At 60.9% G+C, this 57,671-nt stretch carries 52 protein-coding genes and 1 tRNA gene (1 of these 53 running past the window's edge); 45 read left to right on the top strand and 8 right to left on the bottom strand.

Annotation, left to right across the window (positions count from 1 at the left end; all coding sequences use genetic code 11):
• Both CZ345_RS03875 and CZ345_RS03870 read left to right on the top strand, forming a co-directional pair.
• Positions 1 to 540 carry the 3' end of an MmgE/PrpD family protein gene (locus CZ345_RS03875; RefSeq protein ID WP_077071891.1) on the top strand. It extends 870 nt beyond the left edge of the window, so the window shows 540 of its 1,410 coding nt (coding positions 871-1,410); the start codon falls outside the window, past its left edge; it ends in the stop codon at positions 538 to 540.
• Between the two features lie 137 nt (positions 541 to 677).
• Positions 678 to 1,493: a nitroreductase family protein gene (locus tag CZ345_RS03870; protein ID WP_077071890.1), complete on the top strand. Its 816-nt coding sequence runs from the start codon at positions 678 to 680 to the stop codon at positions 1,491 to 1,493.
• 28 nt (positions 1,494 to 1,521) lie between these two features.
• Here CZ345_RS03870 and CZ345_RS03865 read toward each other — a convergent pair whose 3' ends face one another.
• A complete protein-coding gene (locus CZ345_RS03865; RefSeq protein ID WP_077071889.1) occupies positions 1,522 to 2,937 on the bottom strand; it encodes a sigma-54 interaction domain-containing protein in 1,416 nt (471 codons plus the stop codon).
• 608 nt (positions 2,938 to 3,545) lie between these two features.
• Between CZ345_RS03865 and CZ345_RS03860 the strand changes: the two genes are divergently transcribed.
• From CZ345_RS03860 to lon, 17 genes are all read left to right on the top strand, one after another.
• A complete protein-coding gene (locus CZ345_RS03860) occupies positions 3,546 to 4,271 on the top strand; it encodes an amidohydrolase family protein (RefSeq protein ID WP_162274924.1) in 726 nt (241 codons plus the stop codon).
• 117 nt (positions 4,272 to 4,388) lie between these two features.
• The gene (locus tag CZ345_RS03855) at positions 4,389 to 5,264 is read left to right on the top strand and encodes an amidohydrolase family protein (protein ID WP_077071887.1); all 876 of its coding nucleotides are present in this window, start codon (positions 4,389 to 4,391) and stop codon (positions 5,262 to 5,264) included.
• A gap of 76 nt (positions 5,265 to 5,340) precedes the next feature.
• The gene (locus CZ345_RS03850) at positions 5,341 to 6,012 is read left to right on the top strand and encodes a flavodoxin family protein (RefSeq protein WP_077071886.1); all 672 of its coding nucleotides are present in this window, start codon (positions 5,341 to 5,343) and stop codon (positions 6,010 to 6,012) included.
• A gap of 12 nt (positions 6,013 to 6,024) precedes the next feature.
• Positions 6,025 to 6,516, top strand: coding sequence for a TRAP transporter small permease (locus CZ345_RS03845; protein ID WP_077071885.1), 492 nt, complete (start codon positions 6,025 to 6,027; stop codon positions 6,514 to 6,516).
• 10 nt (positions 6,517 to 6,526) lie between these two features.
• Positions 6,527 to 7,801, top strand: a complete 1,275-nt coding sequence (locus CZ345_RS03840) for a TRAP transporter large permease (RefSeq protein ID WP_077071884.1) — start codon at positions 6,527 to 6,529, stop codon at positions 7,799 to 7,801.
• Positions 7,802 to 7,823: 22 nt separating this feature from the next.
• Positions 7,824 to 8,828 carry a TRAP transporter substrate-binding protein gene (locus tag CZ345_RS03835; RefSeq protein WP_077071883.1) on the top strand — a complete coding sequence of 335 codons (1,005 nt, stop codon included), beginning with the start codon at positions 7,824 to 7,826 and terminating at the stop codon, positions 8,826 to 8,828.
• A gap of 364 nt (positions 8,829 to 9,192) precedes the next feature.
• Entirely contained in the window at positions 9,193 to 10,401 is a 1,209-nt protein-coding gene (argJ, locus tag CZ345_RS03830) for a bifunctional glutamate N-acetyltransferase/amino-acid acetyltransferase ArgJ (RefSeq protein ID WP_077071882.1), read from the top strand.
• A 14-nt stretch (positions 10,402 to 10,415) separates the two neighbouring features.
• On the top strand, positions 10,416 to 10,706 hold the full coding sequence (locus tag CZ345_RS03825; RefSeq protein WP_077071881.1) for a DUF503 domain-containing protein: 291 nt from the start codon (positions 10,416 to 10,418) through the stop codon (positions 10,704 to 10,706).
• Positions 10,696 to 11,694 carry a DHH family phosphoesterase gene (locus tag CZ345_RS03820; protein ID WP_077071880.1) on the top strand — a complete coding sequence of 333 codons (999 nt, stop codon included), beginning with the start codon at positions 10,696 to 10,698 and terminating at the stop codon, positions 11,692 to 11,694. Before CZ345_RS03825 ends, CZ345_RS03820 begins: the two co-directional genes overlap by 11 nt.
• Before the next feature lie 33 nt (positions 11,695 to 11,727).
• The gene (gene dapF / locus CZ345_RS03815) at positions 11,728 to 12,564 is read left to right on the top strand and encodes a diaminopimelate epimerase (RefSeq protein WP_077071879.1); all 837 of its coding nucleotides are present in this window, start codon (positions 11,728 to 11,730) and stop codon (positions 12,562 to 12,564) included.
• Between the two features lie 62 nt (positions 12,565 to 12,626).
• Positions 12,627 to 13,502 carry a 4-hydroxy-tetrahydrodipicolinate synthase gene (dapA, locus tag CZ345_RS03810; RefSeq protein WP_077071878.1) on the top strand — a complete coding sequence of 292 codons (876 nt, stop codon included), beginning with the start codon at positions 12,627 to 12,629 and terminating at the stop codon, positions 13,500 to 13,502.
• A 377-nt stretch (positions 13,503 to 13,879) separates the two neighbouring features.
• Complete coding sequence (locus CZ345_RS03805; RefSeq protein WP_077071877.1) at positions 13,880 to 14,242, top strand: DVU0772 family protein; 363 nt, start codon at positions 13,880 to 13,882, stop codon at positions 14,240 to 14,242.
• Between the two features lie 250 nt (positions 14,243 to 14,492).
• Positions 14,493 to 14,577 (top strand) — tRNA-Leu (locus CZ345_RS03800).
• Positions 14,578 to 14,643: 66 nt separating this feature from the next.
• Complete coding sequence (gene tig / locus CZ345_RS03795) at positions 14,644 to 15,957, top strand: trigger factor (RefSeq protein ID WP_077071876.1); 1,314 nt, start codon at positions 14,644 to 14,646, stop codon at positions 15,955 to 15,957.
• A gap of 62 nt (positions 15,958 to 16,019) precedes the next feature.
• Positions 16,020 to 16,631 carry an ATP-dependent Clp endopeptidase proteolytic subunit ClpP gene (gene clpP / locus CZ345_RS03790; protein WP_077071875.1) on the top strand — a complete coding sequence of 204 codons (612 nt, stop codon included), beginning with the start codon at positions 16,020 to 16,022 and terminating at the stop codon, positions 16,629 to 16,631.
• Positions 16,628 to 17,851: an ATP-dependent Clp protease ATP-binding subunit ClpX gene (clpX, locus tag CZ345_RS03785; RefSeq protein WP_077071874.1), complete on the top strand. Its 1,224-nt coding sequence runs from the start codon at positions 16,628 to 16,630 to the stop codon at positions 17,849 to 17,851. Before clpP ends, clpX begins: the two co-directional genes overlap by 4 nt.
• Positions 17,852 to 17,966: 115 nt before the next feature.
• Positions 17,967 to 20,402, top strand: coding sequence for an endopeptidase La (lon, locus tag CZ345_RS03780; RefSeq protein WP_077071873.1), 2,436 nt, complete (start codon positions 17,967 to 17,969; stop codon positions 20,400 to 20,402).
• Positions 20,403 to 20,492: 90 nt separating this feature from the next.
• On the opposite strand, the gene CZ345_RS03775 is transcribed toward lon, so the two are convergent.
• A complete protein-coding gene (locus CZ345_RS03775; protein ID WP_077072002.1) occupies positions 20,493 to 22,784 on the bottom strand; it encodes a heavy metal translocating P-type ATPase in 2,292 nt (763 codons plus the stop codon).
• 249 nt (positions 22,785 to 23,033) lie between these two features.
• Positions 23,034 to 23,243, bottom strand: coding sequence for a heavy-metal-associated domain-containing protein (locus CZ345_RS03770; RefSeq protein WP_077071872.1), 210 nt, complete (start codon positions 23,241 to 23,243; stop codon positions 23,034 to 23,036).
• 138 nt (positions 23,244 to 23,381) lie between these two features.
• Here CZ345_RS03770 and CZ345_RS03765 point away from each other — a divergent pair, with 138 nt between their 5' ends.
• The 26 genes from CZ345_RS03765 to CZ345_RS03635 all read left to right on the top strand — a co-directional run bounded on the left by CZ345_RS03765 (position 23,382) and on the right by CZ345_RS03635 (position 49,541).
• Complete coding sequence (locus CZ345_RS03765; RefSeq protein ID WP_077071871.1) at positions 23,382 to 23,777, top strand: winged helix-turn-helix transcriptional regulator; 396 nt, start codon at positions 23,382 to 23,384, stop codon at positions 23,775 to 23,777.
• 142 nt (positions 23,778 to 23,919) lie between these two features.
• Positions 23,920 to 24,984: a hemolysin family protein gene (locus CZ345_RS03760; RefSeq protein ID WP_077071870.1), complete on the top strand. Its 1,065-nt coding sequence runs from the start codon at positions 23,920 to 23,922 to the stop codon at positions 24,982 to 24,984.
• A gap of 141 nt (positions 24,985 to 25,125) precedes the next feature.
• Entirely contained in the window at positions 25,126 to 25,539 is a 414-nt protein-coding gene (locus CZ345_RS03755) for a cytochrome c maturation protein CcmE (RefSeq protein ID WP_077071869.1), read from the top strand.
• A gap of 75 nt (positions 25,540 to 25,614) precedes the next feature.
• Positions 25,615 to 27,516 (top strand): heme lyase CcmF/NrfE family subunit, encoded by a 1,902-nt coding sequence (locus tag CZ345_RS03750; RefSeq protein WP_077071868.1) that lies wholly within the window; start codon positions 25,615 to 25,617, stop codon positions 27,514 to 27,516.
• Between the two features lies 1 nt (position 27,517).
• A complete protein-coding gene (locus CZ345_RS03745) occupies positions 27,518 to 28,156 on the top strand; it encodes an ABC transporter ATP-binding protein (protein WP_077071867.1) in 639 nt (212 codons plus the stop codon).
• Positions 28,150 to 28,830 carry a heme exporter protein CcmB gene (locus CZ345_RS03740; protein ID WP_077071866.1) on the top strand — a complete coding sequence of 227 codons (681 nt, stop codon included), beginning with the start codon at positions 28,150 to 28,152 and terminating at the stop codon, positions 28,828 to 28,830. The genes CZ345_RS03745 and CZ345_RS03740 overlap by 7 nt, the downstream gene beginning before the upstream one ends.
• Positions 28,830 to 29,528 (top strand): cytochrome c biogenesis protein, encoded by a 699-nt coding sequence (locus tag CZ345_RS03735; protein WP_077071865.1) that lies wholly within the window; start codon positions 28,830 to 28,832, stop codon positions 29,526 to 29,528. The genes CZ345_RS03740 and CZ345_RS03735 overlap by 1 nt, the downstream gene beginning before the upstream one ends.
• Before the next feature lie 28 nt (positions 29,529 to 29,556).
• Positions 29,557 to 29,691, top strand: coding sequence for a CcmD family protein (locus CZ345_RS03730; protein ID WP_077071864.1), 135 nt, complete (start codon positions 29,557 to 29,559; stop codon positions 29,689 to 29,691).
• The gene (locus tag CZ345_RS03725; protein WP_077071863.1) at positions 29,684 to 30,259 is read left to right on the top strand and encodes a tetratricopeptide repeat protein; all 576 of its coding nucleotides are present in this window, start codon (positions 29,684 to 29,686) and stop codon (positions 30,257 to 30,259) included. Before CZ345_RS03730 ends, CZ345_RS03725 begins: the two co-directional genes overlap by 8 nt.
• A complete protein-coding gene (gene mnmE, locus CZ345_RS03720; protein WP_077071862.1) occupies positions 30,256 to 31,665 on the top strand; it encodes a tRNA uridine-5-carboxymethylaminomethyl(34) synthesis GTPase MnmE in 1,410 nt (469 codons plus the stop codon). The genes CZ345_RS03725 and mnmE overlap by 4 nt, the downstream gene beginning before the upstream one ends.
• 302 nt (positions 31,666 to 31,967) lie before the next feature.
• Positions 31,968 to 32,639, top strand: coding sequence for a 3'-5' exonuclease (locus CZ345_RS03715; protein ID WP_083717113.1), 672 nt, complete (start codon positions 31,968 to 31,970; stop codon positions 32,637 to 32,639).
• Between the two features lie 221 nt (positions 32,640 to 32,860).
• A complete protein-coding gene (mutL, locus tag CZ345_RS03710) occupies positions 32,861 to 34,921 on the top strand; it encodes a DNA mismatch repair endonuclease MutL (RefSeq protein WP_077071861.1) in 2,061 nt (686 codons plus the stop codon).
• Between the two features lie 298 nt (positions 34,922 to 35,219).
• Positions 35,220 to 35,483, top strand: coding sequence for an RNA recognition motif domain-containing protein (locus tag CZ345_RS03705; protein WP_077071860.1), 264 nt, complete (start codon positions 35,220 to 35,222; stop codon positions 35,481 to 35,483).
• Between the two features lie 235 nt (positions 35,484 to 35,718).
• Entirely contained in the window at positions 35,719 to 36,210 is a 492-nt protein-coding gene (locus tag CZ345_RS03700; RefSeq protein ID WP_077071859.1) for an outer membrane lipoprotein, read from the top strand.
• 57 nt (positions 36,211 to 36,267) lie between these two features.
• The gene (locus tag CZ345_RS03695; protein ID WP_077071858.1) at positions 36,268 to 36,822 is read left to right on the top strand and encodes a hypothetical protein; all 555 of its coding nucleotides are present in this window, start codon (positions 36,268 to 36,270) and stop codon (positions 36,820 to 36,822) included.
• Positions 36,823 to 37,016: 194 nt separating this feature from the next.
• The gene (gene rarD, locus CZ345_RS03690) at positions 37,017 to 37,937 is read left to right on the top strand and encodes an EamA family transporter RarD (RefSeq protein WP_077071857.1); all 921 of its coding nucleotides are present in this window, start codon (positions 37,017 to 37,019) and stop codon (positions 37,935 to 37,937) included.
• Positions 37,934 to 39,022, top strand: coding sequence for a flavodoxin-dependent (E)-4-hydroxy-3-methylbut-2-enyl-diphosphate synthase (gene ispG, locus CZ345_RS03685; protein ID WP_077071856.1), 1,089 nt, complete (start codon positions 37,934 to 37,936; stop codon positions 39,020 to 39,022). Before rarD ends, ispG begins: the two co-directional genes overlap by 4 nt.
• Before the next feature lie 10 nt (positions 39,023 to 39,032).
• Positions 39,033 to 40,772, top strand: a complete 1,740-nt coding sequence (locus CZ345_RS03680; RefSeq protein WP_077071855.1) for a proline--tRNA ligase — start codon at positions 39,033 to 39,035, stop codon at positions 40,770 to 40,772.
• A 264-nt stretch (positions 40,773 to 41,036) separates the two neighbouring features.
• Positions 41,037 to 42,461, top strand: a complete 1,425-nt coding sequence (xseA, locus tag CZ345_RS03670) for an exodeoxyribonuclease VII large subunit (protein WP_077071853.1) — start codon at positions 41,037 to 41,039, stop codon at positions 42,459 to 42,461.
• A gap of 38 nt (positions 42,462 to 42,499) precedes the next feature.
• A complete protein-coding gene (locus tag CZ345_RS17535) occupies positions 42,500 to 43,408 on the top strand; it encodes a M23 family metallopeptidase (RefSeq protein WP_077071852.1) in 909 nt (302 codons plus the stop codon).
• Positions 43,405 to 43,635 carry an exodeoxyribonuclease VII small subunit gene (xseB, locus tag CZ345_RS03660; RefSeq protein ID WP_077071851.1) on the top strand — a complete coding sequence of 77 codons (231 nt, stop codon included), beginning with the start codon at positions 43,405 to 43,407 and terminating at the stop codon, positions 43,633 to 43,635. Before CZ345_RS17535 ends, xseB begins: the two co-directional genes overlap by 4 nt.
• A gap of 234 nt (positions 43,636 to 43,869) precedes the next feature.
• Positions 43,870 to 44,751 (top strand): polyprenyl synthetase family protein, encoded by an 882-nt coding sequence (locus CZ345_RS03655; protein ID WP_077071850.1) that lies wholly within the window; start codon positions 43,870 to 43,872, stop codon positions 44,749 to 44,751.
• Positions 44,752 to 44,767: 16 nt separating this feature from the next.
• Positions 44,768 to 46,717: a 1-deoxy-D-xylulose-5-phosphate synthase gene (gene dxs, locus CZ345_RS03650; RefSeq protein WP_077071849.1), complete on the top strand. Its 1,950-nt coding sequence runs from the start codon at positions 44,768 to 44,770 to the stop codon at positions 46,715 to 46,717.
• Positions 46,714 to 47,403 (top strand): thermonuclease family protein, encoded by a 690-nt coding sequence (locus CZ345_RS03645; protein ID WP_077071848.1) that lies wholly within the window; start codon positions 46,714 to 46,716, stop codon positions 47,401 to 47,403. The genes dxs and CZ345_RS03645 overlap by 4 nt, the downstream gene beginning before the upstream one ends.
• A gap of 78 nt (positions 47,404 to 47,481) precedes the next feature.
• Positions 47,482 to 48,150 carry a glycine cleavage system transcriptional repressor gene (locus CZ345_RS03640; protein WP_239446605.1) on the top strand — a complete coding sequence of 223 codons (669 nt, stop codon included), beginning with the start codon at positions 47,482 to 47,484 and terminating at the stop codon, positions 48,148 to 48,150.
• Between the two features lie 20 nt (positions 48,151 to 48,170).
• Positions 48,171 to 49,541 carry a PFL family protein gene (locus tag CZ345_RS03635; protein ID WP_077071847.1) on the top strand — a complete coding sequence of 457 codons (1,371 nt, stop codon included), beginning with the start codon at positions 48,171 to 48,173 and terminating at the stop codon, positions 49,539 to 49,541.
• Between the two features lie 100 nt (positions 49,542 to 49,641).
• Here CZ345_RS03635 and CZ345_RS03630 read toward each other — a convergent pair whose 3' ends face one another.
• The 5 genes from CZ345_RS03630 to CZ345_RS03610 form a co-directional block, all read right to left on the bottom strand.
• Entirely contained in the window at positions 49,642 to 50,856 is a 1,215-nt protein-coding gene (locus CZ345_RS03630; RefSeq protein ID WP_077071846.1) for an MFS transporter, read from the bottom strand.
• A 144-nt stretch (positions 50,857 to 51,000) separates the two neighbouring features.
• Positions 51,001 to 52,674 carry an FAD-dependent oxidoreductase gene (locus CZ345_RS03625; protein WP_077071845.1) on the bottom strand — a complete coding sequence of 558 codons (1,674 nt, stop codon included), beginning with the start codon at positions 52,672 to 52,674 and terminating at the stop codon, positions 51,001 to 51,003.
• 149 nt (positions 52,675 to 52,823) lie between these two features.
• Entirely contained in the window at positions 52,824 to 54,470 is a 1,647-nt protein-coding gene (locus CZ345_RS03620; RefSeq protein WP_077071844.1) for an FAD-binding protein, read from the bottom strand.
• 21 nt (positions 54,471 to 54,491) lie between these two features.
• Positions 54,492 to 56,411 (bottom strand): TRAP transporter permease, encoded by a 1,920-nt coding sequence (locus tag CZ345_RS03615; protein ID WP_077071843.1) that lies wholly within the window; start codon positions 56,409 to 56,411, stop codon positions 54,492 to 54,494.
• A 61-nt stretch (positions 56,412 to 56,472) separates the two neighbouring features.
• Entirely contained in the window at positions 56,473 to 57,456 is a 984-nt protein-coding gene (locus CZ345_RS03610) for a TAXI family TRAP transporter solute-binding subunit (protein WP_077071842.1), read from the bottom strand.
• Positions 57,457 to 57,671 lie beyond the last annotated feature (215 nt).

Genomic DNA, 57,671 nt, shown 5'->3' with positions numbered 1-57,671 from the left:
CAGATACGCTCCGTGCACATCGCCATGCCGGAAGTCGCCTGGCGCGTTTCCGGCAAGAGCTACGATGACATCACGGGCAACCCCGTGGTCGAGAGCATACTCAGCGCCGCATGGTGCGGAGCTCTGGGGCTGGCAAAAGGTACTGCCGGTCTGGAAGACTTCTCCCCCGAAGGCGTGCGCAACCCCGAGATCCGGGAGCTTGCCCGCAAAGTGCAGCTCTCGGTGGATGCCTCCGTTCCCGCAGCCTCCATGGTGCCCGTCACCATGACGGCCGTCATGAACAACGGCAGGGAATACAGCGGGGTGTGCCGCAGACTGAAAGGCTCATGGGAAGCTCCGCTCAGCCTCATGGAAGTGGAACGGAAGCTGGCCATGTGTGCTGCCGCCTCCCTGTATCCGATCTCAAAAAAACGCCTGCAGAAACTTTCGGAAACGGTTCACCGCCTGGAGCATCTCCAGGACTCCGCCGACCTCGTTCAGCTCATGCTGCCGGAAGCGTCCCCCGGCCTCACGGATGCAGACCGGCTCACTCCGGCCTGACACGCACGGAAAACACGGCAGAGGTCGCCTCCCCGCAGCGACCTCTGCCCGGCACGGACGCCCGGAAATCCGCCACCTCTTTCCCGCGAAAAGCGGGCGGCATGAATACCGCCCGCTTCCGCCTCTCAGGAGACCGCATGAAAAAAAACTCTTTCTTTCTCAGCATCAACCCGGAACGATGCATCGGATGCGGCCTGTGCGAAAAAGCCTGCCGTCGCTTCATTTTTGAAAAAGATCCCGTAACAGGCAGCATGAACATACGAAAAGACAAGATCGAACTGTGCATGCACTGCGGGCATTGCCTGTCCGTATGCCCTTCCTTTGCCGTAAGCCTGGACGGCCTGACCGGCGAACACCTCCCCGAAGCCGCGCCCTGTCCGTCCTCCAGCCAGCTTGCCGACCTGCTCAGAGGCAGACGGTCCACAGGCTGCTTTTCCCGCCGGAAACCGGAACGGAAGCTGCTTCTGGAAGCTCTGGCCGATACGGCCAGTGCACCTTCCGCCTCCAACATGAGAACGCTGTGCTGGAAGATCATCGACGATCCGGAAAGGCTGGAACGCCTGCGGAAGGAACTTCTCCCCTACTACGAACAGGGCGGTACGAAACGACTGCGCAGTCATTACGACAACGCCGTGGAAGGTCGCGACAGTCTCCTGCGGGGCGCGCCGTGTCTTATTGTAGCCATGACTCCCGTCGGAGCTCCCTGGGGTCCCACTGACTGCGCCATCGCCATCACTCAGCTGGAGCTCACCCTGCTCACTCGGGGCATCGGCTCATGCTGGGCCGGAAGCGTCATTCAGATCGCCCGAGACCATTATCTGAAAGAACTCCGCCTTCCCGAGGGATACGCCGCCTCTGGCGCCCTCATGGCCGGCTATCCGGCCATCCGCTACAAGCGTCTGCCCCCGCGAGAGCACCCTCCCGTGCTTTTCAACGACGACAACACGCTCTGAGGTACGGGGCGGCCTTCGGATCGCCCCCCTACAGCCCCATCTGGAAAAACTTCCTGTTCTCACCGGGGTCAGGGCTTTCATAGGTCAGACCGTACTTCTTCAGCTTGCGAAGCACCGTGGTCTGATCGCACCCCAGAACCTGTGCAGCCTTTCTGCTGGAAGGATATCGCAGCATCACCTCCGCAAGAAGCTTCTTCTCGCACGCCTCCGTCGCCTCCTTCAGGGTCATGACTTCTCCCCCTTCTCCCTCTCTTTTCAGTGCATCAGTAATGTACTGGGGCACAAACTGCGGCCCTATGATGGCAAACGGACAGAGCGCCACCGCGTGTTCCACGGTGTTTTCCAGCTCTCTGACATTGCCCGGCCATGAATAGGCATGAAAAATACGCTGTACCGCCTTGGAAAACTGCTTGTCTGTGCTGTATTTCTTGTTGAAATTCCGCAGGAAATGCCTCGCAAGCGGCATAATATCCTGATATCGTTCCCGCAGCGGGGGAATCATCAGCTTTATGACGTTGAGGCGATAATAAAGATCCTCTCTGAACTTCCCGGCGGCAACCATTTCCTCCACAGGCTGATTGGTGGCCGTAATGAAGCGCACGTCGAGGTTTATCATCTTTTTGCCGCCCACCCGCAGAATCTGCCTGTTCTGAATGCAGCGCAGCAGCTTGACCTGAACGGCAAGCGGCATATCCCCCACCTCGTCCAGAAAGATGGTACCGTGATTAGCCATTTCAAAAAGCCCCATCTTGGATGATGTGGCATTGGTAAACGCGCCCTTCTCATAACCGAACAGCTCGGATTCTATAAGATTTTCAGGAATGGTCGCGCAGTTTATCACCACATAGGGCTGTTCGGCCCGACGGCTGAACTTGTGCAGCCTGTAGGCTATGCCGTCCTTGCCGACGCCCGACTCTCCTCGGATCATGACGGTGGCGTCGCTCTGTCCCAGCCTTTCCAGAGAGTCCATGATGGTCCGCATCTGACTGCTCACGGCAATGAAGGGTTCCTTCAGCTTCTCCTCTATTCGTATGCGGGAAGAACTCTCTTCCTCAAGCTCCTCTTCCTTTCGCGCTTCTGCCGTATCCTCCAGGCTTCTGCTGATGCCTATGATCCGCCACAGCTTTCCGTTCTCCCGAAAAAACGGATAGCAGGTGATGGACACCTTGCGCCCGATCTGCGTGGTGCATACCGCCCTGCCTATCTCCCGGGTACGGAGCGTCTCAAGCAGGCCCTGACTGCTGGCAAGACCTCTTTCCACAAGATAGGTGGCATTATGCCCGAGAAGCTGCTCGGGATCGACGCCGTACTGATCCCGGACCCCCCGGCTCGCATACAGAATCTCTCCGTCGGCGGAGTTGATCCATACCCCCACGCTCTGATCGTCGGCCAGAGTTTTCAGCATTTCCAGATTCCGGGCAAAAAAATCCTCGATCATATCCATGGCGGTCCTCCAGATTCAAAGCCGTTCCTTCATTTGAGGCTTTTATGCATCATAATACGAAAGTTGAACATTTTAGATTATTAAATAATCTATTGAAATATTATATTTTTTAATATAAATGCAAACAGATGCCCTGATGCTTTTCAGCTTATGAAAAAGGGCACAAATAAAAAATTTATTTTTTTTATTCTTTATTACCAAATAGTTATATTTGTTTTCATCTTTTTAAAGTGATGCAATATTACCTCACTCTTTTTCTCCTGACAACATCATCTCTGCTCTTTTTTCCCCTCATGAAAAGAAAAAAAACTTTTCTGGCCTGTCTCAGGTTCTTTTCACGCGAATCCTTTCGGACTTCATCGGCTTTTCAATATGGCATGTTTCTTGCAAAGAATAAAAACATAACAGATACCGTCTATTCCATATTCATGGAATTTTTGCCTTCAACATGCACATATCAGGATGAAGCCATGATTATTGATTTCAGGGTAAGACCACCGATTGAAAGCTATCTCAGGTCCGGCGCATTTGAAGTTTGGGAAAATCCGAATTCGCCTTACCGTAACCAGTGGGAAGGAAGAATAAAAACTCCTTCCATGGACGGTGATATGGATTTATTCGTCAAGGAAATGACGGATGCCGGTATTGATATAAGCGTCATCATCGGACGCATGACTAAGGTTCATGACAAGGGGAGAGGCAATGTTACGGCAGATGATCTCCTGAGCATCATGAAAAAGTATCCGGGAAGATTCGCGGGAATGCCCGCCGTCGATCCTCTGGCTTCCGATGCCATGGAACAGATCGAACGTGCCGCCGCCATGGGCATGGTGGGGATATGTATAGAACCCTTCTGGAGTTCCGAACCCCTCTTTCTCAACGACAGCCGTCTGTTCCCCCTCTACAAGAAAATCGAATCCCTGGGGCTGCTCTTCACCACCACGCTGAACTTCAACTGCGGCGAAAGCACGAAGTGGAACTCGCCCTATCATGTGGAACAGATAGCCATGGCCTGCCCCGCCATGCCCATACTCATCACCCACGCATGCTGGCCGCTGCTCACGGAACTCATGGCCATCGCCGTACGCTACCCCAACATCTACCTCATCCCCGACTGCTATTTTTACTTTCCGTTCATCAACACGGCTAAGGAGCAGCGTATCATGTACAATCACATGCTCCAGGATCAGGTTCTGTTCGGCAGTTCCTACCCCATCCGCGGCTTCGGACAAGCCGTGGAGCTTTCCTTGGAACAGGGACAATGGCTCCCCGGCCCGAAAGAAAAATTCTTCTGGAAAAACGGGGCCAAACTGCTGCATCTTCAAATATCCTGAAGCACGCCCCTTCCGTCTCCATGACGACCGGCCGTGCCTTGCGGACAAGGCTCCTCTTTTCCGCGTTCGGCCGCCACTTGTCAGATCATTCCAGTTACCATCATCAAGGAGCGCCTTATGATCATCGACTTCCGCATCCGTCCCCCCTTCAAGAGCTTCCGGGAAACCGGCCTGTTCAAAGCCTGGAACAATCCGCCCAGCTCCGGAGCCTTCGCCCTCATGGCTGAGGGCCGGGAACCCGTCATTTCCGCCAAGACCGGCGATTACGGTCAGTTCATGGCGGAACTTGACGAGGCGGGCATCGACCTCGGCGTCATCGTCGGGCGCTTCACCAAAACCGACTCCGTAGGATCCGGCAATGTCACTCCTGAAGAAATCCTCGACTTCATGAACCTGTACCCCGGTCGATTCATGGGGATGCCCGCCCTTGATCCCACCGCGCCCGACGCCCTCGCCCAGGTACGCCGCATGAAGAGCCTCGGCATGAAGGGCATCTGCGTGGAGCCTTTCTGGCTCGACAAGTGCTACCGCGTCAACGATCCCTGCCTTATGGACTTTTACCGTGCGGTGGAAGAGGAGAAAATGACGCTGGTCATCACCCTGAACTGGCTCTGCGGCAACGACACAAGCTGGAACGAACCGAAGGACATCGAGGACATCGCCATAGCCTGTCCCAGACTGAACATCGTGGTACCGCACTCCTGCTATCCCAAGCTGGTGGAATTCATGGCCATCATGGTGCGCTACCCCAACATCTACTCTCTGCCCGACAGCTATTTCTACTTCCCCTTCATCAACACCGTGGACGATCAGATCCTCATGTACAACCATATGCTTCAGGATCAGGTGCTCTTCGCCAGCTCCTACCCCATCAGAGGCGTGGGTCAGGCTCTGCGTGAATCTCTGGATCGTCCGTGGCTGCCCATTCCCAAGGAAAAGTTCCTCTGGAAGAACGCGGCCAAGCTCCTGGGACTTGACCTGCCGTCAGCCTGACGACTCCGGGGAGGAGCCCCAGAGGGGGCTCTCCCCCCTAGATACCCGGCATGCCCGGACTGATCAGAGGTAGAACATGAAGGTTATCGCATTCAACGGAAGCCCCCGTAAAAACTTCAATACGGCAACACTGCTGACGCACGCCCTGAAAGGCGCGGAAGAAGCGGGGGCCGAAACTTCCCTGGTCCATCTTTACGACATTGCCTTCAGCGGATGCAAAAGCTGCCTGATGTGCAAAAGCCGGAATCTCCCGCGTACCGGCCGCTGTGTACTGAACGACGCCATCACCCCGTACATCGAAGAGGCCCTCAGCGCCGACGTGATCCTGCTCGGCAGCCCCATTTATTTCTATACGGAATCCTCATCAATGCGCGCCTTCATGGAGCGTATGCTCTTTCCGCTCACATGCTATGAAAAAAAGCGCTCTCTCTTCGACAGAAACATAAAAACAGCTCTGCTCTACACCATGAACATTTCGGACACAGAGCTGAAAAAACGCAATCCTCCATTTCCTGAAGACTTTTCCCTGTATGTCGTCGATCAGTCCGCCTATTTCATGCAGAGAGTATTCGGAAACTGCGAAACGCTCCTCTGCACCGACACCATGCAGGTACGCGACTACAGCAAATTTTACATGGAACTCTATGACGGCGCCGAGAAAAAACGACGTCATGAAGAAGTGTTCCCCCTTGACTGCCAGCGCGCGATGGAGCTGGGGCGCAGGCTTGCCGGCTCCGATGCCGATTGACAAGGAGGCTGCATGAACAAACTTCTGCGCATTCTGGACACCGTTACGGGATACGCGGGCAATTTCCTGCTCGCCATGCTCATCATCATCGCCTTTCTTCAGGTCGTCTGCCGCTACTGCTTCAACTACGCCCTGAGCTGGCCGGAAGAAATCTGCCGCTTTCTGTTTATAGCCCTCGCCTATGCAGGGGCCGCTCTCACCATGAGAAGCGACAGTCATCTTCGCGTAGACGTGGCACTCAGCTTCTCCGGCCCCAGGATGAAAAAATTCTTCAACATTCTCGCGCACGCCTGCTCCATCTTCTACTGCGCCGCATGTGCCTATCTTTCCTACGACATGATGCTGGAAGTCAAAGACATGGAGCAGTATGCCTCCAGCATCAACATGGAAGTCTGGATTACCTGGATTCCTATTCCGCTGGGCTTCGTTCTCATGACTTTCTATGCCGTTCTGCTGTTTGTGCAGACCATCGCCGGAAAAAAGAACACCGGCGGAACGGAATAAAGGAGTACCTATGGATCCTGTTCTTGTCACCATGTTCTGGGTACTGATCGTAGGGCTTGCCCTCACCCTGCACATAGGCGCAGCCATAGGTCTCGCCGTGCTTGCCGCCATCTTCGTCGGTGATCTCCCCTATGCGCTTTTCACCCAGAAGCTCTACACCACCTTCGATTCCTTCCCGCTGCTCGCCCTGCCCTTCTTCATCTGTGCAGGCGACATCATGCAGCGCGGTTCCATGGCTGAAGCTCTGCTCAAGCTCGCCAAAACTCTCGTAGGACACATCACGGGCGGCCTTTCCCTCGTTTCCGTGCTGGCATGCGCCTTCTACGGTTCCCTCTGTGGTTCGCCGCCCGCCACCACGGCGGCCATCGGCGGCATCATGATCCCCGCCATGCAGAAGGAAGGCTATCCGCGCAACTTCTCCACCGCCGTCAACACCGCCTCGGGAACGCTGGGCGCCCTCATTCCCCCGAGCACCGTACTCATCATCTACGGCGCGACCGCAGGTGTTTCCATCGGCGACCTGTTCATTGCGGTCATTCCCACCGGCATTCTCACCATGCTGGCCTTCATGGGAACCAGCATGATCATAGCCGCCAAGAAGGGCTACGGCCTCAAATCCGTGCGCGCCGGAGCAAAGGAACGCCTCGCCGCCGTATGGGAAGCCAAGTGGGCTCTCATGGTTCCCGTCATCGTCCTGGGCGGCATCTATACGGGCATCACCACCCCCACGGAAGCCGGTGTGGTGGCCGTGGTCTACGCCCTGCTTGCGGAAACCTTCATTACCAAGACCATGACCTGGAAAAAATTTCAGGACATTCTCTACTCCACCGCCAAGACCACGGGCATGATGTTCTTCGTCATCACCGCGGCAGGGGCGCTCGGCATCATCCTCGTGTACTTCAACGCCGACGCCGTGGTCGCCGACCTTCTGAACGGCATTACCACCAACAAGCATGTGCTCATGTTCCTCATCGTCACGCTGCTCATCATCCTGGGAACCTTCATGGAGTCCGTAGCCATCGTGCTCATCATGACGCCCATACTCCTGCCTATGATGGTACAGGCAGGCATGGATCCCATACAGTTCGGCGTGCTCATCGCCTACGGCGTGGTTCTCGGCAACATCACGCCGCCCGTGGGCATGAACCTCTATGTAGGCTGCGCCATCGGCGACATTTCCTTCGCGCAGCTCAGCAAGGCGATTCTGCCCTACATTGCCGCCATGGTCATCGTATATTACATCATCGCCTATGTCCCTTGGCTTTCCCTCTGTCTGGTCAAATAACATCCGTCGCAAGGAGTCCTTTATGAACCGTCTGTTCCGTCTCTCCTGTCTGTGTGCGCTTGTCGGCCTTCTGAGCTTCACTCCCGCCCAGGCGGCGCCCATTCCCGTCAAAATCACCACGCATGCGGCTTCCTCCATGGCTCTCTGCCGTTCGCTGGTCACCATGAAAAACTTCATTGAGGAAAAGACCAACGGCAAGTACCGTGTGGACATCTACGACCAGTTCAAACTCGGTACCATGGAAAGCGCCTATCAGGGCATGCAGCTCGGCACGGTGCACTTCCTCGTGGAAGGCCCTTCCAACCTCAGCAACTTCATGCCCATATTCGCCATGTTCGACCTCGGCTACATCTTCCCCGATGCAGACACCGCCGATGAAGTGCTGAGCGGCCCCGTAGGCAAGAAGATTCTGGCCGCCGCTGCCAACAAGGCCGTCACGCCCCTTACCTTCGTCCGTTACAGCTACCGCAACATCTATCTCAACAAGCCCGTGCACAGCCTCGCGGAACTCAAGGGCGTCAAGGTGCGCGCCTCCTCCTCTCCCGTGCACATCGCCGTTCTCAAGGCCATGGGCATGAACCCCACTCCCATGCCCGGCTCCGAAGTCTACACCGGCCTTCAGCAGGGCGTCATCGACGGTGTGGACGTCGACATCACCTACCTCGTCAAGGGCAAGTGGGACGAAGTGTGCAAGTCCGTAGTCTTCACCCAGCATACCTATCTGCCCCAGATCATCTACACTTCCACCAGATGGTGGAACAAGCTCCCGGCCGAAGACAAGGCCGTTTTCCAGGAAGCTATCGATCTCTATGTGCAGGAGCAGCGTAAAAACGTGCTGGAAGACGAAGCGGAAAGCATGCAGGCCATCAAGGAAAAAAATCTGAGCATCTACACCCCGACAGAAGAAGAGATCGCCATGCTCCGCAAGAACACCAGCGAACTCTACAAGGAATTCCCCAAGATCGACGTCACCCTGCTCAATGAACTCAAGGCCGAAGCTGCACGTGTAGCCGCCGCCAAAAAGTAAAGAACACACCTCGGGCAAATTCCCTCCGGAGTCGCCGCACAAAACGCGGCGACTCTTTTTCATTAACTTCCCGGGAAGGAACCTCGCGAACTCGCGGCAGGCAGGACAGGATGCAACCACGCCCCCGAAGCTCCTGTCACTGCACACGCCGCGCCCATCAATCGGAAACGGGCCGGAACAGCCCGCGTAATCCGCTCAGCCCGGTAGAAAAAATAAACGCACGGCTCATTTTCTTTTTCTGAACAGCGGGAATTTTCCGCTGTTTTTTCCACAGGTAACAGGCTGCTCCTCCCCGCGCGCCCTTGCACGGCAACGGCAAGTGTGGCAGATTGAAAGCGCATTCCAAAGGAACGGAGAACTTCCCATGATCCAGATACCTCAGGGCTTCCGTCTCGGTGCGGCGAACGCCGATTTCCGGGGCAAACATCTCGACCGCAACGATCTTTCCCTCGTATTCAGCACCGCCCCCGCCACCGCTGCGGGCGTGTTCACCACCAATCTCTTCCGGGCCGCTCCCGTGCTCGTTTCCGAGGAACACATAGCCGCCTGTGCCGATGCGGGCGTGCACGGCGTGCTGTTCAATTCCGGCCAGGCCAACGCCTGCACCGGCGAACAGGGCCGGGAAAACTGCCTGCGTACCCTCGACATGGTAAGCGAAGCGCTCGGCAGGGCCGGAGAAAAGGTATCTTCCGAAAGTCTTCTCCCCGCCTCCACGGGCGTGATCGGCGCGCAGATGGACATGGACAAGTGGGCCGCCGCCGTTCCCGCGCTGGTGGAATCTCTGGGAAAAGTGGATCTGGAAGGACTCGCCCGCGCCATGATGACCACCGACGCCTTCCCCAAGATGGCGGGGCGCGAGCTTTCGCTCAGGGGCGGCACCGTACTTCTCGCGGGCGTGGCCAAGGGCGCGGGCATGATATGCCCCAACATGGCCACCATGCTTTCCCTCGTCATGTGCGACGCGAAGGTCGATCCTGCCGCCTGGCGCGACATGTTCCGCCGTGCGGCCGACGCAACCTTCAACCGCGTGAGCGTGGACGGCGACACCTCCACCAATGACTCTCTCTACGGCCTTGCCAACGGCGCTTCCGGCGTCACCGTGGCCGAAGAGGAAATTCCCGTTCTGGAAGCGGCGCTCACCGAAGTGCTGGGCGAGCTTGCCTACATGCTGGTGAAGGACGGCGAAGGCGCAACCAAGGTCATGCACATTCACGTCACGGGCGCAGCCTGCGATGCCGACGCCGAAAAGGTGGCGCGCACCATCGGCCATTCCCAGCTGGTGAAGACGGCCATGTTCGGACGCGATCCCAACTGGGGCCGCATCGTCGCCGCCGCCGGACGTGCGGGCGTCGCCTTCGATCCCATGGCTCTTCGCGTAACGCTCTGCGGCGTGGAGCTGTTCCGCGACGGCCGCCCCACCGACCTTGACTTCGACGCGCTTCTGGAAGAGCCGCTCAAGGCGGTGGATCTTCCCCTGGATGTGGTGCTCGGCGACGGCCCGGGAGAATCCCGCCTGCTCGCCTCCGACCTTTCCCACGGCTACGTTTCCCTCAACTCCGACTATCGCTCCTGACAAGGCGGCCCGGCATGGTCATCGGCGTTCTCACCGTGGAATACGCGCTGCACGGCAACGATTCCCTCAAGGGGAAGCGCCGCGTGGCCAACAGCCTGAAGCAGAAGGTGCGCAACACCTTCAACGTGGCCATCGCCGAAGCCGGCACCGAGGAATCCCTGGTGAGGCTCCGGCTTCAGGTGGTTTCCATCAGCAACAGCGAAAGACACATGCAGTCGCGCATGGACAAATGCCTGCTCATGATGGAAGCCGTATGCGAAGAAGAAATGGTCTACAGCGACCTTGAGTTTTTCTATGACGACTGAACATTCCGTTCCCGAAGAACTGCTCTCTGCGCTCAGAAAGCACAGGCGCGTGCTCATCGCTGCCCATACCAACCCCGATCCCGACGCCATGGGTTCCTGCCTCGCCCTTGCCTGGGCGCTGCGTTCCACAGGCGTGGACGCGCTCGTCTTCAATGAGGACGGCCTGCCCGAACGCCTGCGCTTTCTCACCCTGCCCGGTCCCGTGCTTTCCAGCCTGGAAAGCCTGCCCTGCGAGCCCGACCTTGTGGCCTGTCTCGACTGCGGCGACAGGGCACGCCTCGGCGAAGTCATACAGCCCCTGCTCGATCGTGTGCCCAGCGTGAACATCGACCATCACCTCGCCAACCCGCTCTTCGGGACGGAGGCCAACTGGGTCGAGCCTTCCATGTCGGCCACGGGAGAAATGATAGCCATGGTGGCCAAGGCTCTGCGCGCTCCTCTGAACGGCGCTCTGGCCGAGGCTCTGTATGTGGCCATATCCGCCGATACGGGCAATTTCAGCTACGGCAACACCACCGCCGGCGCCCTGCGACTTGTGGCGGAAATGGCGGAAGAAGGCCTGAACATCGCGCGCCTGCGCGAATGCATGGAAAATAACTGGAGCGAAACGCGCCTGCGCCTGTGGGGACGCCTCATGCGGGACGCCCTCATTCTGGAGGAAGGCCGGCTCGCCGCGGCGCTCATCACCCTCGACACCCTGCGCGAATGCAACGCCACCCGCGACGATACCGAAGGCTTCGTGGAACAGCTCCGCCGTCTTTCCGGGGTGCGCGTGGCGCTCGTGCTGCGCGAAGAGGAAAAGAACGGCAAGGTACAGACCAAGGCCAGTCTGCGTTCCTCCGGCAAGGACAACGTGCGCGACGTGGCCGCCCAGTTCGGAGGCGGCGGGCACCGCAATGCTGCCGGAGCCACTCTTCCGCTCGAGGCAGAAAAGGCCCTCACCGTCATGCAACCCTATATCCGGTTCGTCTGGAACCGCCTTCAGTAAAAGGGCCGGGCGGCCCTCCGCCCGGCAACATCCATGAGAGACATTCATTTTCACAAGATGCACGGCTGCGGCAACGATTTCATCTTCATCGACAACAGGGAAGCGAAGGTGAGCGTTCCCGAAATGGCGGCCTGGGCCGAACTTTTGTGCCGCCGCAAGACGGGCATCGGAGCCGACGGACTGCTCTTTCTCGACACGACTCCCGAAGGGCGGGAAGGCGACTTCATCTGGCACTTCTACAATGCCGACGGCTCCCGCGCGGAAATGTGCGGCAACGCCTCGCGCTGCGCCTCATGGCTTGCCGTGAACCTCGGCCTTGCGGGCAGAAGCATGTGCTTCGGCACGGACGCAGGGCTCATCCATGCCGACGTGGACGTGGAAAACATGCGTTCCCGCGTGGAGCTCACGCATCCCGAGGGCATGGTGCTGCATACCCCCCTTGAAGCGGACGGCAAGACCTGGGACGTGCACTTCGTGAACACCGGAGTTCCCCATGCCGTCATCCTCTGCGACGACTGCGACACGGTGGACGTGGAACACCTCGGCCGTCTGTTCCGCTACCATGAGCACTTCGCCCCCAGAGGCACCAACGTGAACTTCATCACCGTCATCGGCAGGGACGCCATTCATGTACGCACCTACGAACGCGGCGTGGAAGGGGAAACCCTGGCCTGCGGCACCGGCGCGGCGGCCTCCACTTGTATCGCTCATGCACTTGGCTTGACGGATTGCAGCGTCAATGTCACTACTTCAGGTAAGGAACTCTTGGGCATTGAACTTGCAGGCGATTCCGTCTTCCTGTCCGGCGCCGTGGCCCGCGTCTTCACAGGCGTCATCGACCCCTCCCAGTTCAGCCTTTTGAAATTCTGACCGTCCGGGGCCCAGTCGTCTGGAAATTTTTTTCATCCATCATATCCCGCTCGGAGAAAAGCATGTTTCACGGAACGATAACTGCTCTGCTTACCCCGTTCAAGAACGGTACCATCGACGAAGAAGCCTACCGCGCCCATATCGAATGGCAGATTGAACAGGGTGTGAACGGCGTGGTGCCCTGCGGCACCACCGGCGAATCCGCCACCATGAGCCACGCGGAACACGAATCCGCCATCCGCATCTGCATCGACCAGGTGAAGGGCCGCGTGCCCGTCATCGCCGGGGCCGGTTCCAATAATACGGTAGAGGCCATCAGCCTCACCCGCTTCGCCAAAAACGCCGGGGCCGATGCCGCTCTGCTCATCTCTCCCTACTACAACAAGCCCACGCAGGAAGGTATCTTCCAGCACTTCAAGGCCATCAACGACGAAGTGGCCCTGCCCATGTTCGTGTACAACGTGCCCGGCCGCACCGGTTCCAACGTGCTGCCCGCAACCCAGGCCCGCATGGCCCGCGAACTCGAGCACGTCATCGGCTGCAAGGAAGCCACCGCCAACCTGGTGCAGATTTCCAACATCCTTGAGCAGTGCCCCGAAGACTACATTCTCCTGTCCGGCGACGACTTCACCGTGCTTCCCACCTACGCCGTGGGCGGCAAGGGCGTCATTTCCGTCACCGCCAACGTGCTGCCCGACATGATGAGCGCCCTCACCGCTGCGTGCGAACGCGGCGACTACGCGGAAGCACGCCGCCTGCACTTCGCCCTGGAACCCATGAACCGCGCCATGTTCGTGGAAAGCAACCCCATCCCCTGCAAGACCGCGCTTGCCCTCATGGGCCGCATGGGCTCCGAGGTGCGTCTGCCCCTCTGCCAGCCCTCCGACAATACGGTGAAACTGCTGCGCGAAGTGCTTGCCTCCTACGGCAGAATCTGATTTCGTCGCCTCATTTTCGTAAAAAAAGCGCCTCTCTGAAACCGGAGAGGCGCTTTTTTTACGGTCTTACGATAAGCCGGCGGATATGTACGCCATGGCTCGATAAACATAATTTTTTGAATAACCAGTATAATATATTGATATATAAATATTTTTTATTTTATGGCATCTTTTCTCTGATAAGAGAGGAGAGACTCAGCAAAAGTAAATAAAACATATTGAAATTATTGATACTTAAAAATATTTTTTAAAAAATTCTTTTCTTATTAGGAATCATTCTTGACAAGAAGGGCTTTCATACGCATACTGTCTTCAACAGCGATGCTTCCGGCACGGCGCTTCCGCCACCCGGGCACGCCCCACACAAGGAGACGACCATGCAGTACAATACCTCCGAACAGCTCAAGGCTTTCAGCCGTCTTCCCATAGAATGGAATCTTGACCCCGCCGATGCCGTGACTCTTTACCTTGAATGGGGCAACAACGACTGGCGCGCCGAACATCCTCCCGTGCGTTCCAAGGACGACTTCGCCCATTATTTCGTGCTCGACAACTGGACCGAGCAGCCCACTCTGCGCCTCGTGATGCGCAATTCCGAAGCCACGGAAGATTTGTGGGTTTCCCCGCTGCCCAAGGAACTGGAAAATGATTTCCACAAGGAATTCGGCACGCTGAAGGGTGTGTTCATGCCTTCCGACCCCATGAAGGAATGGCTCAGAGAAAAGCTCTACGCCGCGTAAACCATCTCCTCTCTCCGCCGGAAGGGCCTGCCGGGAGCGTACAGCGTTCCGGGCGGGCCCTTCCTCTCAAGGGCGCAATTTTTCCGCCGCCGCTTCCGGTCACGGGAAAAAGAGGCCGGACGAAGCGCCTCCTCTGCCGGGTACGGGAAGGAAACGGAAGAGGCATAGTGCCGGGGGGCGGTGCAGGCTCTTGCTTCCGGCGCGAAGCTGTGTTAAATTCTTCGCCTTGCAGTATATATGGCTCTTGCGTGCGAGAGTGGCGAAACTGGCATACGCACTGGATTTAGGATCCAGCGGAGCAATCCTTGAGAGTTCAAGCCTCTCCTCTCGCACCATTTTTTGCGCCATTTCTCTGCCTTCCGGCAAGGCCGGGCAGATCATTCATAAGGAGTTTTACCGATATGGCTCACAGCATCGAAGTCGTTTCCCCCGTCTCCCGCAAAATCAGCGTGACCGTCCCGGCCGAGGAGGTCAATGCCGCTCTCAACGCCGCCGCCCGTGAAGTAGGCGCTTCCGTCACGCTGCCCGGCTTCCGCAAGGGCAAGGCTCCCGTGTCCGTCATTGAAAAGCGCTTTGCCGGGGAAGTGCTCTCCCGCGCTTCCGAAACGCTGGTGGAACGCCGCGTGGCCGACATTCTGAAGGAAGAGGACATCAAGCCCCTCTCCCGCCTGGACTACAACGGCGATCAGATCGTCCGCGGCAAGGACTTCTGCTTCTCCTTCTCCTTTGAAACCCTGCCCGACGACATCAAGCTCCCCGAAGACCTTTCCGCCCTCACCGTGGAAATGGATTCCTCCGAAGCCACCGAAGAAGAAGTGGAAGCCTTCACCAAGCGCCTGCTGAAGAGCACCGCCACGCTGGAAGAAGTGAAGGAAGAACGCCTTCCTGAAAACGGCGACATCGTCACCATCGACGTGGACGGCGAAGTGGACGGCAAGAGCGTGCCCGGCATGAAGGTGGAAAACTACAGCATCCAGCTTTCCGAACCCGCCGAAGGCAAGGAACTTTCCGAACTCGACAACATCATCCGCAGCCTGCATACGGGTGAGGAAGGCACCGGCACCATGGTCTGCCCCGAAGACCATATTGACGAAAGCCTGCGCGGCAAGACCGTGAACCTGAGCGTGAAGCTCATCAGAATCAGCCGCGAAATTCTGCCCGAACTCGACGAAGACTACGCCAAGAAGCTGGGCTTCCCTGATCTGGCCGCGCTGAAGAAGATGATCACCGATCAGGCGAACCACAACAAGGCTGCTTCCGCCCGCAGCGCCGCCGAGCAGAAGCTCATGGCTTCCGTGCTGGAAGGCCAGGAATTCCCCCTGCCCGAAGCCGTGGTCAAAAATCAGCAGGTTGAATACGAAAACGAGATACGCGAATATCTCGGCCAGCAGGGCCTGGACAAGGCCGCCATCGACGAAAGCCTCAAGAACATGGAAGGCGAAGTCCGCGCCCGCGGCGAAGAACGCGCCCGCGTGCAGGTGTTCCTTACCGCTCTCGCCCGCCGCGAAAAGCTTGAGGTTTCCGCTCAGGAAGTGGACATGCAGATCATGCAGATGGCCCGTGAATACAAGCAGGACTTCCGCAAGCTGCGCGAAGCCCTGTATCAGAACGGCGCCGTCAACGACATTCAGGACCGTATGCTGAACAGCAAGGCCATGAGCCTCATGTTCGACAAGGCCCAGAAGGTCGCTCCCGCCGAAGCCAAGGCCGAATAACGAATCAGGAAAGGATTCCCCGGCTTCACGGCCGGGGATTTCCTTTCTTAAGGAGCCCAGACGTGACTATTCCCTTTGTCATCGAATCCACCGGACGCGGAGAACGCTCGTACGACATCTACTCCCGTCTGCTCAAGGACCGCATCGTTCTTCTGTGCGACGAGGTCAACGACGCCACGGCCTCGCTTATCTGCGCCCAGCTGCTTTTTCTGGAATCGCAGGATCCTGAAAAGGAAATAAGCCTGTACATCAACAGCCCCGGCGGGTCGGTCACTGCGGGCATGGCCATTTACGACACCATGCAGTTCATCGCTCCCCCCGTGGCCACACTGTGCATCGGCCAGGCCGCCAGCATGGGAGCCTTCCTTCTTGCCGGGGGCGCCAGGGGGATGCGCTACAGCCTGCCCAACAGCCGCATCATGATCCATCAGCCTTCCGCCGGCGTGCAGGGCCAGATCACGGACATGGACATCCATGTACGCGAAGGCCTGCGCCTCAAGAAGAACCTGAACCGCATCCTTGCGGAAAACACCGGCAACAGCGTCTCGCGCATCGCCGCAGCCACGGAACGCGACAACTTCATGTCCGCCGAGGAAGCCCTCAAGTTCGGGCTCATCGACCGCATTCTCACCACCCGCCGCGACGTGGCGGACAAGGCAGGTCAGCAGGCATGAGCGACGAACAGAAAGAAATGCACTGCTCCTTCTGCGGAAAGAGCGGCTCCGAAGTGCGCCACTTCGTGACTCAGGGCGAAGTGTGCATCTGCGATGCCTGCGTGGCCGCCTGCGCCGAAATCATGGCGGAGCAGGACCACAGGGAAAGCGGTGTGGAAGCCGGCGAACTGCTCACCCCTCAGCAGATCAAGGCCCGGCTCGACGATTACGTCATCGGTCAGGAAAGGGCCAAGAAAATCCTTTCCGTGGCCGTGCACAACCACTACAAGCGCGTATTCCATGCCGGAGCCATCGAAGGCGTGGAGCTTGAAAAGAGCAACATTCTTCTGCTCGGCCCCTCGGGCAGCGGCAAGACGCTGCTCGCCCGCACGCTGGCCCGCGTGCTCAAGGTGCCCTTCGCCATTGCCGACGCCACCACCCTTACCGAAGCCGGCTATGTGGGCGAAGACGTGGAAAACATCCTCGTGCAGCTTCTTCAGAACGCCGACTACGACCTTGACGCCGCCTGCAAGGGCATTATCTATATCGACGAAATCGACAAGATTTCGCGCAAGGCCGACGGACCGTCCATCACCCGCGACGTGTCCGGCGAAGGCGTGCAGCAGGCTCTTTTGAAGATCATCGAAGGCACGGTGGCCAACATTCCGCCCAAGGGCGGGCGCAAGCACCCGCAGCAGGAGTTCATCCGCATGGATACCTCGAACATCCTGTTCATCATGGGCGGCGCCTTCATCGGGCTGGAAAAGCTGGTGGAATCGCGTTCGCGCGGAACCAGCATGGGCTTCGGCGCGCATATCGAGAAAAAGAGCGAACACCGCATAGGCGAGCTTCTCGATCAGGTGGTGCCCACCGATCTCGTGCAGTTCGGGCTTATTCCCGAATTCATCGGTCGTATTCCGGTCATCACCCATGTGGAAGAGCTCAGCGTGGACGATCTGCTGCGCGTCATGACCGAACCGAAGAACGCTCTGGTCAAGCAGTATCAGAAGCTCTTCGAGCTCGACGGCGTGACCCTGCGCTTTGAAGAAGAGGCCCTTCGCGCCGTGGCCGAGAAGGCCCTGGAAAACAAGACGGGCGCGCGCGGTCTCCGCAACGTGCTGGAAAACGTGATGCTCGACATCATGTACGAACTTCCCACCCTCAAGGACGTGACCGAGTGCGTCATCACCCGGGGCGTCATCGAGGGTACGGACAAGCCCATCCTTACGCACGCCGCGTAAAGGGTGGAACCGTTTTTCCCGGGGAGATTCCCCGGCCCCGGCAGTTGCGTTCCTGCTTCCCGGCCCTCCGGCCGGGCAGGGACGCAATTGCATACCGGGAACATTGAGGATCTCTATGGCTGAACAGACTCCGCTGGAATTGCCCATCATTACCCTGCGTGAAGTAGTGATGTTCCCTCATGCCGTGATGACGTTCCATGTCGGGCGTTCGGCTTCGGTGAGCGCCATCAACAGCGCCGTCACCGAATACGACAAGCAGATATTTCTGGTGGCGCAGACAAGCGCCGCCATCGAACGCCCCGGCCTTTCCGACCTGTTCCAGATGGGCGTGGTCAGCCGCGTGCTGCGCGCCGACCGCCTTCAGGACAATACCATCAAGCTCGTGTGCGAAGGCCTGTACCGCGCCACCTGGCTGCCCCTGAACGCGAGTTCCGCCTTCGGCGACCGCGCCTTCCCCCGCCTGCGCACCGTGCGCGTGGAGGAATCCATGGAAGAGGACGCCGAGCTTCCCGCCGTGGTGGAGGCTCTGCAGGACTCGCTTTCCGAAGCATGTCGTCAGAACCGCCGCATCACTCCCGAACAGCTCGCCGCCTTTGCGCTGCTCGACGATCCGGGCACGCTGGCCGACGCCGTGGCTCCCTGCCTCAAGGTGGACTACCTGCACAAGCAGGCCATTCTGGAAACGCTGGATCAGGGCAAGCGCCTGCGCCAGGTGTACGAATACCTGGGGGGCGAACTCATCGCCTCCGGCGTGGACAAGACCATCAAGAGCCGCGTCAAGGCGCAGATGGAACAGAACCAGAAGGAATACTACCTCACCGAGCAGCTCAAGGCCATCAACAAGGAACTGGGGCACGACGACATTCAGGCGGAAATCGTGGAACTTGAGGAAAAGCTCAAGGCCAAGAACATGCCTGAAGAGGCCCGCGAACGCGCCCTGCGCGAGGTCCGCAAGCTGCGTCAGATGCCTCCGGCCTCCTCGGAATATGTGGTGGCCAGAAACTATGTGGACTGGATCATCGACCTGCCCTGGAACGAGCTCAAGCCCGTGGACATCGACCTTGCAAAGGCCCGTTCCGTGCTCGACGGCGGACACTTCGGGCTGGAAAAGGCCAAGACCCGCATTCTGGAATACCTCGCGGTGCAGAAGCTTTCCGGTTCCCTCAAGGGGCCCATCCTCTGCCTTGTGGGGCCTCCCGGCGTAGGCAAGACCTCTCTTGCCAAGTCCATAGCCGAGGCCACGGGCCGCGAGTTCGTGCGCATTTCCCTGGGCGGCGTGCGCGACGAGGCCGAAATACGCGGACACCGGCGTACCTACATCGGCGCCCTGCCCGGCAAGATCATCATGGCGCTCAAGCGGGCAAAGTACAACAATCCCCTCTTCTGTCTCGATGAAATCGACAAGATGACGGTGGATTTCAGAGGCGACCCCGCTTCCGCCCTGCTGGAAGTGCTGGACCCCGAACAGAACTGCTCCTTCAACGACCATTACCTCGATATGGACTACGACCTTTCGCAGGTCTTCTTCATCACTACGGCCAATTCCATGCAGAGCATTCCCGCTCCGCTTCTCGACCGTATGGAGGTACTCGAGCTTTCCAGCTATCTGGAAGGCGAAAAGGTGCATATCGCACGGGATTTTCTGCTGCCGCGCCAATGGAAGCTGCACGGACTCAAGGCGGAAAACATGAATCTTTCCGACGAGGCTCTGCTCGATATCATCCGCTCCTACACCCGGGAATCGGGCGTGCGCAATCTGGAGAGGCAGATAGCCGCGCTGTGCCGCAAGACGGCCATACGCCTTGTGGATGCGGACGATTCCTCCCTCTGCGTATCCATAGAGGCCAGGGATCTGGAAGACTTCCTCGGCGTGAAGAAATACCGCTACGACGAGAAGGAAAACCATCCGCAGGCGGGCGTGGCCGCAGGGCTTGCCTATACCGGAGCAGGGGGCGACATTCTTTACATCGAAACCGTGGTCATGCCCGGCAACGGCAAGATTCAGGTCACGGGCAAGCTCGGCGAGGTGATGAAGGAATCCGCCCATGCGGCCTTCTCCTACATCCGTTCCCGTTCCAGCCTGCTCGGCCTGCGGCCCGACTTCTACAAGGATATCGACATCCATGTGCACGTTCCCGAAGGGGCCGTGCCCAAGGATGGGCCTTCCGCAGGCATCACGCTGGCCACGGCCCTTTCCTCCGCGCTGCTCGGCATTCCCGTACGCGACGATGTGTGCATGACGGGGGAAATCACCCTGCGCGGCCGCGTGCTGGCCATAGGCGGACTCCGGGAAAAGCTGCTTGCCGCAAGCCGCTCCGGCATGAAGACGGTGCTTGTGCCCGCCGACAACGAAAAGGACCTCAAGGACGTACCGGAAGAAATCCTCAAGACGCTGGACGTGCGCTTCGTACGCGATGCGGACGAGGTTCTTCCCCTCGCACTTCTCGCCTCGAAGGAGGAAATCTTCTCCGGCGAGGACACCCACGCCCTGATCCACTCCCTGCGGGCTTCCCGCAGCCTCAGTCAGGATCTCGGCGGAGCCGTGCTGTAGCGGGGAACCGCATATACCAAAAGGCCCGTCCGGCTGCTGCCGGGCGGGCCTTTCTTCATGCCGGGAAGAACAAGACTCCGGCCGTATGCGTTACCGGAACGTTCTCAGGCGCAGGGCGTTGAGCACCACGGACACCGAGGAAAGAGACATGGCCGCCCCCGCAAGCATGGGCGACATGGCGGGCCCGCCGAAAAGAAGCAGCACGCCGGCCGCCACGGGGACAAGAAGAATATTGTAGGCAAACGCCCAGAAGAGACTGAGGCGTATGTTGGAAAGTGTGGCGCGGCCCAGAGCAAGGGCCGTCTTCACGCCGGAAATGCCGCAGAGAAGCACCACATCCCCCGCTTCCATGGCCACGTCGATACCGGAGCCCATGGCCATGCCCACATGGGCGCGGGCCAGAGCGGGAGCATCGTTGATGCCGTCGCCCACCATGCCCACCAGGCGGCCTTCCGCCTGAAGAGCGGCAATGACCTTTTCCTTGCCATCGGGCCGTACTCCGGCCACCACCTCGTCGATGCCCGCCTTTGCGGCCACCGCCCGGGCGGTACGTTCATTGTCGCCGCTCAGCATCATGACGCGGCAGCCCATGGCGCGCAAATCGGAAATGACGCCGGGCGTTTCCTCCCGCAGGGGATCGGCCACGCCGAGCATGGCGACGATCCTGCCGTCCGCGGCGAGCAGAAGCGGGGTGCGCCCTTCATCGGCCAGAGCCGTCAGACGTGCCTTCCATTCGGAGGAAAGAGCCACGCCGTTTTCCTCAAGCAGACTTTCGTTGCCGAGATAGAGCGCACGGCCGTTCACCGTGCCCGTCACGCCCTGACCTCCGAGGGCGCGGAAGCCTTCCACGGCGGAAGGAGAAACGCCTCTTTCCCGCGCGCCTTCCAGCACGGCCCGGGCAAGGGGATGCTCGGAAACGGCTTCAAGGGATGCGGCAAGGGCAAGGGCCTCCTCTTCCGCCATGTCTTCGGCATAAAGGCTCATGAGGCGGGGACGGCCTTCCGTAAGCGTGCCCGTCTTGTCGAACACCAGCGTGTCGAGACGGCCGGAGTGTTCCAGCGCGGTGCCGTTCTTCATGAGCACGCCGAGCTGCGCGCCGCGCCCCGTGGCCACCATGATGGACATGGGCGTGGCAAGGCCCAGCGCACAGGGACAGGCCACCACCAGCACGGAAACAAAGACGCGAAGCGCCTCCCCGAAGGGCAGATGCCCGGCAAAGAGCCACAGAAGGGCGGCCAGCACGGCCACGGCAATGACGGCAGGCACGAAATAAAGACTGATGCGGTCGGCCATGCCTGCGATGGGAGCCTTGGAACCCTGCGCTTCGCGTACCAGATGAATGATGCGGGCAAGGGCCGTATCCGCGCCTACGCGCTTTGCTTCCATGACGAAGGAACCGCTTATGTTCAGGGTGCCCGCGTTCACTTCATCCCCCGCCGCCACTTCCACGGGAAGGGATTCGCCCGTGAGGCTGGACATGTCGAGAGAGGAGGAGCCTTCCGCCACCTCGCCGTCCACGGGAATGCGGGCGCCGGGCTTGATGAGCAGCCTGTCGCCGGGCATGACGGCACGCACGGGAATTTCCCTGACACTTCCGTCCTCAAGCACGCGCTCCACCTGTTCCGGCGTCAGCTCCATAAGGCCTCGTATGGCTTCGGAAGTGCGCGTGCGCGACACGGCCTCCATGTACTTGCCGAGAGAAATGAGGGCGATGAGCATACCCGCGGATTCGTAGTACAGGCCTGAAACGCCCGCGTGCACGGTCTCCGGCGTGACGGCAAAGGCTATCTCGAAGGTGCTCCACAGGCTGTAGAGAAGCGCGGCCCCCGTGCCCATGGCCACCAGGGAATCCATATTCGGCGCGCCCCGCAGAAGAAGCGGTATGCCGTGCCGGTAAAAATCACGGCCCGACCAGATGACGGGCAGCGTCAGAAACAGTTGAAACAGCGCGAAGACAAGGGGGCTTTCGTGCATGTCGAGGAAGGAAGGCAGGGGCAGGCCCCAGTGACTTCCCATGGCCACGAACACCAGCGGCACGGCAAAAAGAAATTCCGTAAAAAGGCGGCGTCGACGCAGGGCCAGATCCGCCCGGGTCTTTTCCTGTTCGCTTTCCCACAGGTCGTGTTCATCGGCGTCGGGAGGGAGGTAGGACGCGGTGAACCCCAGCCGGTGCACGCGCTCCGTCACTTCCTCGATGAAGGGCTCAAGTCCTCCCTCGAGCGCGCCTTCCGCCGGACGTATCTGCGCGGTACCGTCGGCCAGACTCACCGTGGCGCTGTCGATGTGCTCCATGGCGTTCAGCGCTCTCTGGGAACGGGCGGAGCAGGCCCCGCAGGCCATGCCTTCTATGCGGAACCTGAGAATATCGGGGCATTTTTCCATAAGTCCTGCCTTTTTCTGCGGGCCTTTCCGGGCGGGTCTTGCCGCCGCGCCGTCCTTCCCGTTGCACGAACGGGGTACGGACGGGCCCCTCAGCATGGGTATTCTGTATGTTCCGATCCGGCCATGGGGACAAAACATCCCGGGGGCGGAAAGACATGCTTCCGCCCTTTCTGCCGGAAACGGCTCCGGTCGAGCGTGCCGCTTCCTCAAAGGAGGCGGCACGCTCGGCCCGGAAAACGATTTCTCATCCTAGCGGATGTCCACCACCTGGAAGCCGAGGTCGTCCACGGCCTTTCTGAGTTCTTCGTCGGACACATTCTCCGCCGCTTCCATGACGGCGGTTTTGGCGGCAAGATCCACCGTCACGGCGGAAACGCCGGAAACGGCGCTCAGAGCCTTTTCCACATTGGCCGAGCAGTGGGGGCAACGCATTCCTTCAATGGTCATGACTTTCTTCATGGCTGTATTCTCCTCGTATCGGGGCGGACAAGACGCGGCCCGCCGCGTTTTCGTTGACTTGCCTTTCTTTTACAGCTATGGATATGCTATTCGCAAGAATGTACTTTTTTGATAGATAGTACCTGAAAGGATACCGTTATGAACGACGCGAAAGGCTGCCGTGCACACGGCGGCGACCTTCCCTCCGCCGCAGAACTGCACTGCCCCGTGGAAGCCACTCTCGGCATGATCGGCGGCAAATACAAGACGCTTATTTTATGGAAGCTCATCTCCGGCCCCATGCGCTTTTCCGAACTGCGCCGCACCGTCCCCGGAGCCACGCCGAAAATGCTCACCCAGCAGCTCCGCGAACTGGAAAGGGACGGGCTCGTACACAGGGAAATCTTTCCCGTCATTCCCCCGCGTGTGGAATATTCGCTTACGGAATTCGGCAGAACCATACGCCCCGTGCTGGAAGCCATGTACGCCTGGGGCAGCACCTGCCTGGCCCGAAAGGGGCTTTGCGTCAACTGTTCCATGGAGCCTCTGCCCTGAGCAAGGCAGACATCCGGCACTCTCCCGGCCTGTGCCCCGGAGCGACCGCATTTCCCTGCTGCGGGAACGTCTCCGCCATTGCCGGAGCGGCATTCTTCGGCTACCATCGTATTCCGTCAACCTTATAACCCCGGCCCGTATCATGACCGCGCTCATCATCACCGTCGTTCTGGCACTTTCCATCTCCGCCCTCTGTTCCACCATGGAGGCCATGCTCTATTCCATTCCGTGGACCACGCTTGAAAAGATGAAGGAATCCGGCTCCCGCGCCGGCAGACTTCTCTATCACATGCGCTCCAACGTGGATCAGCCCATCTCCGCCATCCTCACCCTGAACACCATCGCCAACACGGCGGGCGCATCCCTTGCGGGCGCCCTGGCCGCAGGCGCCCTCGGTGCGGAAAACATGCCCTATTTCGCGGCGCTGTTCACCGTGCTCGTGCTGCTTTTCGGGGAAATCATTCCCAAAACGCTGGGCGTCTCCTACCCCGGGATACTGGGCCGCCTTCTGGCCTTCCCGCTCTTTATCATGACCGTCATTCTCCGCCCGGCCACCTGGCTTTCCGGCCAGATCACGAAGCTCATCACGCCCAAGGAATCCGGCCCCGAAGCCACGGAAGACGACATCAACGCCATGGCCCGCATCTCGCGGCAGGCAGGCGTCATCCAGAGCTATGAGGAAACCGCCATCCGCAACATTCTTGCGCTGGACCAGAAGCGCGTGCACGACGTGATGACCCCGCGCACCGTGGTCTTTTCCCTGCCGGAAGACTGTACCGTGGAGCAGGCCTACGCCATCCCCTCCTTCTGGAACTTCAGCCGCATCCCCGTCTATGCCGAGGACAACGAAGACATCGTGGGCCTCGTGCTCCGGCGCGACGTGGTGCTGCACCGCGATGCGGACGACGGAGAGATGAGGCTCGGAGAAATCATGCAGCCCGTGCACTTCGTGCTCGAATCGCTCACGCTCGACAAGGTGCTCACGGAATTTCTGGAACGCCGTCAGCATCTTTTCGCCGTGCTCGACGAATTCGGCGGCCTTGCGGGCGTCATTTCTCTGGAAGACGTAATGGAAGAACTGCTCGGCCGTGAAATCGTGGACGAAAGCGACCTTGCCGCCGATCTGCGTGCCGTGGCCCGGAGCCGCCGCGCCAGGACGACGGCCTCCGCCAGAGTGGAAAATACGCAGAGCGATAAACAGGAATAATTCCTACTTGCAAGACGGGAATAAATCTGTCAGAGTCCTTCCGGGACAGGAAGCAACAGGGCCCGGCCCCTGTTTTTCCCTGTGACTCACGTCACTGAAAACAGCCGCCGGCTGAACGATGCTCATAGCCCAGGAGGCGACATGTCGACGAAAAAGAAGAACCTTTCCATATACCTTGCCGCGTTCGCCCTTTTCGCCGGAGGGGCGGGTTTCATGCTGTGGTCGGCCCTTTCCGAAGGGACCATGTATCACCTCAACGTCTCGGAAGCCGTGGCCATGCCTTCGGAAAAGCTGAAGTCCGCAAGGCTGTTCGGCGTGGCGGCGGGAGACATCGTCAAGCCTGAAAACGGGCTCGGCGCAAGCTTCACGCTGCTTGATCTGGAACATCCCGACAAGGGTATCCGCGTGCACTACCGCGGCGTTCTGCCCGACACCTTCGACAAGGGCGCGGAAGTAATTGTGGAGGGCCGCATGGAAGGCGCGGACTTCACGGCCAAAACGCTCATGACCAAGTGCCCTTCCAAGTATGAAAAAAGCAACAGGGAAAAGGCCTGAACCATAAAAACGCGCCCCATACGCGCGTTTTTTTGAGGCCCTTTCAGCCCGCGATCCCGCTTTTCAGGAGACGCCATGTATCTTGCCGCCTATATCTGTCTGCTCGCCACCCTGTTTTTCTCCCTGGCCGGAGGCGCCGTCGGCACGGCGCAGCTCTGGCAGGGCAAAACTTCCGAACTGCGCTGGCTCGAATACGCGCAGGCCGCCGGTTCCCTCTGCCTTCTTGTCTCTTCCGGCATTCTCATGTATGCGCTCGTGATCAGCGACTTCTCTCTGGACTATGTGGCGAACTATACCGACAGGGCGCTTTCCCTGTTCTACCGCTGCACAGCCTTCTGGGGCGGGCATGAAGGCTCCCTGCTTTTCTGGGCGCTCATGGTTTCGGTATGCGGCACGGCCTTTCTCTTCACGCGCACCTACCGTTCCCTTTCCGCCGAAACGAAAAGCTGGTTTCTGGTCTTCTTCCTTGCCGTCATGGCCTTTTTCGGTCTTCTGCTCTCCACCTGGAGCAATCCCTTCCTGCGCAGTCTTCCCGCTCCGGCGGACGGCTACGGCCTGAATCCCCTGCTCCAGAACCCGGGCATGATCTTTCACCCGCCGCTGCTCTTTCTGGGCTACGGCGGCTTCGTCATTCCCGGCTGCCTCGCTCTGGCGCAGGCCATGAGCACGCAGAAGGACCCCATGCACTGGATAGAGGTGGCCCGTCCCTTCACCCTTACCGGCTGGCTCTTCCTCACGGCGGGCATCGTACTCGGCGGCTGGTGGGCCTACATGGAACTGGGCTGGGGCGGCTACTGGGCATGGGACCCCGTGGAAAACGCCTCGCTCCTGCCCTGGCTCATCGGCACGGCCGCCCTGCACACCTGCCTTATGGAAACGCGGCGCGGCAAACTGCACCGCGTGAACATCTTCCTCATGAGCCTCACCACGGTTTCGGCCTTCTTCGCCACCTATCTGGTGCGCGGCGGGGTGGTCAATTCCGTGCACGCCTTCGGCGGCAACGGCACGGGCCCCTATCTGCTCTTCTTCGTGCTGGCTTTTCTGCTCATCATCAGCGTGATCTCCCTTCTGGCGAAGGATGAGAACGCGAAGGAACTCGGCGGACTGGAAACGCGCGAGGGCTTCGTGGTCATGACGGTGTGGCTGCTCATGGCCATCGGCCTCATCATTCTTCTCGCCACGCTCTGGCCCGTCATCAGCACGCTCTGGTCGGACCGTTCCATGGGGCTCGACCAGCACTTCTACAACAGCGTATGCCTGCCGCTCTTCACGGTGCTTCTCGCGCTGCTTCTCATCTGCCCGTGGATACGCTGGCAGGGCGGCACGCGCAACTGGCGCAGGCTCGTCATCGTGGCCGCGGCCTTCTGCGGCGCGCTCGTCATCTACTGGCGCGCGGGCGTCACGCAGGCGCTGCCGCTCATGTCCGCCTCGCTGAGCACGGCCCTGCTGGTGAGCATGGGTCTGCTGTTCATGGAAAAATCCGTGCGTGCCTGGCGGCCCTCGCTCATGGCCTGCATCGTTCATGCAAGTCTGGCCCTCGTGGCCCTCGGCATCTCCTTTTCCGGCCCCTACAAGCAGGAAGTGGAAATGGAACTTGCCAGGGGCGGCGTCGCCCGGGTCGGGCAGTATGAAGTGACGCTTCTGAACCTTTATGAAGGCAGAGACGCCACGTTCGAATTCATCGAAGCGGAACTGCAGCTCGCTTCGGACGGCAAGGTCATCGGCACCATATCGCCGCAGCGCCGTCTGTACGACAAGTTCCCGAGTTCCGCCTTTTCCGAAGCCACCACCTATCCCTCTCTGGGAAGCGAATTCTACGTCACGCTTCTCGGCATCAACGGCGGCCGCGCGGTGCTCCGCATGAGTTCCAACCCGCTCGTGAACTGGCTGTGGATAGGTGGCGCGCTCATGAGCCTCGCCCCTTTCATAGCCCTGGGACGCAGACGTCGTCCGGAAAATCAGAGCGCGGAAGACTGAGATGGACGGCGCACTTCTGGAACTTACCGACGTGGCCAAGGCCTTCGGGCCGAGGCTTCTCTTCCGCCGTGTGAATGTGTCTCTCATGCCCGGCACCCTTTCCCTTCTTGCGGGGGCCAACGGCGCGGGCAAATCCACGCTCATGCGCATCATGGCCGGACTCACCCGGCCGGACGCAGGCACGGTAACGCGCCGTGTGCCGGAAGAAAGGCTGGGCTACATGGCCCATGCCACCTTTCTCTACCCCGGACTGGACGCCGAGGAGAACCTGCTTTTCTGGGCGCGCGCCGCAGGACTGGACCATGCGGAGGAAAGGGCGAAAAACGCCCTCGCGCGCGTGGGACTTGCCCGGCACGCCCATGAGCGGGCGGGCGTCTTTTCCCGGGGCATGGCGCAGCGCCTCAACCTTGCGCGGCTTCTCCTTGCCGAGCCCATGCTCATTCTGCTGGACGAACCCGCCACGGGGCTCGACGTTTCCTCCCGGAGAATGCTCATGGAACTCATGCTTGAAGCGCGCGGCCGCGGGGCCGCCGTACTGTGGATAAGCCACGACCTTGCGGAAGACGCCCCCCATGCCGACGCCGTTCTCACGCTGGAGGCACGTTCGCTGACGAAAAGCGAAGGAGGCGTCTTGTGCTGAAATGCGCCCTTGCCGTCTACCGGAAGGATCTGAAACTCATACTCGCCCGGGGGGCGGGTCTTCTTCAGGCCCTGCTTCTGGGGCTTCTGCTCGTATTCCTGTTCAGCCTTTCCCTGAACGCGGGCGACAGACTCAGCCCGCAGGCGGCCGCAGCCATGTTCTGGCTGGCCTCGGCCTTCTGTCAGGTGCTCATCTTCAACATGCTCTACGCCGTGGAGGAAACCGCGCAGGCCCGCATCGGCCTGGTGCTGCTTCCCGCGCCGGTGCAGGCCGTATGGCTGGGCAAGGCCATGGCGGGTTTTCTGCTGCTCACCGCGGCGCAGTGCGTGTTCATTCCCTCCGTATTCGTCTTTCTCGGCCAGCATCTCGGGCCGGGATGGCTTCCCGCGCTTGCGGGCATAGCCCTCGGCAATGCGGGCATGGCCGCGTCGGGTTCCCTGCTCGGCGCGCTTTCCGTGGGCCGTTCCGGGAGGGAATCTCTGCTTTCCATCGTACTTTTCCCCCTGCTCGTGCCCATGCTCCTTGCCGGAGTACGCCTCGCCTCCATGGGGCTGGACCCGGAACCCATGATGGAAGACGCCTCCCGATGGCTGGGCCTTGCCGCCGCCTTCGACGGGCTGTTTCTTGCCGCCGGCCTTCTGCTTTTCCCCTTCGTCTACAGCGGAGATGACTGATGAAGCGTTCCCCCACCGCGTTGTTCGCCGTTCTCGGCGCCCTTGCCCTGGCCTTCTGCCAGTGGCTCATCTATGTGTACGCCCCGGAAGAACAGGTCATGGGACTTGTTCAGAAAATCTTCTACATCCACCTGCCCCTGGCCTGGTGGGGACTCATCAGCTTCGGCGTTTCCTGCATTGCGGGCATTGCCTACCTTAAAAGCGGCAAGGTGAAATACGATCTGCTTTCCGCCTCCGCCGTGGAAATCGGTATGCTCTTCTGCACCCTCACGCTGGTGACCGGTTCCATCTGGGGACGGCATTCCTGGGGGGTGTGGTGGACGTGGGACCCCCGCCTGACCACGGCGCTCATCCTGTGGTTCATCTACGCCGGCTGCATGGCGCTGCGCTCCATGCCCATGCCGGAAGGACGCCGCGCCTCCCTCTGCGCCGTGGTGTCCATTGCGGGCTTTCTCGATGTTCCGCTGGTCTTCTTCTCGGCAAGGCTGTGGCGTTCCATCCACCCTTCCGTCTTCGCCTCGCAGGGCGGCGGACTGGAACCGGAAATGGCCGTCACCGTGGCGGCCTGCGTCATGAGCTTTTTCTTCATCTGGCTCGCCATGCTCCTTCTGCGCTACAGGCAGCGGCTCCTTTCCCGCAGGCTGGATGAACTCTTCTTCGAACGTATGATGGAAGAATCGGAAAACGAACAACACTGATACCGCGCCGGAAGGCGGGAGATATCCTATGACTGCTGTTACCTGGCTCATGGCGGCCAACGCCGCGCTCTGGATAGGACTGGGGCTTTACACGGCCTTCCTGGCCGCAGAACAGAAAAGGCTGGAACGCCGTATGGCTCAGTGGGAGGCCGATCATGACTGAAGCCTCCCGCCGTATCGTGCTCGGTGCGCTCGCTCTGGGAATAGGCGCGATGTTCGCCCTTTCTCTGGCCTGGCGCATGGGCGACCATCCTCTCGTCCGTCAGAACACCCGCCCCGCGGCACAGGCTTCCCCGGCGCAGGCCCCTGCCGAGGTGCAGGCCGATTCGCCGGAACATGAGGCCGTCATGGCGCTCATGCAGAAGCTGCAGAGCAACCCCAACGACGTGGATACGCTGCTGCACCTTGCGAGCCTGTTCGCCGAACGGGGCGACAACGATGCGGCGCGGAACATGGCCGAACGCGCGGGCGTGGCCGCGCCTTCCGATCATCGCCCGGCCTACCTTATGGGCGTTCTGCTCGCCCGTGAGGAAAAATGGAAGGAAGCCGCGGAGAGCCTTGAACGCTCCCTCCATCTGAAGGACGACGCCGCCACCCGCTACAGCCTCGCCGTCATTTACCGCTATCATATGAACGAGGAGGCGAAGGCCCGCGAAAACTACGAAGTCGCGGCAAAAATCTGCGAAGATCCGGCCCTCTCCTCCATGATCCGCGCGGAGCTGGAAAAATGAGCGAAGGCCACTTCCGAGCCGATGCCGACACCATTGCGGCCATAGCCACCGCCCCGGGCGCGGGCGGCGTGGGCGTCATACGCATATCGGGGCCGAAGGCTCACGACATTCTTCTTTCCCTGTTCCGGCCCTCCGCGCCGTCCTTCCGCGATTTCACCCCGCGTATGCTGCATCACGGACGCATACTGGACGCGCAGAACCGCGAGGCCGACGAGGCGCTTGTCGTCTTCTTCAAGGCTCCGCACTCCTTTACCGGAGAAGACTGCGCCGAAATACAGGGGCACGGCGGCGTCGCCGTGCTTTCCGCCCTGCTCGAATCCGTGCTTTCCCGGGGGGCGCGCATGGCGGAACGGGGCGAATTCACCCGCCGCGCCTTCCTGAACGGCCGCATGGATCTTTCCCAGGCCGAGGCCGTGGCGGAACTCATCGCCGCGCCCTCGCGCGAGGGCGTGTACCTTGCTTCCGCCAAGCTCGACGGTCTGCTCGGCCGCAAGGTTCAGGCCCTGCGCGACAGGCTGGAATACCTGCGGCAGAGGGTATGCCTTGCCATCGACTTTCCCGAAGAAGAAGGCGAATGCCTGCCCCCGCAGGAATTTTCCGCCATCACGCGGGAAGTGGCGCAGGGCATACACGCGCTCCTTGCAGGGTACGAACGCGCCCGCTGCTGGCGCGAAGGCGCGCTTGTGGTGCTGGCCGGGCAGGTGAACGCGGGCAAATCCAGCCTGATGAACGCCTTCCTCGGCAGGCCCCGGGCCATCGTCACGGAAAAGCCGGGCACCACGCGCGACTATCTGGAAGAAATGACCACGCTCGCGGGGCTGCCGGTGCGCCTTGTGGATACGGCAGGCCTGCGGGAAAACAGCGAAGACAGCATAGAACTTGAGGGAATGCGCCGCGGGCGCGAACTGGCCGAAAATGCGCGCTGCGTGCTCATCGTGCTGGACGGCACCCGTGCGGCGGAAGGCGACGCTCCGGCCGCCTTCGAGGCGGAAAAGGCACTGATTCATGCTCTCGGGCCGCAGCGCTGCATCGCGGTATGGAACAAGGCCGATCTGACGCCCCCGCCCCCCGGTCTGGAAAGCTTCCACGGCGCGCGCCTCATGCCCGTTTCCGCACGCGAAGGAACAGGCATAGACGAGCTGTGCGCGGCCGTCCGCGCCCTCTGCCTTGCCGATGAGACGCCGCAGGAAGGGGAAACAGCCCCGAACCTCCGTCAGGCGAACCAGCTCCGCAAGGCGCTTCACGCGCTGGAGGAGCTCGATGCGGCCATCGCCCTTTCCGTGCCGCCCGATCTTTGCAGCATTCATCTCGAAGCCGCCTCCGCCCATCTTGCGGACATCACGGGCCTGAACAGTACGGAAGATACGCTGAACGCCATCTTCGATTCCTTCTGCATCGGCAAGTAATGCCTTTCCCTGGCCCGGCCCCGCGCCGGGCCTTTGTTTTCCCCCTCGAAAAAGACAGAAACGACCATGGACTGCGCGGTATCGGCGCGCTTTTGCAAGCCGTCTGCAAAAGCGCCTGTTTCCGACGTGGATTTCCGCCCCGCCGGCACGTCTGCGTCGTGAAAAGCGCCCTTCTTCCGCCTTTTCGCCGCGACGGACGGCCGGGAAGGGGAAAAACAGCCTCTTTTTCCCCTTCCCATGCCGCTGCGGGCATCTTGCCCCCCCGGTTTTTCCATGATAAGGCTTGCAAGCAAGGTTTAATTATGCCCGTCGATACCGTTTCCCCTTCCCGCAGGTCCAAAAAGCAGGCGCTTTCGCCTGTTGTTCTTCAGCCGTGCCTGAGCAAGGAGGAAATCAATCTCCTGCCCATTCAGGCATGGGAAGGCCCCGTGGTGCTGGTACAGGACGAGCAAACCCTTGCAGAAGCGCTGAACGTGCTCCGGCAGGAGCCTGTGCTCGGCTTCGATACGGAAACACGCCCCACCTTCACCAAGGGCAAAACCTGCCGCCCCGCGCTCATACAGCTTGCCACGGCGGAAACGGCCTATCTCATACAGCTTACGCATCTGCCCTTCAGCGAAGACATTGCCGAACTGCTTTCCTCCCCCCGTGTGCTGAAGGTCGGCGTAGCCATTCACGACGACATGAAGGCGCTTGCCCGCATCCATCCCTTCACGGCCGACGGCGTGGTGGATCTGGCCGTCATGGCCCGGGCCAGGGGCATTCAGGCTCAGGGCCTGCGTACCCTTGCCGCCAACCTTCTGGGGTTCCGCATCAGCAAAAGCGCCCAATGCTCCAACTGGGAAAACCACGAGCTCACTCCCCAGCAGATCAAATACGCCGCCACCGATGCCTGGGTGGGACGCGAGCTTTACTTCCGTATGCTCCGCATGGGCGTGCAGAATCCGCGGGCAAAGCGTTCCCCCTCGGCCTGAAAGGTCCGCTCTCCCGTCTGACGCGCCCTTCCGGCCGTCTTCCCCTCTTCCCTGTCCCTCACCGCTCCGGTCTTCGGGCTGCGCCATGCTTTTCCCTGCATAGGGCGCCCGCCCCCGAAGACAAGGCCGCACCGCAGACTCCCCTTCCTTGACTTTCTCATGATTCATCCGAAAAATAGACAAGCATTCCGCCGTGCCGTCACATCCTTCCCGAGGTTCGCATGAACACTTCCCCCCAAAAGACCATACGCCTGCTGCCGCCGGAACTTTCCAACCAGATCGCCGCAGGCGAAGTGGTGGAACGCCCGGCCAGTGTCGTCAAGGAACTTGTGGAAAACAGCCTCGACGCCGGTGCCACCAGCATCACCGTGGAACTGGAAAACGGCGGCCAGACCCTGATCCGCGTCACGGACAACGGCCGGGGCATAGGGGCCGACCAGCTCGAGCTTGCCGTTACCCGCCATGCCACCAGCAAGATTGCCGACATGGGCGACCTTCTGAACATCGATTCCTACGGCTTCCGGGGCGAGGCCCTGCCCAGCATCGCCTCCGTATCCCGCTTCCGCATGATATCCGCCCCGCAGGAAGAAGACGGCAGCACGGGCGAGGCGGCCTGCATCGAAGTCGTCTACGGCGCCATGAAGCCCGTTTTTCCCGCAGCGCTCAATCAGGGCACGCTGGTGGAAGTGGCCGAACTCTTCTCCAACATTCCCGCGCGCCTCAAGTTCCTGAAAAGCCCGGCCACGGAACAGAAAAAGGCGCAGGAACTCTTTACCCGCATCGCCCTTGCCCGTACGGACGCAGGCTTCACCCTGAAGGCCGGAGGCCGGGAAGTCATACGTTTCGAGGCGGGACAGAACCTTGCCCGGCGCATGGGGGTGCTGTGGCCCCCCGCCATTGTGGACGCGCTGCGCCCCTTCGATATTCATGTGTCGGACATGCATCTTTACGGCCTTACGTCCGACCCCCGCTCCTCGCAGCCCCGTGCCGACAGAATGCTCTTCTACGTCAACGGCCGCGCCGTGAACGACAAGCTGCTCATGCGCGCCGTGCGGCAGGCCTATCAGGGCAGGCTCACCAGCCGCGACTACCCGCAGACCGTGCTCTTTCTCGATCTTCCCGCTCCCGAGGTGGACGTGAACGTACACCCTGCCAAGAACGAGGTACGCTTCCGCGACGAACAGGCCGTGTTCTCGGCGGTACTGCGCGCCGTGAACCACGCTCTTGCCGGTGTTCCTCTTGCCTCGGAACGCTTTGCGGAGCGCTTTGAAGAGCCTTCTCCCACTCCCCCGTCCGCGCTTTTCTCCGCGCCCGCAGCCAAAAGCGCTCCCGCACAGGCGGAACGCCCGGTCCGTCCGCTGGGTTTCTGGGGCGAGGCCGACGCCGTGCGCGTCATGCCGAAGCGGCAAAAACCTCAACCTCTGCCCGAAGAGGAAGTCGTGTTCGTCAAGAACAGCCTGTGCGAACCCTTCATGCCCGAGCGGGACTTCCGTACCGGACTCCCCAACCCCGCCCATCCGGCAAACAGCACACCGCCTGCCGCAGCGCAGCCCATGCCTGCACCTTCCCCGGCTGCGCCTTCTGCACGGAAAAAGGACGAAACAGCGGAAAAGCCTCTGCCCGCCCGGGAACGCCTGCTGCCGGAAAACAAGGATTCCGTTCCCCTCAAACTGGAGGCCGAGGCTGAACCCGAACCGGTAAAGGAATCTTCCCGCCCGGACGTTTCCCCGCTTCAGGGTTTCCGTTATCTGGGACAGGTGGCGCGCACCTATCTTGTGCTCTCGCAGAACGACGATACGCTGCTTCTTCTCGATCAGCACGCCATGCACGAACGCATTTTCTACGAAAAATTCCGTGAAAACGGCTCGCGGGGGGTGGCGCGTCCCCTGCTGGTTCCCCTGGAAATGGATCTGCACCCTGCGGAAAAGGAACGCTTTCTGGAACTGGAACAGACGCTGACCCGGCTCGGCTTTGAAGCCTCCTGCCGGGGCAACCGTCTCTCGGTACGGGCCATGCCCCCGGAAATGGAGCGTTCCGACGCTTCCGCCTTCCTGCGGGAAGCGCTTTCCGGCCGGGTGGACGACCTCACCTCCGTATGGATACATCACGCCTGCGCCACGGCCATACGCGCGGGGCAGCACCTCAGCCCCGACGACGCCATGCAGCTCGTGCGGCAGTGGCTGCGTACCGAAGAACCGGATTTCTGTCCCCACGGCAGGCCCTGCGCCGTAACCCTGGAAAAGGCCGACCTCGAAAAGCTCTTCAAGCGCAGGCAGGCCTGATTCCGCAAAAAAACGCGGCAAAACGCTCCCTTTTCTTATGTTGCGCGGCTTTAAAAAGATATCCGTATGATATCACTTGCCTTATTTCCTTTCTTTTTTTCAGGGAAGCGCAACGCGGAGCAGGCAGTATCAAAAAAAATTCTTCCATCCCCCCTGATAAATGAGAAAAAAATACCAAATACGCATTGACTTGCTTTTTCCGTTGGGGCATACCTGATAGACAGGAGAGACACTCTGGGCAATCGGTTTGCCGGAGCAGGGTGTGGGTTTTAGATTTCTTTTGTGTGAGGTTTTTCTCATGGCCAAGTCTATTTATGTCGGGAATCTTCCCTGGTCCGCCACCGAAGAGCAGGTTCAGAATCTTTTCGCCCCTTACGGCGCCGTGCTCTCCGTAAAACTGGTGAACGACCGTGAAACCGGCCGTGCCCGTGGTTTTGGTTTTGTTGAAATGGAAGATCCCGCCGCAGCCGCCGCCATTGAAGCTCTGGACAACACCAGCTTCGGCGGCCGTACCCTGCGTGTCAATGAAGCGAAGCCTCGCGCTCCCCGCCCCCGCTACTGATAGCCCGGGCTGATCAGCAGCTTTTCACTCCCCGGTTCGCCGGGGTTTTTCATTTAAAAGGCCCCGCGCCCGCGCTTCGGAAAGCGCCTTTCCCTCAGCCTCGCCCTTCCCTGAAAAAAAGCCCTGCGCTGCAGGCTTTCCCTTACAGATACGGCTTCATCTTAACTGGACATTCCACACAAGCTGGTTATGATGGAGCCATTCTTGCTTCCAACCTGCCCCACAGGAGGCTTTTATGCATTTTCGCTCACCGGCGGCCTTTCTTCTGGCCGCGGCCATGGTCGCAACGCTGCCCGTCCTGCCCGGCTGCGGGCCTCATCTGGGCGGTTACGACTATAATGCAGGCGAAGCCCGCCAGTCCTTCAGCGTCTACTACGGTACCGCCACCAACGTGCAGGAAGTGAACATCAACAGCCAGTCCGACACGAAGCAGACCGTGGGCGCCGTCATCGGCGCCGTGGCGGGCGGGGTGATCGGCAGCACCATAGGCAGCGGAAGCGGGCGCACCCTGGCCACCGTGGGCGGAGCTCTTCTCGGCGGCGCAGCCGGGGCGGGGGCGGGCAATCTCGCCTCCCGGCAGACGGGACTTCAGATCACCGTGCGTTACGACAACGGCGGTGCCGAGGAAGTCATCGTTCAGGGCAGCGATCCCTACATCACCCCCGGTCAGAGAGTACGCGTCGTCGTGAGCGCCACGGGTTCCCGCAGGGTCGAACCCGCGTACTGAGCCGTTCCGGGCCATATTTACCCTTTTCAGCAACACTATCTATTCTGGGAGGACCAGATGCTTGATCCGAAACAGTGCGTTCTCTTCAGCGGCGGCGCAGCCGGCGCGGAGCAGTTCTTTGGGGCCCAGGCCGAAGCATGGGGCATCGAAGAAGTCAACTACAGCTTTGAAGGCCATCAGATAGAGCGTACGCGCGGTGTCCGCGTGCTCACTCAGGACGAACTGGCGCTCAAAGACGTCAGCATGACGTATGTTTCCCGCCTCATGGGCCGCGAATACACCCGCGCTCCTCTGTTCCGCAAGGTCCTCCAGTCCATCTGCTGGCAGGTGAGCAGCGGCAGCGAAGTGCTCGTCGTCGGTGAAATCCAGGATGACAAGACCGTCAGGGGCGGCACCGGCTGGGGCGCGGAATTCGCCAAGCTGTGCAACAAGCCCCTGCTCGTGTTCGACCAGAAGCGCGATGCCTGGTTCCGCTGGATCAACGACGAATGGGTGAAGAAGGACGATCCCGTCATCAAGCATTCCCGCTTCACCGCCACGGGCACCCGCTTCCTGGAAGCCAACGGCCGCAGGGCCATCGTGGAACTGTACGCCCGTTCCTTCAACCGCTAGGAAAGGCCCGGGGACCGGCTGCTCCGGTCCGTCCCGAAGCCTTCCCTGCACATGCAGTCTTTCCCGCAGCAGTCCGCTCTTCCCCCGAGGAAGGGCGGACTGCTCCATACAGGCGCACGGCGCTTCCCTGCTTTTCCGGCGCGCCTGCCCGGGCTTCCGGCTCCGGGCGGCGGAAAACCTCGACAGCCCTTCCCATGATGCACTTTTCTCTGCCCTTCCGTTCCCATGAATGTTCCGCCTCCTGCGCGGGAACCGGCGCGGGACTTTCCGCACACCTTCTCTGGGGCTTCGCCGTCCTGTTCTGGCCCCTGCTCGGCACGCTGAATCCCGTTTCCATCATGGCGCACCGCATGATATGGACGGTGGCGTTCCTCGGCATCGTCCTTCTTGCGGAAGGACACATGCACGCCGTGAAAAACGCCTTCCAGAACAGGCGTACCCTCGTTTCCCTGTTCTTCGCCGCCGTGATGCTCGGTCTGAACTGGACCATCTACCTTTTTGCCGTCACCACCGGGCAGATCGTGGAATCCTCCCTCGGATACTTCATCACCCCGCTTCTCAACGTGCTCATGGGGCGCGTACTGCTCGGCGAAAAACTTTCCCGGCCGCAGGGCGCGGCCATAGCTCTGGCCTTCTGCGGCGTGGCGGCAAGCGTCATCGCCTACGGGCGCATTCCGTGGATAGGTTTCACCCTGGCCCTTTCCTTCGCCCTGTACGGCTATGTGCAGAAAACCCTTCGCATGGACGCCGCGCCGAGCCTTTTCGTGCAGGCGCTCATGCTCATGCCCGCGGCCGTGCTCTGGCTGGGCTTCACCGAACCCGGATTCGCCATTGTCGGCTACGGCCCCATGCGTCCCGTGCTTCTCATCTGCACCATAGCCTTCACCGGTATGCCCCTTCTTCTTTTCGGCTATGCCGCCCGCCACGTCACGCTGGCCACCATCGGCATACTTCAGTACGTGAGCCCCTCCATCGCCTTTCTTCTGGCCATCACCGTGCTCGGAGAAAGCATGAAGCCTTCCGACATGATCTCCTTCCCCGTCATCTGGCTGGCCCTTGCCATCTACACGTATGACGCGATACACCATCTGCGCAGCATCAAGGAGAAGCCATGAACGCTCCCCACAGAAGCCGCACCCGGCAGCTCAGCATAGGCGACGTCCGCATCGGCGGCGGCGCTCCAGTCGTGGTGCAGAGCATGACCAACACCGACACGAGAGACGCCGGAGCCACGCTGGAACAGATACGCCGCCTCCATGCGGCGGGCTGTGAAATCGTGCGCCTTGCCGTGCCCGACGAAAAGGCGGCGGCCGCGCTCAAAACCATAGCCGCCTCCTCGCCCGTACCGCTGGTGGCCGATATCCACTTCGATTACCGCCTGGCTCTGGCCGCGCTCGACGCAGGGCTCAGGGGACTCCGCATCAACCCCGGCAACATCGGGGGCGAAAAGCCGGTGGACAACCTCGCCGCCGCCGCAAAGGCCTGCGGCTCCGTCATCCGTGTGGGCGTCAACAGCGGCTCCGTGGAAAGGGACCTTCTGGAACGCTACGGCGGCCCCACGCCCGAAGCGCTGGTGGAAAGCGCCCTTTCCCATGTGCGTATGCTGGAAAAACGCGGCTTCTACGACATCAAGGTTTCGCTCAAGTCCTCCTCCGTGGCCGATACCATAGCCGCCTACCGGCTCATGGCCGCCCGCGCGGACTATCCGCTGCATCTCGGCGTCACCGAAGCGGGCACGCCCATGCGCGGCACCGTGAAATCCGCGGTGGGGCTCGGCCTTTTGCTTTTTGAAGGCATAGGCGATACCATACGCGTCTCCCTTACGGCCGACCCTGTGCGGGAAGCGGCCGTGGCCTGGGAAATCCTGCGTGCCACGGGACTTCGCAGCCGGGGGCCGGAAATCGTGTCCTGCCCTACCTGCGGCCGCACGGAAATCGACCTCATCGGCATGGCCGAAAGGGTCGAGGAATATGTGCAGTCCCACCCCCATGCCGCAAAGAGCCGGCTCAAGATTGCGGTCATGGGCTGCGTGGTCAACGGCCCGGGAGAAGCCCGCGAGGCGGACATAGGCCTTGCCGGCGGGCGCGACAAGGGCGTCATTTTCCGCAAGGGCGAAATACTCCGCTCCGTCAACGGGCAGGAGGCGCTGCTTGCGGCTTTTCTTGAAGAACTCGACAAACTTCTTACCCCTAACGACTGAAGGATCCTCTATGCGCTGGAGCCGTTACTACATCCCCACCCTGAAGGAAGCCCCTGCCGACGCCGAAGTGGTCAGCCACAAGCTGCTGGTACGCGCGGGCATGATCCGCAAGCTTACGAGCGGCATTTACACCTGGCTGCCGCTGGGGCTGCGCACCCTGGACAAGGCCAAGGACATTGTCCGCCGTGAAATGAACGCCGCGGGCGCCATTGAAGTGCTGCTGCCCATGGTGCAGCCTGCGGAACTCTGGGAGGAATCCGGCCGCTGGAAGAAGTACGGCAAGGAACTTCTGCGCTTCCAGGACAGGCACGACCGCGACTACTGCCTCGGCCCCACCCATGAAGAAGTCATGACCGACCTTCTGCGCGGCGAGGTGAAGTCCTACCGCCAGCTGCCCCTGAACCTCTATCAGATTCAGACCAAGTTCCGCGACGAGGTGCGCCCGCGCTTCGGCCTCATGCGCGGCCGCGAATTCCTCATGAAGGACGGCTACTCCTTCGACGTGAGCGACGAGGCGGCCAACGCAAGCTACGCCTCCATGAAGGAGGCCTATCACAAGATATTCAGCAGCATGGGCCTGGATTTCCGCCCCGTGGAAGCCGACTCCGGCGCCATCGGCGGCAACTTCTCCCATGAATTCATGGTGCTTGCCGAAACCGGCGAAGATTCCATAGCCGCCTGCACCAACTGGCCGGAATGCACCTGGGCCGCCAACGTGGAACGCGCGCCCATCAACACCGTGTTCACGCAGGACGAAACGCCCTGCCCCGCCATGGAAGAAGTGGACACCCCCGCGCAGCACACCATTGAGGAGCTGTGCTCCTTCCTCGGCATCGGTGCGGACAAGCTCGTCAAGACGCTGCTCTTCATGGCCGACGGCAAGCCCGTGGCCGTGCTTCTGCGCGGCGACCGCGAACTCAACGAAATCAAGCTCGCCCACCTCATCGACGCCGACGACATCGTGTTCGCCACTCCCGAACAGGTGAAGGAAATGACCGGCGCTCCCGTGGGCTTCGCCGGCCCCGTCGGCCTCAAGGGCGTGGAAAAAATCTATGCCGACAAGGAACTCATGGCCGCCAACGACTGGATCGCCGGCGCCAACAAGGCCGACACCCATGTGCTCCACATGAGCCTTGTGCGCGACGTGACCCTGCCCATCGAATGGGCGGATCTGCGCAACGCCGTTGCCGGAGACCCCTGCCCCTGCTGCGGCCGTCCGCTGGAAATCAAGCGCGGCATCGAAGTGGGCCACATCTTCAAGCTCGGCACCAAGTACAGCGAAGCTCTGCACGCGGTGTTCCTCGATGAAAACGGCAAGGAAAAGCTCATGATCATGGGCTGCTACGGCATCGGCGTTTCCCGCGTGGTGGCCGCCTGCATCGAACAGAACTTCGATGAGCACGGCATCATGTTCCCGCCCCAGCTCGCTCCCTTCGACGTGCACCTCGTCTGCCTCGATCCGAAGAATGCCGACGTGGCCGGAAAGTGCGACGCCATCGACGCCTTCCTTGCCGCCCAGGGACTGGAAACCCTGTACGACGACCGCGAAGAACGCCCCGGCGTGAAGTTCAAGGACGCCGACCTCATCGGCCTGCCCGTGCAGGTGACCGTGGGCGGCAAGGGGCTTGCCCAGGGCGTGGTGGAAGTGAAGAACCGCCGCACCGGCGAAAAGTCCACCCTTCCCGCAGACAGCTTCGAACAGGCCTTCCCCGCCTGGTATCAGTCCGTGCTGGACAGCTGGAAGCGATGATTCCTTTCCCGGAACGGTTCCGTTCCGGGAACCTGCCTTCCGGCGGAGGAGGCATGCCTCCTCCGCCGGGCGATGTTTTTGAAAAGCTCCGTCCGCGCCCTGCGGCGAAAACGCGACTTGCACAGATTGCGCGCCGCGTGCGGGGCCGCCGGAGCTTTTCCCTGTTTCAAGCCCCGGCCCTGTGCTTCCTTCCTGTAAGGAAGCAGGGAGCCCGACCCCCATTCGCGGCGAAACGGCCCGGTTCAGGAAGCGGAGACCAGAGACATGAGCGCCATCCTCAGCGTACGACAGGTGACGGAACAGGTGCGGCAGGCGGTGGAAGGCCGCTTTCCGTATGTCTGGGTACGGGGCGAGGTGACCAACCTTTCCCGCCCCTCCTCCGGCCATGTCTACTTTTCCCTGAAGGAGGACGATTTCCTTCTCAACTGCGTATGGTTCCGAAACCAGCAGAAGGAGGAAGCCTTCGACCCGCTCACCGGCGAGGTATGGGAGGACGGCCCCCGGCCCAGCCTTGCCCGCAGCATGGAAAACGGGCAGACCGTCATCTGTGCGGGAAGACTCACGGTGTACGGGGCGCGCGGCCAGTATCAGATGATCGTCGATCTCGGGCAGGCGGAAGGGCTCGGCCTGTGGCATCAGGAATTTGAAGCGCTCAAGAGAAAACTCGCCGCCGAAGGGCTGTTCGACGCCGCCCGCAAGCGCCCCATTCCCCGGGAACCGCGCCGCGTGGCCGTCATCACCGCTCCGGGAGGGGCCGCCATACGCGATTTCATCCGCATAAGCTCCACACGGGGCCTCGGCGCGGAAATACGCATTCTTCCCGTTCCCGTGCAGGGAGAGGAAGCTCCGCCCCGCATTGCGGAGGCGATAGACAGGGCGGGCAGAGAAGCCTGGGCCGAGGTGGTGGTGCTCATCCGCGGCGGCGGCTCCGTACAGGATCTCTGGGCCTTCAACGATGAACGCGTGGCAAGGGCCGTGTACCGCTGCCCCATCCCCGTGCTTGCGGGCATAGGGCACGAAATCGACCACAGCATCACCGACTTCACGGCAGATTTCTCCGCCGCCACTCCCAGCCATACGGCCCAGCTTCTGTGGCAGGAACGCCATGTTCTCATCCAGCATGTGGACGGACTGGAAAGCGCCCTTCAGCTGGCGTTTTCCCGCAGAACCGCCATGCTTGCCATGCGCCTTGAACACGCCTCCCGCGCGCTCGCGCTTCTTTCCCCTCAGGCACGCCTGCGCCGCCAGGAGGAAAAGCTCCATGACGCCGTGCTCCGCATGGATGCCGCGGCAAAAGCCTCTCTCGGCCGATATGAAAGCCTTGTGGAGGCGCTTTCCCTCCGCCTCTCCGGCGCGGGAGAAACCCGCCTCCAGCATGCGGAAAGGGCGGCGGAACGCGCCTCCGCCCCTCTCGACGCGCTGCGCCGTACCATAGGCCTTGCCGGGGAACAGACACTTTCCCGCATGGAGCTGCGCCTTCAGGCCCTCGATCCCTTCGAACCGCTCCGGCGGGGCTATGCCATGGCCTGCGATGATACGGGAGCGTTTCTGCGTTCCGTATCGCAGACGGCGCCGGGCCGCCCCCTTTCCGTCATTCTTGCCGACGGCCGTGTTCTCGGCACCGTGACCGCAGTGGAGCCCTCGCCCCGGCAGGACGACGGAGCCGGGCACGCCCCCCTGCCGGAATAACGCCGAAGCTCCGCCCTTGCGGCATACAAGGAACCTGCATGAAACGCCTTCTTTCTCTTCTCATCGCCGTTCTTCTGCTCCCCGCCCTCGCCCGGGCGGCCGACTTCTCCGTACCCGCAAAGGTAAGTCAGGGGCACGCCTTCCCCGTGGCCGTCACCGCCAGCGCTCCCTTTGAAGCGACCTTCCTCTGGCGGGGCGAAACGCTCCGCGTCGCCGCCGTGGAGCAGGCCCCCTCGCTGTGGAAGGCGGAAGCGCTTCTCGCCATGCCCATCGACGCAAAGGGCAACCACAAGGTGCGCATTGAAGCGGAAGGCAGAAGCAGGGAATTTTCCCTCTCCGCCGTACCGGTGGCATGGCCGAAAAGCATTCTCAAGGTGGAACCCAAATACGTCGAACCTCCGCGCGAGGTACGGGAACAGATTGCCCGCGACTCTGAGCGCAGCCGGAAGGCCCTTGCCGTCCGCACGGAAAAGCGCTGGACGCTGCCGCTGCACCGCCCCGTGCCCGGCGGCATCACCAGCCCCTTCGGCGGCCGCAGGGTCTTCAACGGCAAGCCCCGCGCCCCGCACAAGGGCACGGACATGCGCAGCGCCGAAGGGGCGCAGGTCGCCGCTGCGGCGGACGGCGTGGTACTTCTGGCGGAAAAGCAGTATTTCGGCGGCAACATGGTGTATATCGACCACGGGCAGGGCGTCGTCAGCACCTACGCGCACCTTTCCGCCTTTTCCGTAAGGGCGGGCGACACCGTGAAGAAGGGGCAGGTCATAGGCCGTTCCGGCTCCACCGGCCGCGTTACGGGCCCGCACCTGCATTTCGGCCTGCTCGTTCAGGGCGTGGCCGTGGACGCCATGCCCCTTCTCAGCGATCCGCCCAGGCTCGTGGGCGGCCCCTCCCGCAGCATTTTCGACCAACCGCAAAAGGCCCCGGCGGCCCGGAACCTACGATGAAAAAGAAAGAACCCACCTTTGAGGAACGGCTCGCCCGGCTTCAGGCCATCGTGGCGACACTGGAAACCGGCGAAAGCCCCCTGGAAGAAAGCGTGACCCTGTACAAGGAAGGCCTGGCCCATGCCGCCGCCTGTCGCCGCCAGCTGGAAAAGGCGCGCCACGACATCCGGCTCTGCACCGAAAAAGGCACGGAACCTTTTGCAGGGCGCGACGGAGAAGAAGAGTAACGCAACAGCCCTTTGATATCTCCCCGCAGGAAGTCCCCCGCGCAGAAAAAAGCGTTTGTCCGGCCTTCACCGACTTGCGCGAAAGAGCCGTCTTGCGTATCTTTCGGACTGATACGCGTAAAAAAACGCGCATCCTTCGCGCCGCGCCGTGCACGGGGGAGGATGCGCGGGCTTTGAAAACACGCGTCTCCCGTTTTCTCCGCCGCCCTTCCGGGAGGCACTACAGGGGGATATATGCCCGCAGATCTTCGCAGCAGAATAGAACAGTACCTCAGTTCCTCCTTCCTTTCGGAGGATATTCCGCACCGCCTCTCCAGCGCCATGCGCTACAGTCTGCTTGCCGGAGGCAAACGCCTGCGTCCCGTGCTCTGCCTCTGCGTGGCGCGCGCCTGCGCGCCCGAAAAGGCCGATGAACTCACCGAGGCGCTCCTGCCCTTTGCGGCGGGGCTGGAAATGATTCACACCTATTCGCTCATCCACGACGATCTGCCCGCCATGGACGACGACGATCTGCGCCGCGGCTGCCCCACCTGCCACAAGGCCTTCGACGAAGCCACCGCCATTCTTGCGGGCGACGCGCTGCTTACCAACGCCTTCAGTCACATGGCCTGCGCCGCTGTTCCGGCTGAGCGCCTGCTGGAAGCCGTGCGTCTCACGGCGGATGCTGCGGGCGCCGCAGGCATGGCGGGCGGGCAGATGCTGGATCTTCTCGGGGAAGGCAAGCGCCTTTCGCTGGATGAGCTGCGCGTTCTCAACGAGAAAAAAACCGGCGCGCTTCTCTTCAACGCCTGCGAATGCGGCGCTGTGCTTGCCGGAGCCACGGCCGCACAGCGGGAAGCGGCACGCCTTTACGGCTGCGAACTGGGCATTGCGTTTCAGATAACCGATGATATACTCGACGTCGTGGGAGATGAAGCCACGGTGGGCAAAGAAGTACGGCACGACGAAAAAAGCGCCAAGGCCACCTGGCCTTCCCTGCTCGGGCTGGAAGGCGCGAGAGAGCGGGCGAAAAAGCACTGCGCCGCCGCCGAAGCGGCCATAGCAGGCGTTTTTTCCGGTCCCGACGCCGATTTCCTCCGCGAAACCTCTCAGAAACTCGTCAACCGCACCCACTAGCCCGCCAAGAGATCCCATGACCGACACCCCCCTGCTTTCCAGCCTGCATCTTCCCGAGGACATCCCCGGGCTCTCCCTCTCGCTCAAGCTGGCGCTGGCGCAGGAACTGCGCGACACCATCATCCGCGTGGTCACGAAGAACGGCGGGCATCTGGCCCCCTCCCTGGGCGTGGTGGAGCTGACCATAGCCCTGCTTTCCTGTTTCGACCCGGCCCGCGATCCCATCGTGTGGGACGTGGGACATCAGAGCTACCCCTGGAAGCTTCTTACCGGCCGTGCGGAGCGCTTCGACACGCTGCGCCGCTACGGCGGCATTTCCGGCTTTCCCAACCGTACGGAAAGCCCCTATGACTATTTCGGCGTGGGGCACGCCTCCACCTCCATTTCCGCAGCCCTCGGCATGGCCACGGCGCGCGACCTCAGAGGAGGAAAGGAACATGTGGTGGCCGTCATCGGCGACGGCGCGCTCGGCGGCGGCATGGCGCTGGAAGCGCTGAATCAGGCGGGCGGCATGGGCAAACGGCTCATCGTCATCCTGAATGACAACAAAATGTCCATTTCCGAGAATACGGGCGCGCTTTCCCGCTTTCTCAGCCGCAACCTCTCCCACAGCACGGTCATGCACATCAAGCAGCATGTGGGGCGCGTGCTTTCCCGCCTTCCCAAGGGCGAAAGCATCGTGGACATCATAAAAAAGGGCGAAGTCAGCTTCAAATCCTTCTTCACGCCGGGGATGCTGTTCGAAGCCTTCCAGTTCAACTACATAGGTCCCATCAACGGCCACGACATCCTTCAACTGGAAAGACATCTTCAGGCGGCCAAGGAACTGGACATGCCCGTGCTTCTGCACATCCGCACGCGCAAGGGCAAGGGCTATTCGCCCGCCGAGCACGATCCCTCCCACTTCCACGGCATTTCCGCCTCCGTTCCCGACGAAATCAGCACGCCTCCGCAGCCCAGCGGCTGGAAGCCCTCCGGCCCGGGGTTCAGCCGCGCCTTCGGCGACGCGCTCTGCGCGCTTGCCGAAGACAACCCGCAGCTTTTCGCCATTACCGCCGCCATGCCCGACGGAACGGGACTGCAGGATTTTCATGAACGCTTCCCGGACCGCTTCGTCGACGTGGGCATATGCGAGGAACACGCCGTCACCTTCGCCGCCGGCCTCGCCTCGCGCGGTTATCACCCCGTGGTGGCCATTTATTCCACCTTCATGCAGCGGGCCTTCGACCAGATCATCCACGACGTATGCCTGCAGAACCTGCCCGTGACGCTCTGCCTCGACAGAGCCGGTCTCGTGGGAGAAGACGGCCCCACCCATCACGGAGCCTTCGATCTTTCATGGCTGAGAAGCGTGCCCAACCTCTCCCTCGCCGCACCGCGCGACGAGGACGCCCTGCGCGACGCCCTTGCCCTGGCCGTCGGTCTGCCGCAGCCTGCGGCGCTGCGCTATCCCCGCGGCTCGGGCCGGAAGCTCGACCCTGCGCGCTACGCCATGGCGGACCATCTGCCCAAGACCGGTCCCGGCTACCCCGCTCCCGGCAGAGGCGAACTGCTTCTGCAGGGGAATGTGCGCGTGTGCATTCTCGCGGCCGGTCAGCGGGCCGTGCCCTGCGTTGAGGCAGCCCTGCTCGCAGCGGAAAAAACCGGCGTTCTCGCCTCCGTCTTCGACGCCTGCTGGGTCAAGCCCCTGCCCGAAGCGCAGATTCTCGCTCTGGCCGAAGAAAACGACGCCATGCTCCTCGTGGAGGAAAACACCCTTCTGGGCGGCTTCTCCTCCGCAGTGCTGGAACTTCTGGCCGATCACGATGCCCTCGGAAAAGTGAAAATCCGCCGCCTGGGCCTGCCGGACCGCTTCCTTCCCCACGGGCCTCTGCGCCGTCTGCGCGCGGACGTGGGCCTCAACGTCCCCGGCATTCTCTCGGCGCTGGAAGAACTTCTGCCCGCAACTCCGGCCAGACCTTCATGAAAAAGCGCAGGAAAATCTTCTCTCCCCGCAAACGCAAAGGTTCCAGCTTCTACGGGCTGGAAGTCGCCGTATTGTGCGTGCTTCTCATGACGGCCGCCTATGTGGGCACCTCCGGCAGGCCCGCAAGCACAGGCTCCGCCGTTCCCGCCCAGAAAAAGGAAGCTCCGGTCAAAACGGCCGAGTCCTCGCGCACGGAAGAACCCAAGGCGCAGCGAAGGGAAGCGCCCCGCGCTTCCGCATCCGCCGATCGCCCGTACAGGCTCGCCCGCGCCATCGACGGCGACAGCTTCGAACTCAGGGATGAAAAAAAGCGCATCCTCCGCGTGCGCCTTTACGGCGTGGACGCACCGGAAAGCAGCCAGAAGTTCGGCAGGGAATCCCGCGAGCATCTTCAGCGCCTCATGGCCGGGCAGGACATACGCATCAAAACCCTGTACGAAGACGACCAGAACCGTTCCGTCGCCCTGGTCTATCTCTGCGAGGGAAACGGCATCGACGAGCGTTCCGTCAATCAGCGGCAGATACAGGCGGGCATGGCCTGGGTGTACGACTATTTCTGCACCGAAGGCTTCTGCAATACCTGGAAGCTGGAAGAAGCCATGGCGCAGAAGCAGCGCCTCGGCCTGTGGCAGGATGCGGGCCCCACGCCGCCCTGGCAGTGGCGGCGTTCCCACCCCGGCCGCTGAACGCCCGGAAGGCGACGAAAACAGACCGGAAAAGCCGCGTTTTACATCTTTGAACACGGATGGAGCGCCAAACAGCGCTTGACGCTTCTCGACGTTCCCGTCTATCCTTTTCTCATTTCCCACGATTACGCTCGCGCGCCGCTTCCGGCACGGGGCGGCAACCCTCTTTGCATCGAGGCGACCGTGAACCATATTGTCATTTCTGTCATCGGGCGCGACTGTCCGGGCGTGGTCTACGCCATCTCCAGCGCTCTGTCCAAGGAAAAGTGCAACATCGAAGAACTGAGCCAGACCATCCTTAAGGGCCAGTTCGCCTCCATCTTCATCGTCTCCGCCCCCGAAGACGTGACCGAGGAAGACATCCAGCGCGTGGTGAGCCTCAACCTCGAGGCCCGCAACATGGATCTCACCGTTTCCGCCCGCACCTTCGAGCCGGATACCTTCTCCAGCACGGAAGAAACCGAACCCTTCGTAGTCACGGTGAACGGTTCCGACCAGCCGGAAATCATTGCCATGATATCCGGCATCTTTGCCGAGCAGAAGGTGAACATTGAAAACCTCAAGGCCATCCGCGTAAGCGAAGACACCGATGAATGCGTGCTGGTCTTTGAAGTGGCGCTTCCGCTCTCCATCAACCGCAATGCGTTCCGCCAGATGCTTCAGGCCAAGGCCCGCAATGTGGGGCTGTCCATCAGCATCCAGCATCAGGACATTTTCGAAGCCATTCATCGCGTACCCATCGTCTAACCCGCACACAGGTCTGCCCCATGCTTACTGAACGCGAAGTGCTCAGCACTATCAACATGCTCCGCAACGAACATCTCGATGTTCGTACCGTTACCCTCGGCATCAGTCTTTTCGACTGCGTCAGCCACGATTTCGACGTATTCTCCTACAAGGTGCGCGCCAAAATCGCCAAATATGCCGCCCATCTGGTGGAAACCTGCAACGAAGTGGGCGCAAGATACGGCATTCCCGTGGTGAACAAGCGCATCAGCATCAGCCCCATGGGCGTGGTGGGCGCAGGCTTCAACGCCGACCAGATGGTGCGCGCCTGCCAGATGCTCGACGAAGCGGCCAAGGAAGCCGGCGTCGACTTTCTCGGCGGCTTCGGCGCACTGGTGGAAAAGGGCATGACCCCGGGCGACCGCGCCCTCATCGACGCCCTGCCCGAAGCCCTCGCCACCACCGACCGCGTGTGCTCCTCCATCAACGTGGCCTCCTCCAAGGCGGGCATCAACATGGACGCCGTGGCTCTCATGGGCCGCCAGATACTCAAAGTGGCCGACGCCACGAAGGACCGCGACGGCATAGGCTGCGCCAAGCTCGTGGTGTTCGCCAACATCCCCCAGGACGTGCCCTTCATGGCCGGGGCCTATCTCGGCATAGGCGAACCGGACGTGGTCATCAATGTGGGCGTTTCCGGCCCCGGCGTGGTGAAGAAGGCCATCGACCGCGCCAAGGCCACCCATGAAAGCCTCACCCTGAGCGACGTGGCCGAGGTCATCAAGTCCACGGCCTACAAGGTCACCCGCGTGGGCGAACTCATCGGCAAGGAAGTGGCCGACCGCATGAACCTGCCCTTCGGCGTGGCCGACCTTTCCCTCGCCCCCACCCCCGCCGTGGGCGACTCCGTGGGTGAAATCTTCCAGAGCGTGGGCCTTTCCTCCATCGGCGCGCCCGGTTCCACCGCCGTGCTCGCCATGCTCAACGATGCGGTGAAGAAGGGCGGCGTGTTCGCCTCCTCCCATGTGGGCGGGCTTTCCGGCGCCTTCATTCCCGTTTCGGAAGACTCCAGCATCGAAGCGGCGGCCAATTCCGGCGCGCTCACCATGGAAAAGCTTGAGGCCATGACCAGCGTCTGCTCCGTGGGCCTCGACATGATCGCCATTCCCGGCGATACTCCCGCCACCACCATTTCCGGCCTCATTGCCGACGAAATGGCCATCGGCATGATCAATACCAAGACCACGGCCGTGCGCGTCATTCCCGTGCCCGGCAAGGACGTGGGCGAAACCGCCATCTTCGGCGGTCTGCTCGGTCAGGCCAAGATCATTCCCGTGAACAGGGGCGACGCCTCGGCCTTCATCAATCTCGGCGGCCGTATTCCCGCCCCCATCCACAGCCTGAAGAACTAGCCGTTCCGGCCGCTTCTTCACGCCCTCTGTGCAGAAAAAGGAGAGTTCCGCCGGGAACTCTCCTTTTTTCATGCCTCATGCAGGAAGGCCGGCGCGCCGTTCAGACCTTTTCCTTCAGATATGTTTTTATCTCAAAAAGATAACACAGGAAGGCAAGGAAGGCGAACACCTGAAGAAGCGCCATGGCGTACAGCAGTCCCTGCCCTCCGCCGCCCAGAACGTCGGAAAGAAATCCGGTGAGCAGAGGCCCCCACGCGCCGCCGAAAAGAAACATCATGGTGCCGAGCAGACCCGTCATGCCGCCGCGATACCTGTCTTCCACCACGTCCTGCGTGATGCTGAAGTAAAGAGGAATGGGCATCATGAGAATGACGCTGTCCAGCATTCCCAGAAGACAGATCGCCCAGAGAGATATCCTGCCCACGCAGATATAGAACACAAGTTTCGTGCATAAAATGAGCAGCATACACACCGCGGCTGCCTTCACTCTTCCGCCCGGAGAACGGGCTCCCCAGAAATCGGCGAACATGCCGCCGAGACAGGGACCGCACGCCCCGGCCAGCAGAAAGCAGGCGCTCAGAAGCGCCGCGGTGGAAGGTTCCACAAAATAGGTGCGCATGAGCAGCACCGGCAGCCAGGACTGCCAGGCATACTTGATGATGCAGAAAAAGCCCCCTGCACATGCCGTTATGACCAGCGTGCGCTTTTTCAGAAGAACGGGAATGCCCGAAAGATAGTCCCTGCCTGCGGGTCGCTGCTCATCGGGCAGGCGGTACACCACAAAGGCCAGAACAAGCGCCGGTATGATGAAGAGGAAAAAGCAGTACCGCCAGTTGCCCGTGAGCGAAAGCACCGCACCCCCGAGAAGGGTTCCCAGAGCCATGCCGAGCGGAGCCCCCATCTGAAACATGCCGAGTACGCGGGCACGCTTCGAGGCGGGATAATACTGCGAAAGCCAGGCCGTTCCGCCCGAGCCCGTACTGCCTTCATTGGCGCTGGCGAAGATGCGGGCGCAGCAGAGGGAGAGAAAACTCCCGGCCATGGCCGTGCCCGCCATGGCCATGCTCCACACCGCGGCGCAGAGGGCGATGAACTTTCTTCTCTTCCAGACGTCGTTCATGACGGCGCCCGGAAAAATAACGAAAATGAGGGTGATGAGCAGAACGGAATGAAGAAGTCCGAGTTCCGCGTCGGAAAAACCCATGTCCGTCTTCATGGCTTCTCCGACGACGGCAAGCACGGAACGATCCATGAAGTTGAGACTGTACAGGGCCAGAAGCGCCGGAAGAATCCATTTGGGAGGAAGTGTTCGCATGATCGCATCCTGTGCCGGGGGGCGGAAATATTCCCGCAGAGAGGGAGAGACTGTCCGTCGACTTCCGTCTCACAAGGCAGGAAGGAGGAAATGAAACGTCCTCAGGCGGCGCGCCGCCTGAGGACGAAGATCACCACGGCGTCATCACACCAGCATGGTGATGGGGAATTCTATGGCTATGGCGCCCGTGGGGCAGCCTATGCGGCAGCAGGCGCAATGCCAGCATTCCTCGGGATAACGGACGAACGGCCCGTCCTCGTTTCTTTCCAGAATATAGTTGGGGCAGCGCTCCACGCACGTCCCGCAGTCGATGCAGTGCCCGCAGTGCATACAGCGGGAGGCCTCGGCCTGTGCCTGCTCGGCCGTAAGGCCGAGATCGATTTCCTCGAAGGGCAGAAGATGCGCGGCGGCGTACCGCCCCGTCGCCTGACGGGGAGCGTGTTCATGATAGGAGGGGTTCTCTATTTCCTCAAACAGAACCACATGCTGCTGCTCCTTGAGGGCGGGGCCACCCACCGCAAGGCGGAGCGTACCGTCTTCCTTTTCCTCGAAGGAAATTTCGGGCATCTGTCGAAGTCCCGCAAGGCGGCAGTGCACGCCTATGGCCGCATTCCTTCCGCTGCCGATGGCCGAAGCCACGGTGGAAGGCCCGGTGACGATGTCGCCCGCCGCAAACAGGCCCGCAACGGAGGTTTCCTGAAAATCGTTCACCACCAGGTGGCCGCGCGCATTCTTTTCCGGCGCCAGCTCCGCCAGAAAATCCGTACCGGGCAGCAGGCCGCTTGCACAGATCACCACGTCGGCATTCAGGGCAAGCTCGTCCCCTTCCCGGTACTCGGCAAGAAGCTCGCCGCTTTCGCTGAAGGAAAAGCTCTCAAGCCCCTTTGCTCTGACGGTGCCGCCTTCCGCGCTCTGCGCCAGATAGGAGGAATGCAGGGCAATGCCTTCCTCTCCCGCCTGGGCTACTTCTTCCTCCGGGGCCTTGATGGCGTCGCTCTTTTCCGGGAACACGAGGCTGACGGAGGCGGCACGAAGGCGTTTTGCCGTGAAGGCGCAGTCGAAGGCCACGCCGCCGCCGCCGAGAACCACCACGTCCCTGCCTTCCAGGCTCTGCCGCGCAAGATTGCTCGCGGCAAGGAAGCTCACTGCGGGAACGAGATTCTCCCTGCCGGGAATATTGAGCAGTCTTTCCCCGCGGTTGCCCACGGCCACCACTGCGGCGTCATGGGTCTTCATGATGTCCGCCATGCTCACGTCACGGCCCACATCCACATTGGTATGGGCGGCTATTCCGAGGGAAAGGACATGCCCCGTTTCTCTGTCCACCACGTTCTTGGGCAGGCGGAAATCGGGTACGGACATGCGCGGCGCGCCGCCCAGCACGGCGGCGGCCTCGAACACCGTCACGTCATGACCGAGAAGACGGAGAAAATAGGCGCAGGTCATGCCGGCGGGGCCGGAACCGATGACGGCCACCTTTCTGCCGGTATCGGCAAGGGGCGTCAGACGGGAAATCATGGGAGTATCGGCGGCAAAACGTTCCAGCGCACGAATGGAAACGCCTTCATCATATTTGCGGCGGTTGCACTTGAGTTCGCAGGGATGCGTGCATACGCGGCCGGTGACGCCGGGGAAGGGATTGCGGCTCAGAAGCACGGCATGAGCCTGTTCCGGTCTGCCGTCCTTGAGCAGGGTTTCCACGGCCTGAATTCTGTTTCCCGCCGGGCAGTACGCCTCGCAGGGCGACGTTCTGCCCTGACGCTTCTGATATCCTGAGACAACCAGCTTTTTCAGTTCCTTACTATATCTTGGCGGCATGTTGTCATCCTCTGAGGTTAGAGCGTTTTTGCTGCAGGCGGCTCTCCGGGCAAACCCCGCCCCCGCCTTTCCGCCAAAAGAGCGGAAAGGCTGCGGGACCGGCGGCAGAAACCGGATGCGCGCTTGCGGAAGGGGAAGAGATTACGGCGTCACTGCCAGAAAATGTGGGGCTTTCCATCCACCTTTTCCGTCACCATGAGTCTGTTCAGCGCAGGATCGGGGTCGGGATAGTCCGAACGCATGTAGATGGTGCTGGGAGAAGTTTCCCGGTGTTCTATGCTGGCCAGCGTGGCAAGCTTGCACATTTCAAGAAGCGTGAGCGCCTCATGGGTACGCATGAGCTCATGCCAGTTGTCCGCGACGAGATCTCCCTTGAGGGCCTCGATGCGGGCCAGGCTGTCCATGGCCTGAAGCATACCGCGTTCGTTGCGCACATACCCCATGTAGTAATCCATCACCTGGCGGATGGCGCTTTCAAACTGCTGATAGTGAGTTCCGCCGTCGGAATGGAGAGGAGCCAGCACGCGGACGCGTTCCTGTTCCGCTTCCTCTTCCGACACTGCGGGCACGGAGGAAACCTTCGCCGCCTTTTCCGCAGCATGGCGACCGGCGGCGTACCCGCCGCACATGGCCCCGGAGAAGGCATGGAAGCCGGTACCGACGAACAGACCGGGAATGGAGCTTTCAAAGTTTTCATCGCGCATGACCATGCCTTCCAGAGCAAGATCGCCGATTTCCACTTCCATGAGCTTGTTGTACAGGTCCACGCCCTTCTGCTCGGAATATTCCTTCCAGGTGGCCTTGTCGCCGGGCATGAGTTCTTCGGAAAGCACTCTCTGACTTTCGTGGCAGAGAGAACGGGTATCCATATAGAAAGGCGGGCCGTAACCGGCGATCTGCTCTCTGACGAGGCCCTGCACGAAAAGGTGACGCGGCGCCTGCTCGCGCATGGGGTGGTACTTGCCCATAAAGCGTTCGTCCTTGTAGTTCAGGGCCGCGCCGCCTTCGCCGGTAAGGCCGTTCATGCCGGGACAGCCGAAGCTCTTGGGAAGCACGGTGGCCGTCTGCCGGGTATCCAGGCAGGCGATGCGCGCCCCTGCCTCGTAGGCGAGAATATAGTGGGAACCGGTGTTGTGGCTGGGGAACTGCGCGTTGAAGGGATTCCGCGTGGAATTGGTGGAGACCCGCGTCGCCCGCGGGCCGAGGGCGAGTACCGTCGAGGCGGCGCGGAACACATGAAATTCCCCGTCGAGCACATTGTAGCCCATGGCGCCGACCATGCGGCCTTCCTTGACGATGAGCCGCGTGATCATGACGTTGTCCACCACGTCCACGCCCATCTCGCGGATCTTCTTCGCGATGAGGGGCTTCATGAACTGCCCGTCGCGGATGAGTATCCACCACCTGCCGGGCTGGCCGAAGCCCTGCGTGCGCAGGTAGCCGCCGTCTTCCTTCCTGCGGAACTGTACGCCCACGTCCGTAAGCCATTCTATCATGTGGGGCATGGCTTCGCCCCACTGACGCACGGTTTCGGGCAGCAGGCCGTTGGTGGGGCTGCTGTAGAACTTCACCATGTCGTCGACGGTGTCGAAAGGCGCATCCGTGTTCAGAACGCCCATGAAGTGGTCGTTGCCGCCGCCGATGCAGCCGCAGCTTTCCAGCTTTCCCTTGTCAACCATCAACGTACGTTTGCCGGCTTCCCGCGCCGCTATAGCCGCACCGCAGCCGCTGGCGCCTCCACCGAGAACCAGTACGTCGGTCTCGTGGAAATGAATGGGGGTTTTCAATGCAGACATAATCTCTCCTGGTATTGAAGGTCAGACCGCAGTACGGGAGTCCGCGGAGGAAAGTGACTTGTACGCCATGAACTGATGGATGAAGAACGCCACGCTGAGCCCCAGGGCCGGAAGAAGCAGCCAGAGGGAACGGAAGAAGGCGCACGCCACCATGAGAATGCCGATGCCGAAGGTGACGAACCTTGCGGGCATACTGATGGGCATGAACGTGAAGCCGCAGATGCTCATGCTGATCATGAGTACGGCCACGAGCACCCACAGGAAGGCGATGATGCTCACGAAGATGCCGGCATCGGTCTGGCCCAGCATGATCTCGGGGGCGAACACGCAGAAGAAGGGAATGATGAAGGCCACGAATCCCACCTTGAACGCTTCAAACGCCGTGACCATGTAGGGCGCTTCCGCTATGCCTGCCGCCGGTATGGCCGCCGTGGCCACGGGAGGCGTGATGCTGGAGAATACGGCGAAGATGAACACATACATGTGCGCGGCAAGCACCGGAACGCCCAGGTTGACCAGCGCAGGTACGCCCACCATGGCCACCATGAGATAGGCGGCGAGAGTAGGAACGCCCATGCCGAGCAGGATGCACACCAGCGCGGTGATGACGAGCGCGATGAGCACGTTGCCGTCGCAGAGCAGGTTGATGATGGAAGGAATGCGGATGCCCAGAGAGGTCTTGGTCATCACGGCCACGATGGGACCGAGCACGGCGCAGGTCACGGCGATTTTGGAACCGGTCACGGCGCCGTCGCGCAGTTCGGGAATAAGAGCGGGTATGGCTTCCTTGATCCTGCCCTCACGCAGCAGCGCGAGGGCGTTGATGCCGAGAAGCGCCACAACGGCCCAGAACACGGTGAACATGGGCGAGAAGCCGAGGAACAGAAGCAGCATGATGATGCCGAGCGGGCCGAGGAACAGAGGCGCTTCCCGGAAGAACTGCTTTCTGGTGTACACATCGGTGAACAGGGACGAGGAATCGATGCGGAGCTTCTTGGCCTGAAGCTGCGCGTAGATGCCGATGGAAAGGAAGTACAGAAGCGCGGGGAAGAAGGCCGCCGTCATGACTTCCACATACGGGGTGCTGGCCATTTCCGCCAGAACGAAGGCCGTTGCGCCCATGACGGGGGGCATGATCTGTCCGCCCGTGGAGGCCGCGGCCTCGATGGCGCCCGCCTGATGAGGCTTGTAGCCGGCCTTCTTCATGAGCGGAATGGTGAAGGTGCCCGTCGTGACCACGTTGGCCAGGGAACTGCCGGTGATGGAACCCACGAGGGCACTGGAAATCACGGCCGAAATGGCGGGACCGCCGGCCAGCTTGCGGCCTGCCGCAGCACCCACACGGTTGAAGAACTGACTCGCGCCCGTGGCGGACAGAAGCGAACCGAACACCACGAAAAGGAAGATGTAGTTGGCGCTTACGCTGAGCGTGCTGCCGTAAAGACCGCCGGAAAGCCCCATGACGAAGGTGGTGATCATTTCCGTATAGCTGATTTCCGGGGCGGCTATGGCCCCGGGAAGCTTATGGCCAAAGTAGCAGTACAGAATGAAGCAGACGGCCACCAGGGGGAAGGCCAGTCCGAAAGCCCGGCGGGAAGCTTCGATGCAGAGCAGCACAAGCAGCGTGCCGACGATCACATCCTGATCGGTGAGCATTCCTATGGGGCCGCGGATTTCCTGCAGTTCGCTGTATTCAATGAAAATATAGGAAGTGGAATATATGGAGAGGCCGAGCAGGCAAAGGGCGATCAGTTTCTGAGGAATGCTTTTCGCCTTGCTGAACGACATGAGATACACAAGGGAAAGCGCAAACATGATGTGAAGATTCTGGTGCTGCGTAGGCTCCAGAAGAACGGACTGGGTGTAGATCATGTGATAGAGAATCATCAGAGAACCCAGCACCGTCATGATGGCGACGACGTACTTATCAAACAGTTTCATAACAGCGCTCCTGTCTTTTTACTGAGGGGGGGCGGGGAAGCGGAACTCCCCGCCCTTGGCCTTAGCGGAGACCCTTTTCCTTGTAGTAACGGAGAGCGCCGGGGTGTATGTCCTCATCCTTGAAGAATTCCCTGGAAGGAACCGTCACGTTGACGGACATGGCCTTGCCCACGGGGGTGTACTTGGTGAATTCTTCCTGCTGTTCGCAGAGCATTTTGGCGATGGCGTAGGCCAGTTCGTCGGGAGTTTCGTCAAAGCCGCCGATACCGAGACGTTCTTCCCAGGTCATGATGTCACGGTCCGGAACATTTTCCGCAATGCTGCCCTTGGGCATGAGCACGGGAATGTACAGCATCTTTTCCGCTTCGGTGGCTTCCTTCATGAACTTTTCGTCCACGCTGATGAAGTGGGGCGCACCGCGGGAGGCCACGATTTCCGCATAGGCGGGAATGGGCATCCACGGGCCGTCGGCGCAGGTGGTGATGCCGAGGGCGCCCACGTCGGCCGTACCGTCGAGAAGGCCGTTCTGCACCGCCGTCCAGTTGGCGTAGGTAGGCTTCATCTTGTCGCTGTTCGGGATGGCGCGCTTCAGGATGTTCCAGAAATGCCTGCCGCTGGAAGACATGATGCTGGTGGTGATGAAGCGCTTGCCGCTCATGTCGTCAACGCTCCTGATATCGTCCTCGTAGGTGATGAGCGTCTGCACGTTCTGCGTGACGAAACCGATGAGCTTGACGTTCTTCATGGCCCTGGGGTACGGGCTGTTGCCCTGCACGGCGTCCACGAACGACGTGGTGCTCGTGGCGAACACGGTCTTCGCAGGCTTCTGGGAAGCCTTGATGAGGCTGGCGGGGGAACCCGTCGTCTCCACGGGCAGAAGCTCGAACTGGGGGGCCTGCTGCTTGAAGATTTCCGAAAGGGCGAAGCAGTACTGATACTGCGTCCCGCCGAAAATACCTGCCGTGATTTCAAAGCGTTCGGCGGCCTGAGCGTTCAGCGTACCGCAGGCAAGGATTCCGAGGGTTGCGACGATGTGCTTCAACATGGGCAGTCTCCGTGGTGGAAATGAAGGTTTGACCATGGTGTACTATTAGCGCCGGAAGATTGTGAAAATCAAAACAAATATTTTTATACTAGGCTCAGGACTCATTACTTGCCAAAAGGATAAGAAGTTCTTATTGTCGGCATAGGGAGGATGCCATGAAGGAACTTTTTTATCTTTCTCATGAACAGATTGCTCGTATCAAACGCTACTTTCCA

Origin of the sequence: Mailhella massiliensis (genome assembly GCF_900155525.1) — a bacterium.
In the GTDB taxonomy this organism is placed as follows: domain Bacteria; phylum Desulfobacterota; class Desulfovibrionia; order Desulfovibrionales; family Desulfovibrionaceae; genus Mailhella; species Mailhella massiliensis.
This window is presented reverse-complemented; position numbering and strand designations above follow the sequence as displayed.

Coding starts and splice junctions, on each gene's coding strand:
- CZ345_RS03870 (WP_077071890.1), top strand. CDS start 678: ATGAAAAAAAACTCTTTCTTTCTCAGCATCAACCCGGAACGATGCATC.
- CZ345_RS03865 (WP_077071889.1), bottom strand. CDS start 2,937: ATGGATATGATCGAGGATTTTTTTGCCCGGAATCTGGAAATGCTGAAA.
- CZ345_RS03860 (WP_162274924.1), top strand. CDS start 3,546: ATGGATTTATTCGTCAAGGAAATGACGGATGCCGGTATTGATATAAGC.
- CZ345_RS03855 (WP_077071887.1), top strand. CDS start 4,389: ATGATCATCGACTTCCGCATCCGTCCCCCCTTCAAGAGCTTCCGGGAA.
- CZ345_RS03850 (WP_077071886.1), top strand. CDS start 5,341: ATGAAGGTTATCGCATTCAACGGAAGCCCCCGTAAAAACTTCAATACG.
- CZ345_RS03845 (WP_077071885.1), top strand. CDS start 6,025: ATGAACAAACTTCTGCGCATTCTGGACACCGTTACGGGATACGCGGGC.
- CZ345_RS03840 (WP_077071884.1), top strand. CDS start 6,527: ATGGATCCTGTTCTTGTCACCATGTTCTGGGTACTGATCGTAGGGCTT.
- CZ345_RS03835 (WP_077071883.1), top strand. CDS start 7,824: ATGAACCGTCTGTTCCGTCTCTCCTGTCTGTGTGCGCTTGTCGGCCTT.
- argJ (WP_077071882.1), top strand. CDS start 9,193: ATGATCCAGATACCTCAGGGCTTCCGTCTCGGTGCGGCGAACGCCGAT.
- CZ345_RS03825 (WP_077071881.1), top strand. CDS start 10,416: ATGGTCATCGGCGTTCTCACCGTGGAATACGCGCTGCACGGCAACGAT.
- CZ345_RS03820 (WP_077071880.1), top strand. CDS start 10,696: ATGACGACTGAACATTCCGTTCCCGAAGAACTGCTCTCTGCGCTCAGA.
- dapF (WP_077071879.1), top strand. CDS start 11,728: ATGAGAGACATTCATTTTCACAAGATGCACGGCTGCGGCAACGATTTC.
- dapA (WP_077071878.1), top strand. CDS start 12,627: ATGTTTCACGGAACGATAACTGCTCTGCTTACCCCGTTCAAGAACGGT.
- CZ345_RS03805 (WP_077071877.1), top strand. CDS start 13,880: ATGCAGTACAATACCTCCGAACAGCTCAAGGCTTTCAGCCGTCTTCCC.
- tig (WP_077071876.1), top strand. CDS start 14,644: ATGGCTCACAGCATCGAAGTCGTTTCCCCCGTCTCCCGCAAAATCAGC.
- clpX (WP_077071874.1), top strand. CDS start 16,628: ATGAGCGACGAACAGAAAGAAATGCACTGCTCCTTCTGCGGAAAGAGC.
- lon (WP_077071873.1), top strand. CDS start 17,967: ATGGCTGAACAGACTCCGCTGGAATTGCCCATCATTACCCTGCGTGAA.
- CZ345_RS03775 (WP_077072002.1), bottom strand. CDS start 22,784: ATGGAAAAATGCCCCGATATTCTCAGGTTCCGCATAGAAGGCATGGCC.
- CZ345_RS03770 (WP_077071872.1), bottom strand. CDS start 23,243: ATGAAGAAAGTCATGACCATTGAAGGAATGCGTTGCCCCCACTGCTCG.
- CZ345_RS03765 (WP_077071871.1), top strand. CDS start 23,382: ATGAACGACGCGAAAGGCTGCCGTGCACACGGCGGCGACCTTCCCTCC.
- CZ345_RS03760 (WP_077071870.1), top strand. CDS start 23,920: ATGACCGCGCTCATCATCACCGTCGTTCTGGCACTTTCCATCTCCGCC.
- CZ345_RS03755 (WP_077071869.1), top strand. CDS start 25,126: ATGTCGACGAAAAAGAAGAACCTTTCCATATACCTTGCCGCGTTCGCC.
- CZ345_RS03750 (WP_077071868.1), top strand. CDS start 25,615: ATGTATCTTGCCGCCTATATCTGTCTGCTCGCCACCCTGTTTTTCTCC.
- CZ345_RS03745 (WP_077071867.1), top strand. CDS start 27,518: ATGGACGGCGCACTTCTGGAACTTACCGACGTGGCCAAGGCCTTCGGG.
- CZ345_RS03735 (WP_077071865.1), top strand. CDS start 28,830: ATGAAGCGTTCCCCCACCGCGTTGTTCGCCGTTCTCGGCGCCCTTGCC.
- CZ345_RS03730 (WP_077071864.1), top strand. CDS start 29,557: ATGACTGCTGTTACCTGGCTCATGGCGGCCAACGCCGCGCTCTGGATA.
- CZ345_RS03725 (WP_077071863.1), top strand. CDS start 29,684: ATGACTGAAGCCTCCCGCCGTATCGTGCTCGGTGCGCTCGCTCTGGGA.
- mnmE (WP_077071862.1), top strand. CDS start 30,256: ATGAGCGAAGGCCACTTCCGAGCCGATGCCGACACCATTGCGGCCATA.
- CZ345_RS03715 (WP_083717113.1), top strand. CDS start 31,968: ATGCCCGTCGATACCGTTTCCCCTTCCCGCAGGTCCAAAAAGCAGGCG.
- mutL (WP_077071861.1), top strand. CDS start 32,861: ATGAACACTTCCCCCCAAAAGACCATACGCCTGCTGCCGCCGGAACTT.
- CZ345_RS03705 (WP_077071860.1), top strand. CDS start 35,220: ATGGCCAAGTCTATTTATGTCGGGAATCTTCCCTGGTCCGCCACCGAA.
- CZ345_RS03700 (WP_077071859.1), top strand. CDS start 35,719: ATGCATTTTCGCTCACCGGCGGCCTTTCTTCTGGCCGCGGCCATGGTC.
- CZ345_RS03695 (WP_077071858.1), top strand. CDS start 36,268: ATGCTTGATCCGAAACAGTGCGTTCTCTTCAGCGGCGGCGCAGCCGGC.
- rarD (WP_077071857.1), top strand. CDS start 37,017: ATGATGCACTTTTCTCTGCCCTTCCGTTCCCATGAATGTTCCGCCTCC.
- ispG (WP_077071856.1), top strand. CDS start 37,934: ATGAACGCTCCCCACAGAAGCCGCACCCGGCAGCTCAGCATAGGCGAC.
- CZ345_RS03680 (WP_077071855.1), top strand. CDS start 39,033: ATGCGCTGGAGCCGTTACTACATCCCCACCCTGAAGGAAGCCCCTGCC.
- xseA (WP_077071853.1), top strand. CDS start 41,037: ATGAGCGCCATCCTCAGCGTACGACAGGTGACGGAACAGGTGCGGCAG.
- CZ345_RS17535 (WP_077071852.1), top strand. CDS start 42,500: ATGAAACGCCTTCTTTCTCTTCTCATCGCCGTTCTTCTGCTCCCCGCC.
- xseB (WP_077071851.1), top strand. CDS start 43,405: ATGAAAAAGAAAGAACCCACCTTTGAGGAACGGCTCGCCCGGCTTCAG.
- CZ345_RS03655 (WP_077071850.1), top strand. CDS start 43,870: ATGCCCGCAGATCTTCGCAGCAGAATAGAACAGTACCTCAGTTCCTCC.
- dxs (WP_077071849.1), top strand. CDS start 44,768: ATGACCGACACCCCCCTGCTTTCCAGCCTGCATCTTCCCGAGGACATC.
- CZ345_RS03645 (WP_077071848.1), top strand. CDS start 46,714: ATGAAAAAGCGCAGGAAAATCTTCTCTCCCCGCAAACGCAAAGGTTCC.
- CZ345_RS03635 (WP_077071847.1), top strand. CDS start 48,171: ATGCTTACTGAACGCGAAGTGCTCAGCACTATCAACATGCTCCGCAAC.
- CZ345_RS03630 (WP_077071846.1), bottom strand. CDS start 50,856: ATGCGAACACTTCCTCCCAAATGGATTCTTCCGGCGCTTCTGGCCCTG.
- CZ345_RS03625 (WP_077071845.1), bottom strand. CDS start 52,674: ATGCCGCCAAGATATAGTAAGGAACTGAAAAAGCTGGTTGTCTCAGGA.
- CZ345_RS03620 (WP_077071844.1), bottom strand. CDS start 54,470: ATGTCTGCATTGAAAACCCCCATTCATTTCCACGAGACCGACGTACTG.
- CZ345_RS03615 (WP_077071843.1), bottom strand. CDS start 56,411: ATGAAACTGTTTGATAAGTACGTCGTCGCCATCATGACGGTGCTGGGT.
- CZ345_RS03610 (WP_077071842.1), bottom strand. CDS start 57,456: ATGTTGAAGCACATCGTCGCAACCCTCGGAATCCTTGCCTGCGGTACG.